Here is a 57,671-nt window from a genome sequence, read left to right on the forward strand (position 1 = left end):
CGCTGCGGGCGCGTTTCTGACGGGATCTGTATTCGCCTGTATTCAGAGCAGGATTTCCTGTCGCGCCCGGAGTTTACCGATCCGGAAATTCTGCGTACCAACCTGGCTTCGGTTATTTTGCAGATGACTTCGCTGGGGCTAGGGGATATTGCGGCTTTCCCGTTTGTCGAAGCGCCGGATAAGCGCAATATTCAGGATGGCGTGCGGCTGCTGGAGGAGTTGGGGGCGATCAAAACCGCCGTTAACGGCCATTACCAGCTTACGCCACAGGGCCGCCAACTGGCACAGTTGCCGATCGACCCGCGCCTGGCGCGCATGATATTGGAAGCCCAGAAGAGCGGCAGCGTGCGTGAGGTGATGATCATTACCTCTGCGCTGTCGATCCAGGATCCGCGCGAGCGGCCGATGGATAAACAGCAGGCGTCAGATGAAAAACACCGCCGTTTCGCCGATAAAGACTCCGATTTCATGGCGTTCGTCAATCTGTGGGATTACCTGAAGGAGCAGCAGAAAGAGCACTCCTCTAGCCAGTTCCGCCGCCTGTGCCGCAATGATTTCCTTAACTATCTGCGCGTGCGCGAATGGCAGGATATCTACACCCAACTGCGCCAGGTGGTTAAGGAACTGGGCCTGCCGGTCAACAGCGTACCTTCGGACTTCCGCAGCATACATACCGCACTGCTGACGGGCTTACTGTCGCACGTCGGGCAGAAAGATGCCGACAAGCAAGAGTTTACCGGTGCGCGCAACGCCCGTTTCGCCATTTTCCCCGGTTCGGGCTTATTCAAGAAACCGCCGAAGTGGGCAATCGTGGCCGAACTGGTGGAAACCAGTCGCCTGTGGGGGCGCATTGCCGCGCGGATTGAACCGGAATGGATCGAACCGCTGGCGCAGCACTTGGTGAAACACCATTACAGCGAACCGCACTGGTCGAAATCCCAAGGGGCGGTGATGGCCAGCGAAAAAGTTACGCTGTTCGGTTTGCCGATCGTCGCGGCGCGCGCGGTGAATTACAGCACCATTGATCCGCTGTTGTGCCGTGAGTTGTTTATCCGCCATGCGCTGGTGGAGGGGGATTGGCAGACGCGTCACGCCTTCTTTGCTGCCAACCTGAAGTTGCGTGCCGAAGTGGAAGAGTTGGAGCATAAATCACGCCGCCGCGACATTCTGGTGGATGATGAAACGCTGTTCAGTTTCTATGACCAGCGTATTCCTAGCGACGTGGTCTCCGGGCGCCATTTCGATCACTGGTGGAAAACCGCAGCCAAGCAAACACCAGATCTGCTCAACTTCGAAAAAGCGATGTTGATCAAGGATGGTGCCAATAAGGTCAGCGCGCTGGATTATCCGAACACCTGGTATCAGGGCGACCTTAAGCTGCGCCTGACTTACCAGTTTGAGCCGGGTACCGATGCGGATGGGGTGACGGTGCATATTCCGTTGCCGATCCTCAATCAGGTGGAGGCGGCCGGTTTTGAGTGGCAGATCCCCGGTATTCGCCGCGAACTGATCATTGCACTGATCAAATCGTTGCCGAAGCCGGTGCGGCGCAATTTCGTGCCGGCACCTAACTACGCCGAGGCATTCCTGGGGCGTGCTACGCCGTTGCAAATGCCGCTGCTGGATTCACTGGAACGCGAGTTACGGCGTATGACCGGCGTGACGGTGTCACGTGATGATTGGCAATGGGATCAGGTGCCCGATCATCTTAAAATGACTTTCCGCGTGGTGGGCGAGAAACACAAAGCGCTGCGTGAAGGTAAAGACCTGATGGCGCTGAAACTGCAACTGAAAGAGCAGGTGCAGGAAACGCTGTCGGCGGTGGCGGACGACGGTATTGAGCAGAGCAACCTGCATATCTGGAGCTTTGGCAAATTGCCCGAGTTTTATGAGCAGAAGCGCGGCGGTTACTCCGTCAAAGCTTATCCGGCACTGGTGGATGAGAAAGACAGCGTGGCGATCCGCCTGTTCGACAGTGAGCAGGAACAGCAGCAAGCCATGTGGCAGGGAACGCGCCGTCTGCTGCTGCTGAATATTCCGTCGCCCATCAAGTATCTGCATGAAAAACTGCCGAATAAGGCCAAGCTGGGGCTGTATTTCAACCCGTATGGCAAAGTGTTGGAGCTGATCGATGACTGTATCTCATGTGGTATCGATAAGCTGATTGCCGAACACGGTGGGCCGGTGTGGCAGGAAGAAAACTTTGCCCGGCTGCAGGAGTTGGTGCGTGCGGAGTTGAACGACACGGTGGTGGACGTGGCCAAGCAGGTAGAACAGATCCTGACCACGGTGTTTAACATCAATAAACGCCTGAAGGGCCGGGTGGATATCTCGCTGGCGTTGGCGCTTGCAGATATTAAAGCCCAGCTTGGTGGCCTGATTTACCGCGGGTTTGTCACTAATAACGGCTTTCACCGTCTCGCGGATACCCTGCGCTATCTACAGGCCATCGAACGCCGTTTGGAGAAACTGGCCGTCGATCCGCAGCGGGATCGTGCGCAAATGTGGCGGGTGGAGCAGGTACAACAGGCTTGGCAGCAGTGGCTGAACAAACTGCCGCCGAAGCGCCAGCAGGATGAAGAAGTGAAAGCCGTGCGTTGGATGATTGAAGAGTTGCGCGTTAGCCTGTTTGCGCAGCAGTTGGGCACGCCTTATCCCATTTCGGAGAAGCGTATTCTGCAAACTATCGAGCAGCTTTCGGCGTAGCGAAGAGACCGCCGCCGAGCGGTTGCGGTCTAGGCAAGCCCAGGGTGCGCGGAGTGGCTATTCCCCTGCCGCCAACGTATTCAGTGCTTCACGAATGCCGGTAACGGAAAGTGCCCGATTGTCGGCCCGGTAGCGATCTGCTGCTGCCGGTGCCGAACTCTGGATGGCAATCAATCGCCAGCCATCGTCGGTTTTCAGTAACAGTGGGGAACCGCTGTCGCCTGGTAAGGTGTCACATTGGTGTGACAACACGCCTTTTTGTGCCCAGCCGGTCACTTTGCAGCCTTGGTGACCATAGAGATTATCTAAATGGTCTTCCGGATAACCCGCCTGAGTAATCAGGCGCTTCGTCTTCTTCAAGGCCTGAGTTAATGCTTTGCTGTCGCCTTGCCACAGTGGCAGCGGTTTAATCGGTAAAGCGCTCTGATCTTTCAGCCGAATCAGCGCAAAATCGTAAGCGGCTGCCGCAGGAGGCACGATCCAGCCATCACCATCGGGTTTGAGCTTTTTACCCAGCTTCTGATCAACCAGCGTTTCAATATTATCCGTCTGGTATTGCCAACCGTTGCTGTTGGAAATAAACCGCAGGGTTACCGCTTTATCCAGATGCCCTGGTGGTGCCAGTACGCAGTGGCCTGCAGTGAGCGCCAAATGCGGCGAGATCAGCGTGGCGGTGCACAGGTTACCGCTGGCGGTTTCAACTTGACCAATCGCCTGCCATGGCCAACCGCTGGTTTCTGCTACTTTGATGCGTTCATCTTTGCCGAAGAACAGGCGGGTTTGTTCTGCCCCAGATGCCTCAGAAGGGCTGTCAGCGCGGGCGGAACAGGGTAAAGCCAGTGGAAATGAACACAGCAACAGCAAAACGGGTATGCGCATAGGTTTATTGCCTGACAAGTACAAATTTCCCATAAATATGATGAATGCTAACTATAGACTGATTTAGCTATCACGTGGATGGTCAGTCGTTGATTTCCTGACAAAAAGTGATGGGAAATTAAAGATAAAAGAAGACGGCGATGAATCCGCAAACGATCAGGGTGCCCAGGATGATCTCAAACAAGTAGCGACGCAGCATAGTGACAACCCCCCGATGGAAAAACACCCGGCGAACCGGGTGTTGAGCAAATCTTGCCAGAACAGGTGAGGGGTGCCTCACGCCACCTTGCTATCAAGCCGCTGGAGTTGCTACTTTTTTGTGGTGCTTTTTAGCCGCCTGGGCTTTCTGGACAGGTGCCTTTTTGTGGTGTTTCTTGGCTGCCTGAGCTTTTTGCTCAGTGGCTTTCTTCGCGTGGTGTTTTTTCGCGTGAGTGGCTTTAGCCGGCGCCGCCTGAGTGGTGGTTGCGCCAGCCGCTGGAGCCATAGTATCCGCGGCGAAAGCGACAGAAGACAGACCCATTGCAGCGGCAACAATCAGAGCTAATACTTTTTTCATCGTGGATCCCTCAAATTACTGTTTATGTTTCAACCCCACTGCGGGGCCGTTGAAATAATCTTATGCAATGGGCGGAATACTTTCCGTGAGTGATTGGTTTCGGCTTGTAACCTAATGTACAGGCCACTGATTTTCTATTTTAGTTACAACATACAATAAGGGATAATTACCCCAACCTTCTGCGGCTTCCACGCTATCGGGAAGAGGCTGCTCTCTGGTATTTCTGCCGGTCTAACAGTCGGAAAAGGCACGGTATTACCCGTGCCGGAAGGGGTTACAGATAGCGGCTTTCCAGGTGCTGGCGGAAATAACCTGGATTCAGCGTTTCACCGGTGGCGTTGGCAATCAGCGTATTGGTCGGGTAACGGCTGCCGTGTTGCCAGATGTTTTGCTGCAGCCAGTGGAACAGGTGGCTTAAGTCGCCCGCGGCAATCTCATCGCTCAGATTCGGCAGAGCTTTACGCGCGTGCTGGAATAGCTGTGCGGCATACATGGCACCGAGAGTGTAGGTGGGGAAGTAACCAAAAGCGCCATCGGTCCAGTGAATATCCTGCATACAACCATTGCGGTAATTGCCTACCGTATCCAACCCGAGATAGTGGTGCATTTTCTCGTTCCACAACGTGGGGATATCTTCTACCTCAATCTCACCTTCAACCAATGCCTGTTCGATTTCGTAGCGCAGGATCACATGGGCAGGATAGCTCACTTCATCGGCGTCAACGCGGATTAGGCCGGGTTTTACGCGTTGATTCAAGCGGATAAAATTGCTCTCTTCCAAGGCTGCTTGCTCACCAAACTGGGCGGTGACCAACGGGCGCAGGATCTTCAGGAAATCGCCGCCGCGTGCCAGTTGCATTTCAAACAGCAGGCTTTGTGATTCATGAATGGCGGTCGAACGGGCTAGGGCAACGGGCTGGCCGAGCCACTCGCGCGGCAGGTTTTGCTCATAACGGGCATGGCCGGTTTCGTGCACGATGCCGAGCAATGCGGTAAGAAACTCATTTTGGTTGTAACGGGTGGTGATGCGTACATCTTCCGGCACACCGCCGCAGAATGGATGCACGCTCACGTCAACGCGGCCGCCGTCGAAGTTGAAACCTAGCAGCTTCATCACGCTCAGGCCGAGTTGACGCTGTTTTTCAAGATCAAACGGCCCCTGTGGGATCAGACAAGGTTCATTTGCCTGTTTGGCGACCACTTTTTGCAGTAAATCCGGCAGCCAGGTTTTTAGATCGCCAAAAATGCGATCCAGATCGCGGCTGCTCATACCAGGTTCATACAGGTTGAGCAGAGCATCGTAACGGCTGACACCGGCGGCTTGTGCACGAATTTGCGCTTCTTCGCGGGTCAACTTGACCACTTCACGCAGGTTATCGCTAAAACCCAGCCAATCGTTGGCCGGGCGCTGTGCCCGCCAGGCATGTTCACAACGAGCACCTGCCAGCGACTTGGCCTCAACCAGCGATTCTGGCACCAGCACGGCGTTATCGTACTGCCGCCGCATTTCCTGCAGGTTGGCGCGATCAATATCGCTCAGGGACTCTTGCTGCGCCTGTTCCAGCAGGGTGCCGGTTTTCGCTGCCGTCAGGATTTGGTGTTTCAACACGCTCAATTCGGCCAGCGCAGCGGAGCGAGCTTTGCTGCCACCTGGTGGCATCATGGTTTGCATATCCCAACCGCCGATGGCAGAAAGGTGATCGAACCGCGAAAGGCGGGTGAATAACGTGCGTAGATCTTCGTAAGCCGATGAGGAAGGTGCAGATGTCATGATTTAACTCCATATGTCTGTCCCGCTTTTCGCACTGCGGCGAATGCATGGGGATCTCGAATCGGTTAACCTCAGACCGATTCTGTTTTTAAATCAAAGGGCTGTTTGACCGGCCAGCAGAAACGGAAGCTGGCACCGCCCAATGAACTGGCTTCAACAAAGACATGGCCCTGATAGGCCACCGCAATGGAATGAACAATCGCCAGCCCCAGCCCGCAGCCGCCGGTGGCGCGATCGCGGCTCGGATCGAGGCGCACAAAGGGTTCAAAAACTCGCTCTCGTTCGTCTGGCGGGATACCTGGGCCATCATCTTCCACCTGCAGACAGGCATCGTCGCCATCAAACCACAGGCCGACGCGCAGGTTCTGTTCCGAGTAGCGCAGCGCATTGTTGACCAGGTTGTCCAGCACCCGTTCCATCAGCCGCAAATCGACACCGCCAAAATCACCCACGTGCGGGATATTCAGCTCAATCTGCCGCTCAGGATGGATCAACTGCATGTCGGCCACTTTATCTTTCAGCCAGCCAGGTAAATCGATCGGTTCGATATTCAGCGCCACCTGCGGGCGATCCAGCCGCGCGTAGGTCAGCAACTCGTCAATCAGTGATTCCAACTGGCCGATATCACGATTCAGCGCCTGCTGTTCGCTTTCGGAGAGATTATCGCTCATCGCCAAGCGGTAACGCAGGCGAACCAGCGGGGTGCGCAGTTCATGAGCGATACCATCGATCAGTTGCTTCTTGCTGGCAATCAGCGTGTTGATGTTATCCGCCATCTGGTTGAATGCGACGCCGAGCCGGCTGAGGCTGGAGGTGGGTTCAAAGTAAGTGCGCTCGTCAAGATGGCCCGCCCCCAGACGCTGGGCGGCGTTTTCCAACTTCAGCAAGTCTTGCCAGTGCGGGCGCATCCACAGGAACACCGGCAAAGCCAGCGACATCCCGATAAAGATCAGCAAAGCCAAATCCAGGATCCGCATCTGGTGCAGATAGAACAGATAAGGGATCGGGCCAACCACCAACACATAGTGGCTGCGTGGAATGCGTTGCATAAAGGTATAGCGATCGTCCAGGGCGATGATTTCCCCCAGCCGCAGCCGTTTGGTGAGCTCATCACTCAGGTTCTGCTTACCCAGTGGCTCTATATGCAGCTGGAATGACAGGTTTAAATCCAGCGTGGCGATGGTTTTGTTCCAATCTTTGAGCGGGGTTTCCCGCAGTTCGCTGCGCATCAGGTACAGCGAGCTTTTCATCAGATCGTCCATCGACTGGCGGCCAGCGCGCTCGGCGGTGAATTTGTAAACCAGGCCTACCAGCATCGCCATTACTAGAAAACAGACAAACAGCAGCAAAAAGAACTGAACAAAAAGTTTTCTCATTGCTGCACCGATGCCCAGGCGTTGGGGGCGAACAGATAACCCTTGTTACGCACAGTTTTGATGCGGAATGGTTCCAGCGCATTGTCATACAGTTTGCGGCGCAGGCGTGAGATGGCTACGTCGATGCTGCGATCCATACCGTCATAGCTGACGCCACGCAGGTTTTGCAATAGGGCTTCGCGATCCATGATCTGCCCGGCATGGGTAGCCAATTCCCACAGCAGATCGAAGTCCGAAGTGGAAAGGGTGATCGTCTCTTCCCCCAGGGTCACCTGGCGGTTGACCGGGTCGATACACAACAGGTCGAAGTGCAGCGCATTGTGCTGGGTGATCGTCTGGGTGGGTTCTTCTTTCGGCTGGTTACCGTGTTGGCGCAGGTGTAAGCGTAGGCGAGCCAGCAGAACCGCAGGAGGCGTGGTCTTCAGAATATAGTCATGGGCACCCATCTCCAGTGACAGAATGTGGTTCATATCGCTGTCGAGAGAGGTGAGCAAGACAATCGGGCCGGGATAAACCGGGCGCAGATCGCGGCACAGCGTCATGCCATCTTTGCCGGGCAGCATAATATCCAGCAGCACCAGATCTGGCTGCTCCCGCTCGATGCAGGCCTGCGCCGTGTCGCCACGCGGCTCAATGATAACGTCAATATCGTGCTTGCCCAGATAGGCGGCAATCAGTTTGCCCACTTCCGGGTCGTCTTCTACAAAAACAATTTTAGTCATTTTGAGTGGTTTTATAAGAAAAACGGCATTCAGCATAGCGCGCCCTTCGGCGTTACGCTATGTCCATGATTCAACGTAGCGGTCGCCCGCCATCGACACCATGGGTGCGCCCGGTAACGTAACGGCTACTCATCAGATAGTCCACCAGATTGACCACCTCTTCCTCGCCTGGGGCGATTTTCATCAGCGATTTTTCCAGTGCCTGGCGGCGATAGGCTTCATCATCGTCGTGATTGAACATAATCAGCGCCGGAGCGATGGCGTTCACTTTCACTTCCGGTGCCAGCTTGCGCGCAAAAGAGCGGGTCATATTATCCAGTGCGGCTTTACTGGCGGCATAGGCGATGTGTTTGTCACTGCCTTTTTCCACCACGTAATCAGTAAGATGGATAATATCGGCCCCCGCTAGCCCTTGGCCTCGCAGGCAGGATTCCAGCAGTTGATTTAACAGGTACGGCGTATAAACATGGATCTGCAGCATGGTGGCCATCACCTGCTCTGGCGGCATGGCGGCGGATTCTGCCAACCAGGCGCTGGCATTGTGGATCACCGCCCGCAGTTTCGGTGCGATCTCAGTGACCTGCTCGGCAAACCGATAGATACCCGCATGTGTCGAAAAGTCACTCTGCAGGCAAATTGCCCCCAGTGCTTTTAATTCGGCCAATGCCGGATAGTCGCTGCGATAGGCGATAATCACCGGAATATTGCGCTGCAAAAATGACTTGGCCAGTGCGAGGCCAATCCGGCGCGCTCCGCCGGTAATCAGCACCGGGGCTGCATTGTGAGGTACCATCAAGTAAAGCTCCTGGGCAAGCTGGCAAACCATGAGGGAATCATGTCATTATACGGTAGAAAGCCGTTAAAGCTTCCCTTCGATTATCCATTTCAGGTGTATTACCCACTGGCTATCAGCAGAGAGGAAAGGGGGATGAGGAATAATCACGCGCACGGTGAGAGAGTCTGTCTCGATTATATGGATTTTCTGTCCGCATCCTGCAAGAAACAATGGCGCTTTATTGATGCCATTTACGGTGTGATGCCGATTTTTGGCATGGTCTTGAAGTCAGAGGCGGCAGAAGCGCAAACGCGCAAAGAACAATTAAAAGCCCTGGCCTTACAGGTGGTCTCCACCCAGCTTAGCGATGAAATCAATATTATCCGTTTGATCGATCTGGCCCGGCAGCAGCAACTGGCGGTGTTTGATATTCAATTGCCTTATGCGCTGGATGCTGAACAGTTGGCGGCGATCGAAAAAAAGTGCGCCAATCAGGTGCTAGTCACTCAGGTAGGGGAACGCATTACCATCACCGCGCAGCCTCTTGCCGGAAACTGACCGGGTGAAGCCACCCGGTTTCGCTTAATTTACTGCAACATAAACCAGCCGGCTGGCACCGTTGCCGCCAGCAACAGAAAAATACTGCCTTTTTCCAGCGTGCTCAGCAATTTTACATCTTCATGCCCGCGACGTGCATAGATAAATACCAGCAACCCAGGCGCATACAGCAGCACTGACATCAGCAGATGCATGGGGCCTGAGGCGTATAGCAGCCAGATCCCATACAGGCAGGCGCCGGTAGCGGCAAAAATTAACCGCTTGTCCTGGCGCTTGCGGGCCACTTGAAACAGGAAGGCACCCACCAGGAAGTAGGGCACCAGAATCATTTCAGAAGCTATGGTCAGCAGCGAGTTATAGTTGCTACCGGTCAGCCAGATGATAACCAAGGCAATTTGCACCGCGCCGTTGGTCAGCCACAGCGAGGCTGAAGGGGCGTGATTTTGGTTCTGCTGACGGAACAGCTTAGGGAATGCGCCGTGCTGTGCGGCCAGCAGCGGCACTTCTGCTGCCATGATGGTCCAACTCAGGTAAGCGCCACAAACCGAAACGATCAGGCCAGTCGCAATGATCACATTGCCCCACGGGCCGATCAGATCCACCATCAATACTGCCATGGACGGATTGCGCATTTCGGCCAGTTCGCTGCGCGGCACGACACCGAGTGAGAGCAGGGTAACTAACAGATAAACCGCTAGCGCAGAAAGCACCGCTAGCAGGGTGGCACGGCCAACGTCCTTCTTGTCGCGTGCGCGGGCAGAAACCACCACTGCACCTTCTACACCGATAAACACCCAGAGCGTGATCAGCATGGTGTCTTTAACCTGCTGCCAAACCGGCGTGCCGAGTGCAATACCGTGGAAGTCGAGCGTGAAGACCTCCATACGGAATGCCATAGCGGCGAGCACGGCAAATAAACCGAGTGGGATCAGCTTGGCCAGCGTAGCAGCAAGATTGATGCTGGCGGCGGTTTGCACACCGCGCAACACTAGCGCATGTACGATCCACAGCAGCACGGATTCGGCAATCAACGCCTGCCAGGTATTACCGTCGCCCAGAATCACCGTGCCGCTACGATCGGTAAAAATGCTCAGCGCGGCGAACACGATCACCAGATAAGAAACGTTGGCGATCACCGCACAGAGCCAGTAGCCCCAGGCGGAGCAAAAACCGACCAACTCGCCGAAGCCCTCTTTGGCATAGGTAAAAATTCCGCCGTCAAGGTCGGGGCGCAGGCGAGTCAGTAACAGCATGGCAAACGCCAGGAACAGTATGCCGACGCCGGTGATGGCCCAACCAAGCAGCAAAGCGGCGGGGCTGGCCACCGCGGCCATATTTTGCGGCAGACTGAAGACGCCAGCGCCCAGCATAGAACTGAGCACCAAAGCGGTTAACGCGGTAAGACCTAGTTTCTTTTCCAATGACAGATCCTGATGCGGAATAAACAACTGTATGAGCGCCGTTAGGTTGCAATAACGTAATGATAATCACTGCATAAACAGGCGATAGCCCTAAAAACTGGCGCAGATTTTACGGAGAGAAATTGGCGGATGCAATGATTGACTATGCGGGTTGGATAAAAACTTATTCACTCAATGCGGTGATTTGGCCGCAAAAAAGAGGGCAGCTTAATTGCTGCCCGCGGGTGAACCGTAAGCTGAGAATTATTTGAACAGATCGGCGCTGACGGTCAGGTTGCCGCCGCTGTTGTTCTGCCATTGACGCGTCACGTGATAGTACTTGGCGCCTTTCTCTGCGGCACGTTTCGCCACTTCGCTGGAAACTTCAGTCATGCTGCTGAAATGGCCGTTGAAGGTCACAGAGTCAAACGGCACCATTTGCGCGGCGGCGGCATTATTCAGTTCCTGAATCTTGGTACCATTCGGCAGTGTGACGGTGTAACGCTCACCGGTAGAGGATTGCGTTTCGAAGAAACGGCCAATCTCACGGCTCGGCGATCCTGAAGAAGCAACCCCAGGAATCTCCACTTTAGCGGCTTCTGCACCACCTGCGGCCAACGCCGCACGGCCAGCATCAGAATCGGCGGGGATCACATCCGGGCTCTGAACCACACGCTTAGGGGCATCGGCTTTATAAATGAAGGCGGTAATAAACTGGTTGCCGCCCTGGTTGGCGTCAACCTGGCGCACGATAAAGAATGAAGCGGCACCCTTTTTCTTCGCTTCTTTGGCGATAGCATCGTTGATGTCTGGCTGGCTGCGGAAGAAACCGCTAACGGTGACGGTGTCGTAAGGCTCAACCAGGTACGCTTCATCTTTTGGCAGTTCGTTCACACCATCAAAGACACGGTAGTTTTTCTCTTTGCTCACCTCTGGCGCATCTTTATGGTAAAGATCTGCGGTGACTCGCCAGTTGCCGCCGTTGTTGCCGCTGTTAAGGTCTTGAATATAGAAGGCATCGGCGCCCAGTTTATCTGCGCGGCGTGATACGGCATCGGCAGCTTCATAGATGGCATTAAAGCGGCCGGTAATGGTGATGCGATCAAACGGTTTGATAGCCGCTGCTCTTTCCGGTGTTAACTCTTGCGCGGCATGCACAGATAGCGCGGTGAGTGATAACAAGGCTGATGCGATGATCGTGGTCTTCAGCTTCATAAAAAATCCTTTCGCCTAGCGCATTAACGTTTATATAAGTGTCATTCAGCCGCAGATTATGACATGGCATCTCGGCAAATGTCTCCGCATTTTATGTGATGCTCTGAGACAAATCCGTGTCAGAGCCTGTTACCGGTTATATTGCCAATTCGATATAAGTTTCAATAATAAAGCACTTCATCTCATTAATGTTAATTATTCACAATTTTATAACTTTTATGCTTTAAGGCCGCCGCTGGCAGGAAATGGCTGAGAGCAAGGCTTGTACAATACTGTGATGAAAAGAGCTATTGCCGCATCTTTTTCGCGCAAAATTGCGATTCGTCATATCCTTAAGTGAATTTTTATGTAAAAACTGACCGCTAAGCGTAAGCAATTATGGATCATCGATCATATTTTCAGTAGGTTATAGATGGCGCCTTAATTTGTGTGTAAACAAGTCTAGAAAAAACCTTGTTTGACCGGTGCTATTGCTATGGGTAGAAAGAAAATAAACATCATCAAAGACAGGTGAGAAGGGAACATTATGCGTATTGGTGTACCAAGAGAACGGTTGGCCAATGAAGCCCGTGTTGCAGCAACGCCGAAAACGGTAGAGCAATTGCTGAAACTGGGCTTTACCGTCGCGATCGAAAGCGGGGCGGGCAAATTGGCAAGCTTTGATGATGTCGCTTATGAATCCGCAGGAGCGACAATTACCGATACCACGGACGTGTGGCAGTCGGATCTGATTCTGAAAGTTAACGCGCCACAAGAGGACGAAATCGCGTTAATGCGTGAAGGGAGCACGTTGGTCAGCTTTATCTGGCCTGCGCAAAATCCGGAGCTGATGGCAAAACTTGCGGCACGCAAGGTTACCGCGATGGCGATGGATTCTGTGCCGCGTATTTCTCGTGCGCAGTCTCTGGATGCATTGAGTTCGATGGCCAACATCGCTGGCTATCGCGCCATCGTTGAGGCCGCACACGAGTTTGGGCGTTTCTTCACCGGCCAGATCACCGCCGCGGGCAAGGTGCCACCGGCCAAAGTGATGATTATCGGTGCTGGCGTGGCTGGCCTGGCGGCGATTGGTGCCGCAGGCAGCATGGGGGCCATTGTGCGCGCCTTCGACACCCGCCCGGAAGTGAAAGAGCAAGTGCAGAGTATGGGTGCAGAATTCCTCGAGCTGGACTTTGAGGAAGAAGCGGGCAGCGGCGACGGCTATGCCAAAGTGATGTCAGAAGCCTTTATCAAGGCCGAGATGGCGCTGTTTGCCGCCCAGGCGGAAGAGGTGGACATCATTGTCACCACCGCGCTGATCCCGGGTAAACCGGCACCGAAGCTGATTACCAAAGAGATGGTCGCTTCCATGAAGCCGGGCAGCGTGATTGTCGATCTGGCAGCCCAAACCGGTGGTAACTGCGAGCTGACCGTGGCTGATCAGGTCACCATGACCGACAACGGCGTGAAAATCATCGGTTATACCGATCTGCCAAGCCGTTTGCCGACGCAATCTTCACAGCTTTACGGTACCAACCTGGTTAACCTGCTGAAGCTGTTGACGAAAGAGAAGAACGGCGAGATCGATATCGATTTCGAAGACACCGTGATCCGCGGTGTGACCGTGGTACGTGAAGGCGAAGTGACCTGGCCAGCACCGCCAATCCAGGTTTCCGCTCAGCCGAAGCAGGCTCAGGCGGCGGCTCCGCTAGAAAAAATAGAGAAAAAGCCAGCGTCACCTTGGGTGAAATACGGCCTGATCGCGCTGGCGATCGTGCTGTTTGGCTGGTTTGCCAACTCGGCACCGAAAGAGTTCCTGTCACACTTTACCGTGTTTGCGCTGGCCTGCGTGGTGGGTTACTACGTGGTTTGGAACGTCAGCCATGCATTACATACCCCGTTGATGTCGGTGACTAACGCGATCTCAGGGATTATTGTGGTCGGTGCGTTATTGCAGATTGGCCATGGCGGTTGGGTGAGTTTCCTCTCCTTTATCGCCGTGCTGATTGCCAGCATCAACATTTTTGGTGGATTCACCGTTACTCAGCGCATGCTGAAAATGTTCCGCAAAAACTAAGGGGTAGCAAATGTCTGGTGGATTAGTTACAGCTGCATACATTGTTGCCGCTATTCTGTTTATTTTCAGCCTGGCCGGTCTTTCGCGCCATGAAACGTCGAAGCAGGGGAACCTGTTTGGCGTCGCCGGGATGGCGATTGCGTTGATCGCCACCATCCTCGGGCCGCACTCCGGCAACGTGGGCTGGATCATTATCGCAATGATTATCGGTGGTTCGATCGGTATCTATCTGGCGAAGAAGGTCGAAATGACCGAAATGCCAGAACTGGTGGCGGTGCTGCACAGCTTTGTGGGGCTGGCGGCGGTTCTGGTGGGCTTCAATAGCTATCTGGATCACGGCGCGCCAATGGATCCGGTGATGGAAAATATCCATCTTACCGAAGTGTTCCTCGGCATCTTCATTGGTGCAGTGACCTTTACCGGTTCAATCGTGGCGTTCGGCAAGCTGCGCGGCATTATTTCTTCCAAGCCGCTGATGCTGCCACACCGTCACAAGCTGAATCTGGCGGCGATCGTGGTTTCTTTCCTGCTGATGGTGCTGTTTGTGCGTACCAGCAGCGTGGGTTGGGAAGTGTTTGCGCTGTTGATCATGACGATTATCGCCCTCGGCTTCGGTTGGCACTTGGTGGCGTCGATCGGCGGTGCCGACATGCCGGTAGTGGTGTCAATGCTCAACTCCTATTCGGGTTGGGCCGCAGCGGCGGCAGGTTTTATGCTGAGCAACGATCTGCTGATCGTGACCGGTGCGCTGGTTGGTTCTTCCGGTGCGATCCTGTCTTACATCATGTGTAAAGCAATGAACCGTTCGTTTATCAGCGTGATCGCCGGTGGTTTTGGTACCGACGGCTCTTCAACCGGTGATGCTGAAGAAATGGGCGAATACCGTGAAACCACGGCGGAAGAAGTGGCTGAGCAGTTGAAGAACTCAACGTCAGTGATCATCACCCCGGGTTACGGCATGGCGGTCGCGCAGGCGCAGTATCCGGTGGCGGAAATCACCGAGAAGCTGCGTGCTCGCGGTATTAAGGTGCGTTTCGGTATTCACCCGGTGGCGGGCCGTTTACCCGGCCACATGAACGTGCTGCTGGCGGAAGCCAAAGTGCCATACGACGTGGTGCTGGAGATGGACGAAATCAACGAAGATTTCCCTGATACCGACACCGTGCTGGTGATCGGCGCTAACGATACGGTGAACCCGGCAGCGTTGGAAGATCCACGCAGCCCAATCGCCGGTATGCCAGTGCTGGAAGTGTGGAAAGCGCAAAACGTGATTGCGTTCAAACGCTCGATGAATACCGGTTACGCCGGTGTGCAGAACCCGCTGTTCTTCAAAGAGAACACCCAGATGCTGTTTGGCGATGCCAACGCCAGCGTGGAAGCGATCCTGCGCGCGCTGTAATCGGGAACCGCAAGGTAAAAACACGAGTTCCGGCTCGTGTTTTTTTTCGCCGTAATAGTGATAAATTTTCAGCATTGGCCATGATATTTGTGCTTAATTGAATAAATCAGTTCAAGGTTTATGCAATTCAACACATCAGATCACCAAACAGGGGCGCAATGAGGTATCTTATGTGCCGATTTCATCCATTTAACGGATCCTAGACCCATTATGATTATCAAACCTAAGGTTCGCGGCTTTATCTGCACCACCACTCATCCGGTGGGTTGCGAAGCCAATGTTCGTCGTCAGATTGCCTACACCAAAAAGCAGGGCACCATTGCCAATGGCCCTAAGCGTGTATTGGTGATCGGGGCTTCCACCGGTTATGGTCTGGCCTCCCGTATTGCTACCGCGTTCGGCAGCGGTGCCGCCACCATCGGCGTGTTCTTTGAAAAAGCAGGCACGGAAAGCAAACCTGCGACGGCGGGTTGGTACAACTCAGCCGCGTTTGACAAGATCGCCAAAGAAGAAGGGCTGTATGCCAAGAGCATCAACGGTGATGCCTTCTCCAACGAATGCCGTGCCAAGGTGATTGAGCTGATCAAAGCCGATCTGGGCCAGATCGACCTGGTGGTTTACTCGCTGGCGTCGCCAGTGCGCAAAATGCCGGATACCGGTGAAGTCGTGCGCTCTGCGTTGAAGCCGATCGGCGAGGTGTATACCACCACGGCGATCGACACCAATAAAGACCAGATCATCACCGCCACCGTTGAACCGGCGACGGAAGAAGAGATCCAGAACACCATCACCGTTATGGGCGGGCAGGATTGGGAACTGTGGATGTCGGCGCTGGAAGAGGCCGGGGCACTGGCCGAAGGCGCCAAATCCGTGGCTTACTCCTATATCGGTACCGATCTGACCTGGCCAATCTACTGGCATGGCACCCTGGGCCGCGCTAAAGAAGATTTGGATCGTGCCGCCACCGCCATTCGTGGCGATCTGGCAGCCAAAGGCGGTACAGCCCATGTGGCGGTGCTGAAATCGGTAGTGACTCAGGCGTCTTCGGCAATTCCGGTGATGCCGCTGTATATCTCCATGGCTTTCAAGATCATGAAAGAGAAGGGCATTCACGAAGGCTGTATGGAACAGGTTTATCGCCTGATGCGTACCCGCCTGTACGGTGACGACCTGGCTTTGGACGATCATGCCCGTATCCGTATGGACGACTGGGAACTGCGCGACGACGTGCAGCAGGCGTGCCGCGATCTGTGGCCATCCATCACCTCTGAGAACCTGAGCGAACTGACCGATTACACCGGTTACAAGCAGGAGTTCCTGCGCCTGTTCGGTTTTGGCTTGGAAGAAGTGGATTACGATGCTGACGTCAACCCGGACGTGCGCTTCGACGTGGTTGAACTGTAAGTTTTCACGCTATAGCCAGCAAACAGGGCCTTTCGGCTAATGCTGAGCAGTGAAGGCTAACCAGTTCCCTCTCCCTTGGGGAGAGGGTTAGGGTGAGGGGACGAGCACCGCACGACTTGCCCCTCACCCCGGCCCTCTCCCACAGGGAGAGGGGGCAACACCTTCAGCAAATGATGCATGATTATGTCGCTTTACGCTTAACTGACCAGCATTGGTTTTTCGGCCCTGTTTTTCTCTCAACGCCCTGCGGTTTCAATCTTCGTCGTCATGTTCATCATCTTCATCCACCTCGATCGGGCAGTTGAAGTCATCAGGCTTCAGCACTAACAGATCGCACTTCAGTTGGTCGATCACGTGTTCTGCGGTATTGCCGATAAACGCGGCAGAAATCCCGGTTCGGCCGAGCGTACCCAAGACCACCACCCCGGCTTGCAGATGCTCGGCTAAATCCGGGATCACTTCTTCCGGCAGGCCTTTTTCGACGTGGGTAAACTCTTCATTGATATGGAATTTCTGCCTTAGTGCTTTCATGGCGATCAGATGCTGCCCGCGGATCGCATCGTTATACACGCTCGGGTCGAAATCCGGCAGTTCGATGGCGATATTGATGGGGGTAACCGGATAGGCTCCCACCAGGTGGACTTCAGTCTGGTTAACGTTTTGCGCCAGTTCGAGAGCTTGCTGCACCAAGCGGACGTTCAGCGGATCGTGATAGGGTTCTTCACTGGAGAGGTTGACGGCGACCAAGGCTTTGCCGCCTTCTGGCCAAGGCTGGTCTTTCACCATCCAGACCGGGCAAGGGCATTTTCGTAGCAGATGCCAATCGGTGGGGGTAAAAATCAGTGATTCCAGCCGATCGTGCTGGTGAGCCATTTTTAGCAGCAAATCGTGATTGCCGCTCAGCACTTCCTGAATAATGGCCTCGTAAGGGCGATTGTGCCAGACCACTTTAATTTCAATCGGGACGCCGTCTTCAAGGTAAAAACGGCATTGCTCTTTAATCCACGCTGCGCGTTGGCTGATCACCCCCTGCCGCATGGCGGTGCGTTCATCCGGTGAAAGCAGGGTGGTCATTTCGTAAGAGAAGTCATAGATAGGAAGGAAGGCTTTGATGCGCCCGCCGTTCCGTTTTACCAGGTACACCGCCCGGCGAAGCGCCGGTTGATCGTCCTGATTGGGGTCAATAGCCACCAGAAGATTCTGATACTTCGCCATAGGGCCTCCTTACAGCTGTAGAACAACAGCCTGTCCAATTACAAGAGTAACTCAACATTGAAAAACAGGACAGAGGAGAGACGCGATGGGCCAATAATTAATTGAAATTATTGGCCCGCGAGGTGATCAGGCACTGACGGAAACATTAATCTGTGACGTACCGGCCAGCTGTGACAGCGCATCGACGTTTTCGATGGTGATGTATTTGCCTTTGACGCTGAGGATGGCGCTTTTCTGGAAGCGCCCCAGCAGGCGGCTGATGGTTTCAACCGTCAGGCCAAGATAGTTACCGATATCACCCCGCGTCATGGTCAGACGGAATTCACGCGGTGAGAAACCGCGCTCGGCAAAGCGGCGTGACAGGTTGTAAACAAAGGCAGCCAGGCGCTCTTCCGCATTCTTCTTTGACAGCAGCAGGATCATGTCCTGATCGCCTTTAATTTCGCCACTCATCAAACGCATGATCTGCTGGCGCAGATTAGGCATCTTGCCTGAAAGATCGTCCAGCGTTTCAAACGGGATTTCACACACCATCGAGGTTTCCAGGGCTTGCGCAAAGCTCGGGTGTTTCATGCCACCAATGGCGTCAAACCCTACCAGATCGCCCGCCAGATGGAAGCCGGTAATCTGCTCATCACCCTGTTCGGTGATAGTGTAACTCTTGATGGTCCCGGAACGGATTGCGTACAGGGACTTCAGCTCGTCCCCGGCTTTGAACAGCGTCTGGCCTTTCTGGATCGGTTTTTTCCTTTCGATAATATTGTCGAGTTGATCTAACTCGTGCGTATTGAGGGTAAAAGGGATACACAGTTGGCTGATGCTGCAGTCTTGGCAATGGATCGCACAACCACCAGATTGGATACGACGAATCACGCGTTTTTCCGGGATCATAGATTACGCTCATGCAATAATTGATATGAGTCAATTTTAACATCTTTTGCGGCAGGTGATAAGGGCAGCAATAACAAGATTAAGGGTATTGTGTGCGAATTTTAAACGGCCGATCCGCCGATTATTCTATAGCTCACTGAAGTTTCATAGTTTATTGATAAATCCCCCGCATGCTGGCTTCCGCTGTTGGTTGATAAATAACGAACTCATCTAACTACCACGCCCGAATACGTATGATTAGTTTTTAATGATAGTGGTGAATTGTAATCATAACGTTAAGTAGCCAGTCAATATTTCAATACAAATTGAGCTGAATACAAACCAGCCTGACGCACAGGCTGGCTTTTCAGTTATTGGGCGCTATTTTTGGCCAACACTTCGTTGTTTAAGCGATAAGGTGCTACAGCGTTGTGGCCCGGCTGTTCGACTTTAACCACCAGCGTCAGCCCTGCAGCCACCAGATACAGCCCGGTATATACCCAGACCACTCCAACGATATCAAAGAAGGGCAGGATCACAGAGGCAATAGCCGGGGCCGCAAAGTTACTCAGCCCGGCGGACAGGTTATAGATAGAAATGGCCGCACCTTTGTGGTTCGGTTCCAATACCGGGAACACCGCCGTCATCGGCACAAAAGCCGCCACGGTGATCCCCAGCATCACCGCTGGGATCAGCGCCGCCCAGAAGTTGTGGCCGAAATAGACCGGCAGGTAGTAGAACGCCAGGCTGGAAATAGCGCAACCAATGCAGCCAAACCAGCGCACTTGCCGCATCCAGCCGATTTTTTCCCCCAGAATGCCCCACATGATGTTGGTAAAAATGGTGACGAAGAAGAACACCGCCCAGATCTGCAGCCATTCAGACATAGTGAAACCCAAACGGCCGACAAACAGCATCGGCATGATCACCGCAAAGCCAAACAGCGACAGCGTATTAATGATGCGGATCAGGCAGGCGAGGAAAATATTGCGGTTGGTGAATAGAATGGTCACCGCGCGGGAAAGTTCCTTCAGTTTCTCTTTTGGCGTCAAATCCGCCTTGCTGCTGGCTTGGCCAACGTTGCGCAGCAGAGCTAACGCCATCAGCCCACCGGCTGCCACCCAGACAATGGCAAACCACAGCGTGCCGGTTTCACCGATCAGCGGAATGGTGAAGCTGGGCAGATAGCTGCCTACACAACCGATACCGATGGAATACATCGCCCAGAACCAGCCCATAGCCGAAGAGAGCTGCTGTTTTGGCACATTCTGCACCACCAGCATAACAAAGGAATAGATGAATAACGGATAAGCCAGGCCACGAATGCCGTAGAACAACAGCATCAGCGGGTAATTTTTCATCCCCAGGCCGAACAGCATAAACAGCGCATGCATCACCACCCACAGGATAAAACCGATACGCATCGCTTTTTGCGGAGTGATGATTTCCGCCACCACGCCAGAACTCCAGGCAGCCAGCGCGGCGGCCAGGCCATAGACGGTGAACACCAGCGCTGACTGCGCCGGTGAGAATCCCATATCGGTAATGTGTTTTGACAGAAAGGCCATCTCAAAACCATCGCCGCTCATGAAAACGGCAATGGCGATATAGCCCCAGAACAGGTTCATCGGCAGCCCGAACCAGTGCTTGTGCGTTTGTTGCATAGCAAACTCCAACGTAGGTGTAAGGGAACAGGTTTTTTTATTATTTACTGCACCGGTTTATACCCGGCGCAGTGCCAACTGTTGTTGATACAGTTGGCGGTAAACGGCCAGTCGTTCACTCAGCATCGGCTGGCGTTCAGCGTTGGGCTGGAAGCTGCGCTCGATGGCCGGCTTGTGACAAACCTGAGCCACGCTGCCGCCCGTGGCCAGCCAGCCCAAACGTGCCGCCCCCAACGCGCCACCGGCCGTGCCGTCCTTATGGGTAACCACCGGCAGATCGAGCACATCGGCCATCAACTGCGCCCAATGTTCACTACGGGCGCCACCGCCGATCAGCGAACACTGCTCCAGTCGTGTTCCCGCCTGTAACAGCACCGCCAGCCCATCGGCCATTCCCAAGGCCACACCTTCCAAGACGGCATAGCCCATTGCTGCCCGCTGATGGGCATGGGTTAAGCCATGAAAAGCGCCCTGGGCCAAGGGATCGTTATGCGGGGTACGTTCGCCGGAAAGATACGGCAGGAAGACCGGGGCGAGCCGCTGTTCGGCCTGATTCATCTGAGCGATTTCGGCCAGCAGCGTGGTTTCATTGCTGCCCACCAGTTGGCAGAACCAGCGCAAGGCGCTGGCGGCGGTGAGCATCACGCTCATCTGATGCCAGCGATCGGGCAGGGCGTGGCAGAAGGCATGAACCGCCGATTGCGGGTTTGGGCGGAAACGATCGTTCACCGCAAACAGCACGCCGGAGGTGCCTAAAGAGATAAACGCATCACCAGGGTTGACCGCACCGATGCCCACCGCACTGGCTGCGTTATCGCCGCCACCACCGGCAATGGTGACATTGTCACTTAACCCCCAGGCGCGGGCGATATCCCCTTTCAATTGGCCGGAGGTTTCGCTGCCTTCGACCAAACGCGGCATATGATCGCGCGTCAGGCCGCAGGCGGCGAGCAGGCTATCCGACCAGTCCCGCTTAGCCACATCAAGCCACAGCGTTCCGGCCGCGTCCGACATATCAGACACCTTGTCACCGCTCATCATCCAGCGTAGGAAATCTTTCGGCAGCAGCACGGTCGCGGTCTGCGCGAAGATCTCCGGCTCATGGCGCGCCACCCAAAGTAACTTGGGGGCGGTAAAGCCAGGCATGGCGAGATTACCGGCAATCTGGTGCAGTTCCGGCGCACTTTGCGTCAGCTGTTGGCACTGCTCTGCGCTGCGGGTGTCGTTCCACAAAATGGCTGGGCGTAATACCTGATTATCACGGTTAAGCAGCACTGCGCCGTGCATCTGGCCGGAGAGGCCCAGCGAGCGGATCAGCGGCCACTGTTGCGGTATTTTGCTGCGCAGGCGGGCAACCACTGTTTGCGTAGCCCGCCACCAGTCGGCGGGATCCTGCTCTGCCCAGTGTGGATGCGGGCGCTGTACGTCCAGCGCCTCTCCGGCGCTGGCGACAAGGCTGCCGCTGTCATCGATCACCACGGCTTTGATTTCTGAAGTGCCTAAATCGAGTCCTAAATACATGATCCGCTCCCGTTAATGCGCCAGCCAATGGTTAACCTTGTCGATCGACTGGCGCAGCAACTGGGCAAACGGTGCACTGTGGGCCAGAGTGCTGAACAGTTTTTCATCGGCGGCAAACACGGCCACCGGATCGGCACTGTTGAACATCTGGCGCACGGCGGCGGCGTCCAGAATGCCGTCCTGATAGTCATAAGGCAGATTGTGTTGGTGCCAGCGCTGCATAAAGACAAAAAACAGCGCGGGCAGCATGGCGGTGGCCGCTGGCACCTGGCCGCGTTGATAGCACTCTTGCAACGTGGGGGTGATAAAACCGGGGATTTTGGAGAAACCGTCAGCGGCCACGCGCTGGTTGGTATCGCGAATGTGAGGATTACTGAAGCGCTCCAACACCACGTCACGGTACGCCGCCAAGTCAAGCGGGCTTGGTGTTAGCGACGGGATCACATTCTGCGTTACATAGTCGTAAGCCAACTGGCAGATCGCAGGTGTTCCGGTGCTTTCGTGGATAAAACGTTGGCCGATCAGCGTGCCCGCCCAGGCAATGCAACTGTGGCTGGCATTGAGAATGCGGATTTTGGCTTCTTCATACGGCAAGACCGATTCAACCAGCTCGACGCCCACCTCTTCCAGCGCCGGGCGCCCGGCAATGAAATCATCTTCGATCACCCACTGGATAAAGGCTTCGCCCATCACCGGTGCACGGTCCTGAAAGCCGGTGGCCTGCGCCACGCGTTGAGCAACGTCTGGAGAAGGGCGCGGCGTAATGCGGTCAACCATGGTATTCGGGCAACGGGTGTGGCTTTCAATCCAGCCGATCAGCGCCGTTTCCTGGCGCAATTGCAGGAACTGCATCAGACCATGGCGGAAACGTTCGCCGTTATGCCGCAGGTTATCGCAGTTCAATAACGTGACAGGGTCACCATTAAGCTGTTTTCTGTATGCCAACAGTTGGGCGATGGTGCCATAAATGGTGCGGCAACCGCCCAGCAGATCCGCCTGAATATCGGCATTGCCTTGATCTAGATTGAACTGGTTATCCAGATAGTAACCCCCTTCGGTCACGGTGAAAGAGATCACGCGGGTTTCTGGGCGTGCCCCTTCGGCCATCAACGCCGCCAGCTCGTTATCCCAAGGGATCACTTTACGAATGGAGGTGATGGTTTCGTACTGGCGTTCTCCTTGCGGAGTCACGGTTTCCAGCACGTATTGGCCGTTTTGCTCCGCCAGCGCATCAAGCAGTGGCGTGGCGTCGTCGCGGATATTGGCTAAGGCAATCGACCAGTGCGTATCCCCCTTGGCAATCAGGCGGTGCAGATACCATGCCTGATGAGCACGGTGAAAAGAGCCTGCACCGATGTGCAGCCAAACGGCGCGGGAAGCGTTCAAGGATGTGCTCATGATGTTCTCCGTTAAAGGTATTTTTGAGCATCGGCCCTTTTACTGGGCATTTGCTCTATCGTTGGCGATAGACTAATTAAACTTTTGCCCTTTAAATGGGCTTTAGCTCACAAAAGTGCAAATCGATGGCATAGGGAAGGGGGAATGCCGGTAAAATGGTGCATCAGCGTGAGAAGGCAGAATGGCGAAATGAATCGACACGATAAGAAACTAGACCAGGCCGCGCGTGCCGCCTGGATGTATTACGTGGCTGGGCAGACCCAACATGAGATTGCCGAGGCGCTCGGCGTATCGCGCCAGGTGGCGCAACGCTTGGTGGCGCTGGCGATAGACAGCGGCCTGATCAGCGTGAATATCTCGCATCCGGTAGGCCGCTGTATGGAACTCTCTGCCCGCCTGAGTGAACGCTATGGGCTGAGTCTGTGCCAGGTGGTGCCGAGCCAAGGGATGGAAAGCGCAGGGTTGAACCGGGCGGTGGCGGTAGCCGGTGCCGAAGTGATGGCGCAGTTTATCCGTGATGAACAACCGCTGATCATTGGCGTCGGTTCTGGCCGCAGCCTGAAGGCGGCAATTGATGAATTGCCCGATTTTGAACGGCCACAGCACAGTTGTGTATCACTGATCGGGGCGATTGCTGCCGATGGTTCCTGTACGCGCTACGACGTTCCGCTGTGGATGGCGGAAAAAACCCAGGGACGTTACTTTATTCTGCCTGCGCCGCTGTTTGCCGACAGCGAACAGGATCGTACCCTATGGTGTAACCACCGCATTTACCGCACGGTGAACGAGAAGGCTAGCCAGGCCGACGTCACCTTTATCGGTATCGGCACCATTGAGTATCAGTGCCCGTTGCACAAAGATGGGTTTATCTCGGCGGAGGAGGTAGAACGTTTATCCGCCGCGAACGCGGTGGCCGAAATGCTGGGGCATTTTATCGACAGCGCAGGGCGGCGCGTGGCCAGCGAGCTGGATCAGCGCTTGACCAGCGTCAACCTGCGGCAGCAGCCAGAAAAACCGGTGATCGCCCTGGCCGGTGGTGCGGAAAAACATCGCGCCATCCGCGCGGCCTTGCTGGGCCGCTGGATCAACGGCCTGGTTACCGACGAAGAATGCGCGCAGGCCCTATTAGCCGATTAGATCAGATCCTTTGGCAGATAGCCTTCATGCTTGAGCAGCCACTGTTTGCGTTGCACGCCGCCGGCGTAGCCGGTGAGCGCGCCTTGTGCGCCAATCACCCGGTGGCAGGGCACCACAATGCTGATCGGGTTAGAGCCATTGGCCATGCCCACCGCGCGTGATGCGGTCGGGCGGCCAATGCGTTTTGCCAAATCGCCATAGGTAATAATCTCGCCACAGGGGATCTGGCGCAGTTGCTGCCACACGGTGCGCTGGAACTCGGTTCCGGCGGTCATCACCGGGATACGGTCAATCACCGCCAACTCACCGGCAAAATAGCGTTGCATCAGCTCGGTCAGGCCGCCGGGGTTTGCTTGTTCCTGCAACGTGAAGCGATCGGCGCGATAGTGGGTGTTCAGCAACTTCATCAGGCGTGCTTCATGATCGGTCCAGTCCAGAGCGCGCATGCGGCCTTGCTCATCACCGATCAACACCAGTTCACCGACCGGCGTCGGCATACGATCAATAAAAAAAGTCTGCATGTAGTTCACTCCTCACGTTTGAGGTGCAGATTATTGCACGAAAAAACGCAAAGCGATGGCGGATTTCGGACACCAGGATCGATAACTCAAGTCTGAATTGCTACCGGGTATTAGGATCGCTAGGATGAGGGTTTTATTCCGTTGGAGCACATGATGTTTCACCCTTATCCCCCCAGTTTACTGGCGGCGCATGAGCCTGCGGCGGTGGCCGTTGAGCGGCCGCAGGGCATATCTCCATTTTTGTTATTGTGCGATCACGCCGGGCAGGCGATCCCACAGCGTTTGGGCGATCTCGGCTTGGCCAGCGGTGAGATCGATCGTCACATTGGTTGGGATATTGGTGCGCTTAATGTTTCACAGCACCTGGGCCAGCATCTTGATGCCACGCTGATTCATCAGCATTACTCACGGTTGGTGATCGACTGCAACCGTACCCCGGGGGGAGTGACTTCCATTCCGCTAATCTCTGAGTTGACCTCTATTCCTGGTAACCACGGCATCACGGCGGCTGAAATGGGGGCGCGCGAGCAGGAGATTTTCCAGCCTTACCATCAGGCGATCGCGCACACCTTGAACACCCGTCTGGCGCAAGATCGGCCCTGTGCGGTGATTGCCATGCACAGTTTTACCCCGGTTTTCAAAGGCGAGGTGCGCCCGTGGCAGGTGGGGTTGCTATTTAACCGCCAGCCCAAATTTGCCTTACTGCTAGCGGAGTTGCTGCGTGAGGAAGGGGATCTGCAGGTGGGCATTAACCAGCCTTATGCCATGACCGATGCTACGGATTATACGCTGCCGGTACATGCGGAACGCAGGGCATTGCCGTATGTGGGTATTGAAATCCGCCAGGATTTAATCGCCGATGCGCCAGGGCAAAAAGCCTGGGCGGCCCGTTTTGCCCGGCTGCTTCCTCAGGTGTGGCAGCGTTGGGAGATTTGACGAGACAACCAGCACGAGTGTTGAACAAAGCGCGGTGAGATTTGGGGGATTACGCAAATTCAGAGCGCAGTGTTTGCCTTCGCGCTGGACTTCAGCAAGAGCAAGAAACGGCTTTGTGCGTTACACCAGCGCCTGCAGGCTGCCAATTTCCTGCCAGCTATGTTGCGCCGTATCTGTCAAAACCGCACAGACTTCATGACCGGTGGCCACAACGGCGTCGCTGAGCGGTTTACCGTGCAGCAGATGGCTGACCAGCAGGGCGGTGAACATATCCCCAGTGCCTTTCACGGCTGAGGCGATTTTGGCATGGGTAAAACTCTGGGCATCGCTTTTGGTCACCAATAACAGACCCACCTCATTGGCATTGTTGGCCACGCCGGGAGCGCTAGTGACCAATACCCACTCGGTATTGCCCTGCAGCAAGGCCTGCGCGGCCCGCACGCTTTGTTCCCGGGTGGTTAACGGCCGATCGCCCAGTTGCTCCAGTTCGAATCCGTTCGGTGTCACGCCATGCGCCAACCGCAGAAAAGCCGAGCGATAGCTGTCGACGAGCTGTTTATCGACATAGACTCCTTCGCCGTAATCGCCCATCACCGGATCGATATAAATTCTAATCTCTGGGTTGATGGCGATAACGCGCGGCAGCCAGGTAGCCAAGATATCGCACTGCTCCGCATTCCCCAGATAACCGATAATCACCGCCCGAGCGTGGCGAACGACATCGCGGGCGATCAAATCTTCCAGAAAGCCGCTGAACCACTCGCTGGCGATCGTCCCGCCGTGAGGCGCGCCATAATAAGGCGGGCAGCCAAACAGCACGCTTGGCACCTGCAGCACTTCAAGGTTTTTCTTCAGCAATGTACGATAGGCAATGGCATTCCCTACGCTGCCGTAGATCACCTGTGACTGAATGGTGATGACATCGATCGGCGGCGAGCGCAGTGTTACAACAGATGACATAGTGGTTTTCTCTGCGGAGGGTTAACAGCCAGCATCCGCAAAATGCAGGTGCTGGCAAACGTGGCATCAGGATTTTTTACTGGCTACCGGCGCATATTCAATGGGGACCCAGACATAACCCGATTTCTCGGCACGCACATGGCCCAGCCCTGGGAATGGCAAGTGTGCACCACCGACCCACAGCTGTTTTTTGGCGGCGTCGGCAAAAACCTTCAGGCGTGTGGCAATGGCTTGTTTGCTGTCGGTATCGAACTCCAGCGAGACTTTTGGTTGAGCAAACTGCAGCGAATGGCTATGCACAATATCGCCCCATAACAACAAGTTTTGCCCTGCTGAGCTGAACAGATACGCGGTGTGCCCTGGCGTATGGCCTGGCGTTGATACCACTTCGACTCCGGGGAGCAGGGTATCGCCAGGGGCATAGCGCTTCAGCCGCCCTTGAGCTTCATAAGGGGCAACGGCCTCTTGCGACAGCTTGAACATCGGTTGGGCCGCTTGCGGTGCCTTTTGTGCGATCTCCTTGCTCAGCCAGTAGTCCGCTTCCGCTTTGGCGACATACAGGGTGGCGTTAGGGAAGGCCGCTTTGCCCTGATCGTTGATGCCGCATGCGTGATCCGGGTGCAGGTGGGTCAGCAATACGGTATCAACCTGCTCAGGCTGATAACCAGCGGCGCGCAAATTGCTCTGAATTGCCCCCAGCGTCGGGCCGAAGCACTGTGCGGTCCCGGCATCGACCAGAACCAGATTCGTCCCGGTATTCACCAAGAAAGCGTTAACCGCCGTTTGAATGCCCGAAGTGCTGTCGACAAACATGCGTGCCAGCAGCTTTTGCATATCGGGTTCGCTGATGTTGTGGAATAACTTGGTTTGCAGGTTGGTGTAGCCATCGTACAGCGCCGTGACCTCCATGTTACCCAGCATCATGCGATAGTAACCGGGAACCTGGGTTTGCTGCTGTGCTGGCGCACTGGCAGCGCTGATCTGCGGCCCGACGCTGGCACAGGCCAGGGCGATGGCTAACAACGTGCGGCGAACAGAATGCTTCATAAAGATCCCTTTTAAGTGGATGGAGAGAAGAGGTGACTGTCGGTGATAATACAGTGCGGCAAGTGTAAATTTTATATCAACAAATGCGCTCACCCACCAGTGATATCAATGGGAAAGGGGCAGCTATCGGCGACGCCTTTAATGCATTAGACATCACGGCATGGCAGCGTGCATTATGCGCATAATCAACACGGTGAGATGGAAACCTCATGACAGACTCTAGCGCCACCCACACTGAAGTCACTGCCCCTCCCGATAATACCCAACTGTTTCTCGGTTTTTTGCTGCTCGGCCTGACCGGCTTTGGCGGGGTACTGCCACTGGCACGCAGCATGTTGGTTGAGAAAAAACGTTGGCTGACCGGGGCTCAGTTCACCGAGTTATTAGGCTTGTGTCAGTTTCTGCCCGGCGGCAATGTGATCAACCTTTCCGTGGCGGTAGGCATGGAGTTTCGCGGGCTGCGTGGTGCTCTTTGTGCTTTGCTGGGCCTGATCTGCGCTCCCACCGCGATCGTCATCGGCCTGGGTGTGATGTATACCCGTTTCCAGAACGAGCCCCATGTGCAGCACGTTTTTGCCGGATTGGCCGCAGCAGCGGCGGGATTGCTGCTTTCTACCGGCATAAAAATGCTGTTACCGCTGTGGAGAAAATGGCTGGCGCTCGCGGTGGTTGCCATTTGCCTGGGAGCGATCGCCTGGCTGCATTTACCGCTTTTGCCCACCATGCTGGCGCTGGCCGCACTGAGTATCCTGTTGGCGTGGAGGAAGTCTATATAATGGCGATATTCATCTCATTAGCGATCATTTTTGGCCAGCTTTCCCTGATGGCACTGGGCGGCGGCTTTACCATTTTGCCGGAGATGCAGCGGCAGGTGGTGGATGTGCATCATTGGATGACGGCACAGGAATTCAGTGCGCTATTCGCCATGGCGCAGGCCGCTCCGGGGCCGAATATGATGATCGTACCGCTGATTGGCTGGCACGTGGCGGGTTGGGGTGGGCTGCTGGTGTCCGCCGTTGCTAATTTTGTTCCTTCTTCCCTGTTGACGGTGCTGGTGATGAAGGCCTGGAAGCGCTTCAAGGACCGGCCATGGCGGCAGAAAGTGCAGGCGGGGCTGGTGCCGGTAACGGTTGGGCTGGTTGTCGCCAGCGGTATCTTGATCACCGAAGCTTCGGTCACCAACTGGCGGCTAGCGCTGCTGACCCTGCTGGCCACGCTATTGGGGATGCAAAAGCGCCTCCACCCGCTGTGGATCCTGGCAGGTGGGGCGCTGTTGGGGTTATTGGTGGCCTGACGGTATCAAAGCATCATAATTCTTGCGGCGGTAATTCAGCGCCGACAGCGCCCAGAACAACACAAGCAGCACAACGGCGGCGTATCCGACGCTGCTCATATGCTGGCTGAGCATGGCCACGCCGCGCCAGAGGCCGCCTTGTAACCCCAGCGTGTCGGTCAGCAGCCCCAAACCTTCCAGCCCACCGATCGCTAAAGCGATCGCGGTGATGGTCAGTTTGGGAAAATGCACGGTTAATCATCTTACGTCCTGTCAAAATTTGCAGAAAAAATCGGGGAAGCCTCCGGCACCATACTATCCCCGAAGGTGTGGCGCTCCAGGCGGTTACATCACATCTTCCACCGCGCTGCGCAGCCGGGCTTTCATGTCGCTGTAGCTTTGTTGGGCGTAGTTTTCTGCCCAGTTCTGATCGGCGATCGCCTCCAGTTTCACCGCGCAGTATTTGGTTTCTGGCGTTTTAGCGATCGGATCCAGGTTCTCCTGCGTCAGTTCGTTACAGGCGCCGATCCACCATTGATAGGTCATATACACCGCCCCCAGATTGATGCGCTCGTTATGGTTGGCGCGGCTAATCACTTTGCCACGGCGTGAAGCCACCCACACCAACTGTCGATCGGCGATCCCCAGTGCGGTGGCGTCTTGCGGATTGATCTGCACCCAGCCCGGTTCATCCGCCAGCGTTTGCAGCGCGGCACAATTACCGGTCATGGAGCGGCAGGAGTAGTGGCCCACCTCACGCACGGTACAGAGCACCAGCGGGTAGCTGGCATCTGGGATCTCCGCCGGCGGGCGCCAGGCGGTAGCAAATAACTGGCCTTTGCCAGAGGGGGTAGTGAACTGGTTACCCTGGTACAAATAGGGCGTGCCGGGGCTGTCCAGCGTGGTACATGGCCATTGCACGTGGCCGAGCTCGCCCATTTTCTCGTAGGTGGCACCGTAAAACAGTGGGCACAGCTCGCGCATTTCGTCCCAGATCTGCTGGTTATCGTCGTAATGCATCGGATAGCCCAGTTCGGTGGCCAGCAGGCTGATGATCTCCCAGTCACGTTTGACGTTGTATTGCGGCTCAATGGCTTTTTCAAAGCGCTGGAAACCGCGATCGGCGCAGGAGAACACGCCGCCGTGCTCGCCCCAGGAGGTGGCGGGCAGGATCACATCGGCCTGCTCGGCGGTCTTGGTCATAAAGATGTCCTGCACCACCACAAACTCCAGCGCTGCAAACGCGCTGCGCACCAGGCTCAGATCGGCCTCGGTCTGCAGCGGATCTTCCCCCATGATGTAATAGGCTTTCACTTTGCCATCATGCACCAGGTGCGGGATTTCGGTAATGCGATAACCGATCTCCGGGTCCATCTGTGCGGCATCAATGCCCCAGGCGGCGGCGAACTTGGCGCGCACCGCGGCGTCGGTCACGGGCTGATAGCCGGGGAATTCATTAGGCAGTACGCCCATATCGCAGGCCCCTTGCACGTTATTCTGCCCACGCACCGGCCCAACGCCGACGTTGGCGCGCCCCAGATTGCCGGTCAGCAACGCCAGGCTGGCGATACCTTTCACCACATCCACCGCCTGGCCGAACTGGGTGACGCCCATGCCCCACATCACCGTGGCGGAAGGGGCGCTGGCGTAGGTGCGCATCGCCTGGCGGATCTGCTGGGCGCTGACGCCGGTCAGGCGTTCCACCGCTTCCGGCGCGTAATCGGCCACCTGCTGGCGATAAACGTCGAAACCTTCGGTGTACTTGGCCACGTAATCGCGGTCATACAGATTCTCTTCGATCAGCACGTGCGCGAAGGCATTGATCAACGCCATATTGCAGCCGTTTTTGATCTGCAGGTGCTGATCGGCAATGCGTGCGGTTTCAATGCGGCGCGGATCGCACACTATAATCTGCGCGCCTTTCTCTTTGGCTTTCAACACCCGGCGGGCAACGATCGGGTGCGAGTCGGCGCAGTTGTAGCCGATGATCAGCAGGCATTTGGAGTTTTCGATATCACCTATCGAATTGCTCATCGCACCGTTACCCAGTGTGGCTTGCAGACCCGCTACCGATGGGCCATGGCATACGCGGGCGCAGCAGTCGACGTTGTTGTTGCCGATCACCGCACGGGCAAATTTCTGCATCACATAGTTGGTTTCATTACCGGTGCCGCGTGAGGAACCGGTATGCATAATGGCGCGCGCGCCGTGCTGTTGCTTGATGGCTTTCAGCCGCTGTGCGGTGTAACTGATGGCTTCATCCCAACTGACGGCTTCAAATCTGCCGCCTTTTTCACGGCGGATCAGTGGCTGGGTCAGGCGCGGCGTCAGCAGTTTGGTATCGTTGAGAAAGTCCCAGCCGTAATAGCCTTTCAGGCACAGTTCCCCCTGATTGGTCGCGCCATCAGCGGCTTCTGCCCTGATAATTTTGCCGTTATCCACCACCAGTTTCATTTTGCAGCCTGCACCGCAGTAAGGGCAGACGGTTGTGATTTTTTTCATCGATTCTATTCCTAAAACAGGGATGACAGAGTGTCGAGCGCAGCGCGGCGGCGTTTCTCGGCGTTCATGGCCTGCAGCATGTTGCGGTCTACACAGTGCAGCGCGTTGGTTGGGCAGGTTTCCATGCAGGCCGGGCCGTTCGCGCGCCCGTTGCAGAGATCGCACTTATGCGCTTCGGCTTTCTCGCTGATGGCGCTGATTGCCGCACCGTTCTGGCGGATCACCGGGCGGGTGATCACTTCCATCGCGCCGTAGGGGCAGGCCACCACGCAGGTTTTGCAACCGATGCAGCGTTCCTGCATCACCAGCACCATGCCGTTGGTGCGGCGGATGGCCCCGTTCGGGCAGACGTTGGCGCAGGGCGCGTCTTCGCACTGGCGGCACAGCACGGCGGTGCTGACGTTGACGCCCTTAATCACATGCAGGCGTGGGGCAAAATTGGCGGCGTTGATCGCGGTAACATCCTGGTTTTCGCTGTGTGCTACCACGCAGGCAATTTCACAGGTGCGGCAGCCGATACACTTTTTCGGATCGGCGATAATGAACCGGTTCATCAAAAACTCCTGGTTAACCCATCAGGGAGAGCAAAGGGGGAATTCTGCCTCTGGCTATACATAAAACATGCCAAGTCGATAAATTTCATAAAAACAAGGCATTAGCGATCGCATGATGCTGCTGTCGACAGCGGTTCGACATAAATGACGATGTGGTGTCAGGCCGTCGTCAGTCGTGGATAACCGCCGTCAGGCAGCCAGTCATGCAGGCGTTGGTGCAGCCTTGCCACCGCCTGTTGCACCGCTGAGCTAATCGGGTAATAAAACGCCACCACCTCCGGCTGAATACCGATAAAGGTAATGTCCGGCACGCTTGGGCGCAGTTGATCGATCAGGAAACTGAGCGGCAGATTGTGGGTAGTCATGATGAACAGTTCGGCAATCTCATTTTCGTCGATCGCGCGGGTTTCCCCGGCAGCCAGCCCCATATCGGTGGCATCGACGATCACCAGCCGTTCGGGCCGCAGTTCGCGGATAAAACCGATGTCGTTTTCCGGTGCGGCACCACCGTCAACCACCGTCCAACCGGCGGGCGGTGTTTTGGTGCACAACTCCGCCAGCAGCGGCCCGGCACCGTCGTCGCCCATCATGCAGTTGCCGACGCACAGCAATACGTTAACCATCGTGCCTCCTGACCATCAGATAAATTGCGGGTTCGTTTTCAATCAATTGCAGCAGGGCGATCAGCCGCTGGCTCCAGCTTTGTTGCTCAAGGCTCATCTGCGGCATTGCCTTGCTCAGCGCCGTGGCCAGCAGATGGGTGTGGCTGCTGTCGATGCAGATCTCACCAAAGCGTTCCACGCCCTCCAGTTTGCGCCGCGCCGCGTCGCCTGCTGGCAGTTGGGCGACCCAGGTGTGAAAGGCGCTCAGCGGGCATTGCAGCTTGGCTTCCAGGCAGTCGATCACCCCCAAATGGTGGCCAATTGCCAGGCTGTAATAGATCACCTCCTGGGCTTTGGGCGGGGCTTTCTTCTCCTGCACAAACTTGCGGCTCAGCGAATAAAACACCACCTGTGCGCTTGCATGGTTCATAAGCGCAGCTCCCCGCGCTGTACGCGCTGATAGATCGCTTGCAAATTACCGATAATCTCGCTCAGCCGCAGATCGTCCTGCTGTTGCAGGTAAGCGCTGATGCGTTGTTCAACCGGGAGCGGATCGTCAGCGGTCAGCAACTGCATAAACTGGTCGGCGATCTGGCGGCCATAGCGATAACCGGCCATGCGCCGCGCTTCGCGATCCAGCAACACCCGCAGCGGCTGCGGCACTTGCGGGTGCAGCAATATGGCGGCTGCACCTTGGGTTTCGTCGTGCTGCTGGCCTTTAATCTTCTGATCCAGCAGGCCAAGCGCCATGGCAAAACCGTAGATCGTCGCCGCGGGCGTGGGCGGGCAGCCGGGGATATACACATCTACCGGCACGATGCTGTCTGTGCCGCCCCATACGCAGTACAGATCGTGGAAAATGCCGCCGCTGTTGCCGCAGGCACCGTAAGAGATACAGATTTTCGGATCGGGCGCTGCCTGCCAGGCGCGGATCGCCGGAATACGCATCGCTCGCGTCACCGCACCGGTAAACAGCAGAATGTCGGCGTGGCGCGGTGAGGGCACCACTTTAATGCCGAAGCGTTCGGCGTCGAACAAGGGTGAAATAGCGGCGAAAATCTCAATTTCACAACCGTTGCAGCCACCGCAATCCACGCGGTAAACGTAGGCAGAACGGCGGATATCCAGCAGCAGCGTGGTTTTCAGCTGCTGGATGCTGTCATCAAGCGCGATCGGTATCGGCAGGCCATGTGCATCACGTGGGCCAATCACTGTCTGGTTCATCAGATCGCCTCCCGCACAAGGTGGCGGCCAACGTCGATGCGGTGGGTCTGGGTCAGGCTTTGTTGCTGCTTGCAGGCCGGGCAGGTTTCAAACTGCACGCGGCGGGAAGCAGCTTCGGCGCTGCTCAGCCCCAAGAGCGCGATGGCGTAATCAATTTCCTTTTGTGGCGCATAAAGCTTGCCGCACTGGCGGCAGTGGCAGAGGGTAAAATCGGCTTGCTCGTATAAATCCTCTTTGCGCCACACCGCCAGCTCAAACTGCGGTGAAAGCCGGATGGCCGCGGTGGGGCAAACCTCCTCACAGCGGGCGCAAAAAATGCAGCGGCCAAGGAACAGTTGCCAACGCAGGGTGCTGCTGGCGGTCTCGGTGGCCATGGTCAACGCATTGGAGGGGCAGGCGTTGGCGCAGGCACCGCAGGCAATGCACTGCTGCGGATCATATTCGGGCTTGCCGCGAAAATTCGGGTCAACCGCCAGCGGCTGCGCCGGATAAGCGACGGTAACCTGGCCGGTTTTCAATACTTTTTTGATCAGTTTCAGCATGATGGGCTCCGGTTAAAACGGTTTGTTTTTCCGTTCGATGCCATAACGTTCGATCTCTTTGTATGGCACCACGATCGACTGGCGTTTACGCACGTCGACAATGGTCATGCGATCGGTGCACGAATAGCAGGGATCGAGGCTGCCGATGATCAACGGTGCGTCCGACACGGTGTTGCCGCGCAGCATGTAACGCAGCGTCGGCCAATTGGCGTAGGTCGCTGCCCGGCAGCGCCAGCGGAACAGCTTCTGGTTATCGCCGGTCATGCTCCAGTGAATGTCATCGCCGCGCGGCGCTTCGGCAAAGCCCAGCGCAAAGCGATGCGGAATGTAGGTGAAGCCTTCAACCGCCAGCGGCCCGCTGGGCAGGCTCTGTAAGCCACATTCAATGATGCTGAGTGAATTGAACACTTCGTGAATACGCACCTTGAGGCGGGAATAAACGTCGCAACCGTCCTCCACGCACAGTTCCACCGGCAGTTTGGCGTAACCGGCGAACGGGTGATCGATGCGGGTATCGCGGCGGTGGCCGCTGCCGCGGATCATCGGGCCGACGTTGCTGTAATCGCGCGCCACCTGCGGATCGAGGCGGCCAATCCCCAGACTGCGTTGCTCGGTGTTCGGCGTGCCGAGCAGAATCTCCACTAAATCGGTCAGTTCGCCGCGCATCTGTGCCGCCAACTGCAGGGTTTGCAACATGTCATTTTTCAGCATGTCGCGGCGGATGCCGCCGATCAGGTTCATACCATAGGTTTTACGCGCGCCGGTCAGCACCTCTGCCATCTTCATCGACTGCTCACGCACGCGGAAAAACTGCATAAAGCCAGAGTCAAAACCAACAAAGTGGCAGGCCAGCCCCAGATTCAGCAGGTGGCTGTGCAGCCGCTCCACCTCCAGCAGGATCGAGCGAATCATCTGGGCGCGTTCCGGCACCTGGATCCCCATGGCATTTTCCACCGAGCTGGTATAGGCCACGCTGTGTGTGAAGCCACAGATGCCGCACACCCGGTCGGAAAGAAAGGTCACTTCGTTGTAACCCATGCGGGTTTCGGCCAGCTTTTCCATGCCGCGATGCACGTAAAACAGGCGGTAGTCGGCATCGATGATGTCTTCACCGTCAACAAACAGGCGGAAATGCCCGGGTTCGTCCGAGGTGATATGCAGCGGGCCGATCGGCACCACGTTGGCGTTGGCCCCGGCTGTGCTGACAAACGGATAGGTTTCCACATCGGTGGTGGGGGCCGGGCGCTGGCGGTAGTCCATCGCGTCTTTGCGCAGAGGGTAGAGATCGTCCGGCCAATCGTCGGGCAGCACCAGGCGCCGCTCATCCGGCAGGCCAACCGGGCGCAGACCATACATGTCACGCACTTCGCGCTCGCCCCAGACGGCCGCCGGTACGCGCGGGGTGACAGAAGGGAATTCCAGCGTCTGGGCATCCACTTCGGCGCGCACGGTGATCCAGCATTTGCAGCCTTGCTCCATCGACAGCACGTAATACAGCGCGTAATGGCCACACAGGCTGCGCTCGTCATTGCCAAACAGCACCGACAGCCAACCCCCTTGCGAGTAATACAGCCATTCCACCACTTCCGGCAGCGCATTGAGTTTCACCGTTATGGTGAGCTGATCGGCGGTCTGCCATTCGGCGGCCAATACGGCGGTGGGGAACTGCAGTTGCAGCGCCGCCAGATAGTGCTGGCCTTGATGTTCGTTAGTCATTATTGCCTCTGTGATTATTCAGCCGACGACCAGCCAGGAAACCAGCGCCAGAAAAGCCAGCCCAAAACCGGCCCAGGTGGTGCGGGCGGTTTTCAGGAAACGCAGCCGCGCAACGCTGTTTTCGATCGCGGCGATCAGCGTCACGGCGCAAAGCAGCTTGAGCAGGGTAAAAACCAGAGCCGCCAACAGCGCCGGTGCGGTGAGTGAAACGGCTTGTCCCCAAGGCATAAACACGCCGAGGAACAGTTGCAGCACCACCAGTTGTTTTAGGCTGAGCCCCCATTTCAGAATGCCGAGTGCGGCACCGGAATATTCAGTCAGCGGGCCTTCTTGCAGCTCTTGCTCCGCTTCGGCCATGTCGAACGGCAGCTTGCCCATCTCGATAAAGGTGGCGAAAGCACAGGCCAGCCCGGCCAGCAGCAGCGGCAACCCGGCGGCATGCGGCAGATTGAGCGTGCATTGAACGATAGCGCTCAGTTGGGTAGAACCGGCAACCAGCGCCGCCACCCATAGGCCGAGCAGCAGGATCGGCTCCACCAGAATGCCGAGCACCGCTTCGCGGCTGGCACCGATGGCGGTAAAGGTGCTGCCGGTATCCAACCCGGCAAGAGCGAACAGAAAGCGCACCACGGCAAACAGGTAAAGCAGCGTGATGACATCGCCGATGGCGGGCAATGGCGAGGCTGCGGTCAGCATCGGCACGGCACAGGCGATCGTCAGCAGCGTACCGGTGAGCAGATAGGGCATAGCGCGGAATACCGGGCCAGATGCCGCCGGGGCCAGGCTCTGGCGTTTCAGCAACTTGGCGATATCGCGGTATTCCTGTAACACGCCGGGGCCACGGCGGCTGTGAATACGGGCGCGCAACATCCGGCTGACCCCGGCAAACATCGGGGCCACGGCCAGCAAGATCGCCGCCTGCAGCAGGCCAATTAATAACGTGGAATAAGTCATATACATCTCCTCAGGCAAAAACCACTACCAACAGCACCGCCAGCTCGATGGCGGCTAAAGCACGGCAGAAGGTGGTCAATCCGTGACGGTGTAACTGATTGCTTAAGCGAACGGGCAGCAGCCAGCGCCGTAGCCGGTACAGCGGGGCAAACATCACCCGCAGTGGTTGGGCAAAGCCGGTGGCGGTGATCACCATCGCGGCTTCATGCCCATAGCCACAGGCCCAGGCGCTCCCCTGCACCCGATTGGCTGGGCGGCGGGCTTGGTAACAGGCGGCGATCAGCAACGGCAGTAGCGGCATGGCCAGTAACAATATGGCGATCAGCGGCGGGGAAACCAGCGTGGTAGTAGCGAGCGGTGGTTGATGCAGCCAACTTGCCGCCAACTGGGCAAACAGCGGGATCAGCCAAGGTGCGCCGATACCACATAGCAGACACAATAAGGCAGGCAGCAGGTGGCTACAGGTCAACCAACCGTTGGCCGGGCGCGCATTGGCCGCTGCGGCACCGCGCGCTGCGCCCAGGCAGGCGACGCCAAACACTTTACTGACGCACATCACCGCCAGCGCGCCGGTCATCGCCAAAGCCACCGCCAACAGCGGGCCGAGCAACCGGCCAATAAAGGCAGGGCCAGCGCTGAACTGGAACAGGCCCTGGTAGATCAGCCATTCGCTGGCAAAGCCGTTCAGCGGCGGCAGTGCCGCCATGGAAACCAGGCCAATCAGCATGGCGATGGCGGTCCAGGGCATCAGGCGCGCCAATCCGCCCATTTTTTCCATGTCTTTCAGGCCGGTTTGCTGTTCGATGGTGCCGGCCGCCAAAAATAGCGCGCTCTTGAACAGGCTGTGATTGAGCAGGTGGAACAGACCACCGACTAAACAGAATGCCGCCAGCAGCGGCAGTTGCAGCGCCGTGCCGACCATCGCACCGCCCATCCCCAGCAGGATGATGCCGATATTCTCCAGCGTGTGATAAGCCAGCAGGCGGCGCAGATCGTGCTCCATCAGTGCGTATAGCCCACCGAAAAATGCGGTGCCTGCCGCCAGCAGCAACACCAGCAGCCCCCACCACAGCGGCGGCGTACCCAGCAGATCTAGGCCGATTTTCAGCACGCCAAGCAGGCCAACCTTCATCAGTGCTGCAGAGAACAGCAGCGCCGCCGAGGCGGGGGCGCTGCTATGGGATTGCGGCACCCAGGCGTGTAGCGGCATCACTCCGGCAAAAATGCCGAAACCGGCCAGCGCCAGCAGAAATACGCCGCTACGTAGCGTATCGGGTAACGGTGTGGCGCGGATCGCACTAAATTGCAGGCTGTGGCTGTGGGTGGCAACCAGTGCGAAAGCCACAATCAGCAGCAGCGTGCCGAGGCGTGCCAGCAGGAACTGGTTATGCCCGGCGCGCTGGCCTTTTTCATCCTGAGGTTTGCCGATCAGGAAGTAACCGCACAGCGCCGCCAGTTCCAACAGCAACACCAGCGCGATGGCATTATCGGCCATCACCCCTGCACTGAGGGCCGCCAGCAGCAGATGGGTTAATCCACCGATGCGCCCGCGCTGCCGGGTACTGAGGGTGTGTAACCAACCGCTGTGATACAGCCCGGCGCATAACGCGCTCAGGGCAATGACCAACAGCAGCAGAGCGTTCAGGCCACTGACCTCAACCGCGTAGTAAAGCCTGGGTAACACGGCGCTGTGCAGCGGGCTGAACAGCATTGGCACTGCTGCCAGCAACGCAGTGATAGCGCAGAGCATCAGGCCGCCGCCGCTGAACAGGGCACCCAGGCGCGGCCAGGGTGCCAGCAGCCAACTCAGCAGGGCGAACAGCAGATATCCCGCCAATGCTAACGCCAGCAGCAACAGCGGATCGGGCAGAATGGCATTCATAATGAGTGTGGCTCCTGGCGGGATCCCGCTGCTGTGACGAAGGGGAGATCGGCAGAAAGCGCCTGCATGGCGCTGCGCCGTTTTTGTTCGCTGGCGTGGCGCACGTCGCGATCGGTGACCAGCCGGATGGCTTGGGTTGGGCAAGTGCGGATGCAGGCCGGGCCTGCCGCGCTGAAGGCACACAGATCGCACTTCACCGCCACGGCACGCACGCCCGGCAGGCAATCGAGAAAGGCGCTGACCGGGCGTGGCTCTCGTGCGGCGGGCAGGGCCAGCGGCGTCTGGCAATCGGCCGGAATAGCCAGCGGCCTGCTGCCAGCAAAGCCAATGGCACCGAATGGGCAAGCAATGCCGCACAGTTTGCAACTGACGCACAGGCTTTCGTTCAGCACGATGGCGCTATCCTGATGGCGAATGGCATTCACCGGACACACCTGCGCGCAAGGTGCGTCTTCGCATTGGTGGCACATTACCGGTGCCGAATCATAGGCGCTGCGCTTGACCTGTAACCTTGGCAGTGCCTGCAACCCCTGCTGCCGGTGCTCTTCGGCACAACTCGCCATACAGGTGTTACAGCCAATGCAGAGTTTGGGGTCCGCAATGATAAAGCGGTTCATGCACGCTCCTTGTTTCGTCATTTTTGACGAAATCGACAGTAAAAAATGACGTTTCGACAGTTACGCTGGCTGGGTGATTTCTTTCAGCGCGCCTTGAATGGCCAAAGAGCTAAACAGGTATGAGTGATGGAAATCACTGCTGTCGAAAGCGTTGTTGGTTAGCCTGCTATGGCATAAAGCGTGCCAAAACTGCCGTTCACTCACTATTCCCTTTAGATTCAATCAGTAGCCATTCTCTTCAGGGCTAACGCTCAACATCGTTAAGGTGTCGATGACACGGCGATCGACAAATATGTCGTCAGCGTTTTGGCCCCGTATTTGCATCGTGATGCCTATGACTCGGTGTTCGGAGGTTTCATGCACGAAATAACCTTGTGCCAGCAGGCGGTGGAGATCATGCAGCAGCATGCTCGGCAACATCAGGCACGGCGCATTACGGCGGTGTGGTTTGAGGTGGGGGCGTTTTCCTGTGTGGAGGCGGAATCGCTGAGGTTCTGTTTCGACATGGTGTGCCGCGGCACGCTGGCAGCAGGGTGCGAACTGCATGTGACCGAGGAGCAGGCGCAATGCTGGTGTTACGACTGCCAAACAGAGGTTGATCTGCTTATACCGCAGGTGTTGGTTTGCCCGCTGTGTGCCGGGCGCCATCTGCGGGTGCAGGCGGACGATGGCCTGCACATCAAACGCCTGGAAATTGAATAACGTAAAGGGGAATCACTATGTGCAGTACCTGCGGTTGTGCCCAAGGTGAAGTAACGATAGAAGGCGAGGTAAAAGTGCCATTTCGCCCGCAACGGAGCGTGCAGGGCGATCTGCACTACGGTTTTGGCGCGGCAGGCACCCATGCGCCGGGCATCAGCCAGCGGCGGATGCTGGAGATTGAAACCCGCGTGTTGGATAAAAACGATCGGCTGGCGGCGCATAACCGGCAATATTTCGCCGCGCAGCATATTTTGGCGCTGAATCTGGTTTCCAGCCCTGGTTCGGGTAAAACCACCTTGCTGACCAACACCCTGTTGCAACTGCGCGGCAAGCGGGCGTGTGCGGTGGTGGAAGGCGATCAGCAGACCACCAACGATGCCGAACGCATTCGTGCCACCGGGGTGGCGGCGATCCAGGTCAATACCGGCAAAGGTTGCCATCTGGATGCTCAAATGGTGCAGGATGCCGCTCAGCGGCTGGCGCTGAAGCCGCACAGCCTGCTGTTTATCGAGAACGTGGGCAATCTGGTGTGCCCGGCCAGTTTCGATCTCGGTGAGCGGCACAAGGTGGCGGTGCTGTCGGTCACCGAAGGGGAAGACAAGCCGCTGAAGTATCCGCATATGTTCGCTGCCGCCAGCCTGCTACTGCTGAACAAGATCGATCTGCTACCGTACCTGGATTTTGATCTGGCGGCCTGCATTGCCAATGCTCGCCAGGTTAATCCAGCGATCGAGGTCATCGCCCTGTCTGCCACCCAAGGGGAAGGGATGGAGCAGTGGCTGGCCTGGCTGGAGGCGCAGCTATGTGCATAGGCATTCCCGGCCAGATCGTGGCTCTGGACAGGCTCCAGCCGCAGCACGCCTGTGCTGATGTTTGCGGAGTAAAGCGCGAGGTCAATATTGCCCTGGTGTGCCAACCTGATGAGCCACGCGAAGCGCTGATCGGCTGCTGGGTGTTGATCCATGTGGGTTTTGCCATGAGCCGCCTTGACCAGCAGGAGGCTCAGGAGATGCTGGCTGCCTTGCAGGCAATGGGGGAAGTGGAACAGGACGTGGCGCTGTTTCTGGCTGGGGAGGGTAATCATGGATTACGTTGATGAATTCCGCGATCCGCGCCTGGTGAAACTGCTGTTACAGCGCATTTCCCACCGCGTGGAACAATTAGCGGTGACCGCCGATCGGCCATTGCAGATCATGGAGGTTTGTGGCGGACATACCCATGCCATTTTCCGTTTTGGGCTAGATAAACTGTTGCCGCCGCAGATTGAATTTATCCACGGCCCCGGCTGCCCGGTGTGCGTGTTGCCGATGGGGCGCATTGATGCCTGCTGCGAGATTGCCGCGCATCCCGAGGTGATTTTCTGCACCTTTGGCGACGCACTGCGCGTACCGGGCAGGCAGGGTTCACTGTTGCAAGCCCGGGAGCGCGGGGCCGATGTGCGGGTGGTGTACTCGCCGTTGGATGCGCTGCAACTGGCGCGGCAAAACCCGCAGCGGCAGGTGGTGTTTTTCGCCCTGGGGTTTGAGACCACCACGCCGGTAACGGCGGTGACGCTACAGCAGGCGCAGCTGGAAGGCACGGCTAACTTCAGCGTGTTTTGCCAGCATATCAGCCTGATCCCCACCTTGCGCAGCCTGTTGCAGCAGCCCGATGTGCGCATCGACGGTTTTTTGGCCCCAGGCCATGTCAGCATGGTGATCGGGACTACGCCGTACCATTTTATCAGCCAGCAATATCGCAAGCCTTTGGTAGTGACCGGTTTTGAGCCGCTGGATATTTTGCAGGGGGTGATGATGCTGGTTGAACAGTTCTGCCAGCAGCAAAGCCAGACGCAAAATCAGTATCGGCGCGTGGTGCCAGAAGCAGGTAATCCGCTGGCGCAGCAGGCGATGCGCGAGGTGTTTGCCATCGGCGGCGGCAGCGAGTGGCGCGGGCTGGGCACCATTGCCAACTCGGCAATAACGCTGACTAAGGCTTACGCCGCCTTTGATGCAGAGCAGATTTTCCGCCCGCAGCGGCAGCGGGTGGCGGACGATCCCCAAGCGTGCTGTGGCGCGGTGCTGACCGGGCGCTGCAAACCGCGTGACTGCCCGCTGTTTGGCCGAGCTTGTACGCCACAAAACGCGTTTGGGGCCTTGATGGTGTCTTCAGAAGGTGCCTGCGCCGCCTGGTATCAATATCGGCGTGAAACAGAGGAAAGCGTGATATGAACAGCGTGATTACCATGGCACACGGCAGCGGTGGCGTTGCCATGCAGCAATTATTGGACGAGCTGTTCTTACCGGCGTTCGCCAACCCGCAGTTGGATCAACGGGAAGACCAGGCGCGCCTGAGCTTACAGGAACTGGCGCAGCAGGGCGATCGGCTGGCGTTCACCACCGACAGCTATGTGATTGACCCGATCTTTTTCCCCGGTGGCGATATTGGCAAATTGGCGGTGTGCGGCACCGCGAACGATCTGGCCGTGAGCGGCGCGCTGCCGCGTTATCTTTCCTGCGGGTTTATCCTCGAAGAAGGGTTACCGCTGGCAGATTTGCAACGGGTGGTCGCTTCAATGGCGGCTACGGCGCAACAGGCCGGAATCCGCATCGTCACCGGCGATACCAAAGTGGTGCAGCGCGGGGCGGCGGATAAGCTGTTTATCAATACTGCCGGGATCGGGGCGATCCCACCGCATTTAAACTGGGCCGCGCAGCATATTCGAGCCGGGGATGTGGTGATCGTCAGCGGTACGCTGGGCGATCACGGTGCCACCATCCTCAACCTGCGGGAAAATCTGGGCATGGCGCTGGCAGTGACCAGCGATTGTGCGGTGCTGACGCCGCTGATCGCTCCTTTAACCTCCATTGCAGGAGTGCGGGCGCTGCGCGATGCCACGCGCGGTGGGGTGAACGCCATACTGCATGAGTTTGCCCGCGCGGCGGGTGTGGGGATTGAGGTCGAAGAGAGTTGCTTGCCGATAAAACCGGCGGTACGTGGCATTTGTGAGCTGCTGGGGCTGGATGCCATTAATTTCGCTAATGAAGGCAAACTGGTGATCGTGGCCGCACCGCAGGCTGAAGCGGCGGTGCTGGCAGCCTTGCGGGCTCATCCGCTGGGCCGTGATGCGGCGGTGATTGGCCGCATCAACACCGGTAAGCAGGTGCGTTTGCGCGGGGCTTACGGCATCAGCCGAGTGCTGAATTTGCCCCATGCAGAACCTTTGCCACGCATTTGTTGATCCGATCGGGGGAGACTGCCGTCGCGCAGCGTTACACTTTAGCGATATTGCTCAATCAGGCACGTGATAAACCATGTCGAATCTACGCTTAGAAAAGCAGGAACTGCTCGAAATCACCCGTATGCTGCTCAGCCAGCACAGTTTTAACGGCCTGTTGCGGCAACTGCGCCAGGTGCTGCAGCGTTGGCAACTGGCGGATAACGCTGCACTGGTGCTGTTTGATCCACAGGGTGAGCGGGTGAGCTTCCACGGGCTGGACTCGCAGCAGCAGCCGGTAAACTATCAGGATGAAACGCTGTTGGCCAATGGCCCGGTTGGCGGGTTGCGGCACAGCCCGCTACCGCAGCGCTGGCAGGCCACTGAGCTGCATGAGCGTTACCCGCAAATCAGTGCGCTGGCGCTGTACCCGCCGTTTAGCCACTATTGCCTGATGCCGCTGCATGCGAGCGGCCGCCTGCTTGGCGGCTGTGAACTGTTACGCAACTGCCCACAGCCGTTCAGCGATGCCAGCCTGGTACAGTTACAACCCTTGATGGAACTGGTGGCGCTGGCCACCGAGCAGATCGCTCTGCGCGAGGAAGCCGAAAAACAGCAGCGCCGGTTGCGTCACGAGTGGGATGACTATCGCGTTCTGGTGGATGTGACCAATGCGGTGTTGTCGAAGCTCGATCTGGACGATCTGATTGGGGAAATCTCTAGCGAGATCCACCGTTTCTTCAAGATCGACGCGATCAGCATTGTGCTGTGCGGCAACCGTGAGGATCAGGTCACCATTTATTCCACCCATTATCTGCCAAACCACGTCGCTGAACGCCAGCAATACAGCGTTGCGCTGGCGGGCACCTTATCGGAAAAGGTGATGCAAAGCGGTGAAATGCTGTTATTGAACCTGAAACACTCCGATCAGTTGGCGGCTTATGAACGCCAACTGTTCGAGCTTTGGCACGATCACATCCAGACGCTGTGCGTGCTGCCGCTGATTTTTGGCAAGAAAACCCTCGGCGTGCTGAAGCTGGCGCAGTGCCAGCCGGACAACTTCAACGCGGCCAACTTACGGGTGTTGCAGCAGATCGCCGAGCGTATTGCCATTGCGGTGGATAACGCCTTGGCCTATCAGGAAATTAACCGGCTGAAAGAGAGCCTGGTGCATGAAAACCTGTATCTCACCGAGCAGATCAACGGCAATAACCCGGACTTCAGTGAGATTGTCGGGCGCAGCGTGGTGATGTCGGCGGTGTTGAAACAGGTGGAAATGGTGGCCAAAAGCGACTGTTCGGTGCTGATCCTCGGCGAAACCGGCACCGGCAAAGAGCTGATCGCCCGGGCGATCCACAACCTGAGCGAACGACGCGATCAGCGCATGGTGAAAATGAACTGTGCGGTGATGCCTGCCGGTTTGCTGGAAAGCGATCTGTTCGGCCACGAAAAAGGCTCCTTCACCGGTGCCACGGCCCAGCGGATGGGGCGCTTTGAACTGGCAGACAAAGGTTCGCTGTTCCTCGACGAAGTGGGGGAAATCCCGGTTGAGTTACAGCCGAAGTTATTGCGGGTATTGCAGGAGCGCGAGTTTGAGCGGGTGGGGGGGAACAAGCTGATTTCGGTCGATGTGCGCTTGATTGCCGCCACCAATCGGGATTTGCAGCAAATGGTGGCCGATCGCGAATTCCGCAGCGATCTGTTCTATCGGTTGAACGTGTTCCCGATCGTCATTCCGCCGCTGCGCGAACGGCCAGAAGATATTCCGCAATTGGTGAAGTTCCTCACTTACAAGATTGCCCGCCGTATGAAACGCACTATCGATAGCATTCCGGCGGAAACCTTGCGCTTGCTGAGCCAGATGCCCTGGCCGGGCAACGTGCGTGAACTGGAGAATGTGATTGAGCGTGCGGTATTGCTGACGCGCGGTACCGTACTCAACCTGCAATTACCCGAGTTGCAGTATGCGTTGCCGAGCCCACGGCCGCTGGCCGAACCCGCCAAGCCGGGCGAGGATGAATACCAGCGTATTATCCGCGTACTGAAAGAGACCAACGGGGTGGTGGCTGGCCCGCGTGGAGCGGCGCAGCGTTTGGGGCTAAAGCGCACCACGCTGCTTTCGCGCATGAAAAAGTGGGGCATTTCGGTGAGGTGACGTGCTGGGCCTTGGAGCATTGGGCCTTTGCGCCTTCATAGTGGGTGTCCTGTCGCCATAGCTTGGTGGTGACGGTGAGCGTTTTCAGTAAGGCTTTCAAGATTCTGTCCTCATGTGATTGCGGATAATCGAATCATAAAGAGATTCTCACGCATGACTATGCCGCTAAAACGCATGCGTTAAGAAGCTGAGCTAATTAATGCATGCGTTTCAGAGAGATTTTTGTTTTGGAGTAAGAAGGGTAAATAATGTTAAACGGGGGGAAGGTGTTACACGACCGGGCAGAGCCTCATGGTGAACCGGCCGCTGCACCATGAGGCTCTGTTTGCGCTATGCCGTGCGGCGGCGCCAGCGCGGGGTGAACTTGCCCGGTTTAGAGAACATTACCAGATTGCCCAGCAGGATCAGGCATAGGCCGACAACCGCGTTCAGATGCCATTGGTAACCTTCATAGATTGTTGAAATGGTCAGCGCAACCAGCGGGAACAGTAGGGTGCTGTAGGCGGCCGCGCCAGCCCCGATACGCCCAAGCAGGCTAAAATAGGCCGCAAAGGCGATCACCGAGCCAAAGATCGCCAGATAGAACAGCGAACCCAGGTAGCGGGCGGTGAACTCGATCTGAAATGAGGCTCCCTGCGCCAGCGCGATGCCCACCATCAGCAGTGCACCATAACTCATGGCGTAAGTGTTGGTTGAAAGGATGTCCAACCCGTGGCGCTGATGCCGGGCGCTGAGCATGTTGCCCAACGAAAAACCATAGGTGCCAAGCGCACACAGGCCGATGCCTTTGAGCAGCCCCGCCGCCATCTGGGTGGCCACCAGATCCTGCCAGAACAGCGCTACAATGCCGATCAACCCCAACAGCGCCGCAGGCAACAGGTTTAGGCTGGGGCGTTGGCGGAAAAAGATCATGCTGTTAACGGCGTTAAACAGCACCGCCATGGAGAAGATTACCGACTCCAACCCGCTGCTGATATAAGCCGCCGCATGGTAAAAACAGTAGAAGTTAAAACCAAATACACAACAGCCTTGCAGCAGGCAAAACAGGTGGTCGCGCGGGCTGATGGCACGCAGGCGGCGCAGCGCCAGTAACACCAGCAACATCACCGCGGCGGAAAGCAGGAAGCGGTAGGCGATCGAGACCGTAATGGCCACCGAACCTTCCTGTTGCAGCGTAATCGCAATCCAGGTGGTGCCCCAAATCAGCACCACGGCAAGATACAGCAGCGTATTCATCGTTAACTCCGGTTAATTGTCCTGAGCCGCAGTATTCAACGTTTACGGCTTTGCCGCTTTCAGCCCTTTGCGCACAGTTGCATATTCTTGCGCTTTTTTTCGCAAATGCTTGGAGCGATGGTTGGCAGGAGAAGAGGCACTCTTTAAACTGAAACCGTTTTCTTATCAGAGCGGAACGATCATGGCTTATCAGGCATTTGAAACCCTGCAGCAGCACAAGGCACAGTTGCACAATAGCGTGCAACTGGGGTCTGGCGTGCAGTTGGCGGCCTGGTCCAACCGTAACGATCGTATTACGCAGGAAAGCGCCGATCACCATACCCTTAGCCTGTATGTGGCCGATGGCTATGAATGCTATCAGAAAGTGCCCGGGGGCTGGAGAAACGGCGGCGGGCCCGATCGTTTCTGCATTATGCCGCGCCAGTATGAGTCCACCTGGGATATCCGCAGCGATCTGTCTTTTGTTCACCTGTATTGCACCGATCAGCATTTGCGCCATCTGCTGGAGCAAACCTGGGATCGCAGCCCGGCGTCTATTCAGGTGGAACCGCGGGTGTTTGGGGAAGATGCGCAGATTACGCTGCTTTATCGCCAATTCCTGCTGAATTGCGATTGGCAGGACAGCGCCAATCAACTGGCTTTGAGCAGCGTTTCCACGCTGTTGATGTCCCATCTGCTCCAGCATTACACCCAACTGCAGTGGCGTTTGCCCGCGGTGCGTGGCGGGTTGGCCCCGATGGTGCTGAAACGCGTACGGGAATATGTGGAAAGTCATCTGGAACAGCCGCTGCTGCTGGCAGACTTGGCCGCACAGGCAGGGCTGAGCGAATTCCATTTTGCCCGCATGTTCAAGCACAGCACCGGGCTGGCCCCGCATCAGTATGTGATGCACAGACGTTTGCAGCAGGCAGAGAAACTGCTGCGCCATACGCCGATGCCATTGACGCAAATCGCGCTGGAGTGCGGCTTCAGTTCATCCAGCCATTTCAGCAACCGGTTCAAAGCTGCCTATGGCTGTGCCCCAATGCAACTGCGCCAGCAGGAGCGTTGACTTTTGAGTGGAGACGGTATGAAACACGCTTATTGTGGTATTGAAGTCCTGTTCGTGGCCGGTTTTGGCCCCATCACACATAACACCGGTGAAAGCAAAGCCTTCTATCAGGAAGCGCTGGGTTTACCGTTAAAGCCGATGGAGGGCAATGAAGAGTATCTGCTGACTGAACATGATGTTTTATCTGGCGTAAAACACTTCGCTTTATGGCCGTTGGCCCAGGCGGCACAATCCTGTTTCGGCAGCGATCGGTGGCCGCAGGATCTGCCGGTGCCGCAGGCCTGGTTGGAGTTCGACGTTGCGGATATTGCCGAAGCAACGGCAACGCTGGTTGCCAAAGGCTATCGGCTATTGGTTGCCAACCGGCTGGAGCCGTGGGGCCAGAGCGTCACGCGCTTGCTCAGCCCCGAAGGGATACTGGTCGGCGTGACGGTAACCCCCTGGCTGCGTGACTAAGCAGGGCTTTCAACCCGTTTGACGCGGTGTTGCAGCATCAGACAGTTGATCAACACCAGAATGGCGGTGATGATAAATACCCAGCGAAAGCCCATCAGAGCAGAAACCCCGGAGCCGATCAGCGGGCCTATCACGTTGCCAAGATACATAAACGACTGGTTGTAACCAAAGATGCGGCCGGTGACCTGTTCGGATGAGTATTTCATCAGCAAAGTTTGTACGGCGGGCATCAGCGCGCCATCGGCAAACCCCAGCAGAAAGCGCAAAATACCGAGCTGAGTTGGCGTGTGTACCCAAGCCATGATGACAAACAGCACGGTGGTGAAGCCCAAAGAGGCCACCAGAATGCGCGCCGTACCGATGCGATCGCCCAACCGCCCGAGGCGTGGTGCAGAAATCAGCGCCGCAATGCCGGGCACGGCGGCAATCATGCCGCTGACAAAGGCAATGTTGTGGGTATCTGCCGCCAGATCGCGGATAAACAGCGTCAGAATCGGGCTGATGGAAGCGTTCGCCAGTTGGATCATCAAAGTACTGATGAACAGGGTGATAACCAGGCCAGGGTAAGGCAGCGAGCGGAACACCTCGGCACCGTTGGGTTGATCGGCTTTCTTCACCGCCACATGCTGCTCTTTAATCAGGAACAGAGTGACCAGAAAGCTGACAAACATCAGCACTGCCGTGACAAAGAACACCACCCGCAATCCGAGATGATCGGCCATCAGGCCGCCCAGCAGTGGCCCGGCGATCACGCCGGAGATCTGGCCGGTAGACAGGGTTCCCAGCGCCCAGCCGCTTTTATCGCGCGGTACTTGCGAAGCCACCAGGGCCATGGCGTTGGGAATATAACCGGAAGTCAGCCCCATTAATGCCCGTAGCGCAAACAGTTGGTAAACATTGGCCACCAGGCCTTGTAACGCAATGACAATCGCCATGCCGAGCGAAGCGCGCAGCAGCATCAGCTTGCGGCCACGGCGATCCGCCAGGCTGCCCCACCAGGGTGATACCAGCGCTGAAACCAGGAAAGTGCCGCTGAAGACCAGCCCAGACCAAATGCTCAGTGATTCGTGGCCCTGTACGCCCAGTTGTTCTACGTAGAGCGGCAGAAAAGGCAGGATCTGGCTCATGGCTAAACCGGTGAAAAAACAGCCGAACCAGACCGAGATTAAATTGAGTTTCCATGCTTCCATTGAATGCCCATACCACCTTGTATGTTGGGTTAATTATTTAGCATGGTAATAATACCACCTGAAACTGGCTGATGGTGGGTGAAATGCGTGAGCAAACGTAAATCCGTCATAGGCCGTGTTGCCCGCAAAGCGCTAGTGCAAAGGGTAGTTATAGTTGGCCGGGGTTCTGCTCATGATGTCGATAAAGGTTTCTTTGGCGGCCGAAAGAAAATGGAGAATACCGGCCAAGTTGAAAGAAATGCCCATCAGGCCCATGACAAACCAGCAGGCGGTGAACACGCCAAGGCTGCTGAACATCAGCGCCATACCGTTGCGGCTGGCTTTGCGGCAAACAACGTTTAACTGACTGGCGATAAACATCATGACTGCGCTCAGCAGTTCCCAGCGCATCATGATTAAGCCAGTGGCTATGGTACTCATCGAACGTGATCCTCTACAGGAGTTGCTGTAATTTCATCGGAGAAAGGAGGGGCATACGGTCACATAATGTGATTTATGTCACATTATAGCGCTAAAATAATCGGCTGCTCAACGCTCGAACGGTTAAACGCGTTTGTTTTTACTTTCTTACAAACTGCAATCTACTAAAAATCTTCCCAGCGTTAGACTTAATCCATAAATAATCCAAATAAAAACGCAGGGTTAACCGTGGCTCCTTCAACCAAGAAAAGCGCTAAAAATTATTCATCGGTGCGTTTTACCTGGGTTTGCGCCGGGATCCTGGTGTGCTTTTTCCTGCTGATGTTTCGGGTAGGGTACTTGCAACTGATGGAGTACCAGCAGTTGGCCGATCAGGCTGACCAGCGCTCGATCCGTACCCAGGTGGTGCCAACCAACCGGGCAATGATTACCGATCGCAATAATGCGGCGCTTGCCGTCAGCGTTTCCTCCAAGGATATTGTGCTGGATCCTAAGCATATCCTCGACACCCATACCGACATCAGCAATGAGCGCTGGCAGAGCATGGCCAACGTGCTGCAGATACCGCTCAGCGATATTCAGCATCTGATCCAGGCCAATGCCCATAAACGCTTTGTCTATCTGGCGCGCAAGGTCGAAAATGATAACGCCGATTACATCAACAAACTGCACCTTATCGGCGTCAGCGCCGAACAGGACTTCAGCCGCTTTTATCCGATGGGCCAGGATGCGGCCGGATTGATCGGCATTGTCGGGCAGGATAACCAGGGGCTGGAGGGTATCGAACTGGGCTTTAACCCGCTGCTTGAGGGTAAAAATGGTCTGCGGGTGTACCAGAAAGACGGAAATGGCGCCATTATCGGCGTGATCCGCAGTGTCGATCCGGTCCCTCCGCCAAACGTCACGCTCAGTATCGATAAATTTATCCAGTACGTGCTGTTTTCCCAACTGCGCGACGGTGTGATCGCCAACCAGGCCGACTCCGGCTGTGCGGTGCTGGTGAAAATCAATACCGGTGAAATTCTCGGCATGGCCAGTTACCCCTCTTTCAACCCGAATAACTATGCCAACACACCGGCAAAAGATATCCATAACGTGTGCAGCAGCGACAGTTTTGAGCCGGGTTCAACGGTGAAACCGGTGGTGGTGATGGTCGGGCTGGATCATAAACTGATCCGCCCAGACACCGTGCTGGATACCACGCCTTATTTTGTTAATGGGCACTTGATCAAAGATGTCGGCCACTGGTCGAAGCTGACCATTACCGGCGTATTGCAGAAATCCAGCGATATCGCCGTCTCTCATATTGCCCTGGCGTTACCGGCCACGGTGCTGCCAGCGGTGTATCGCAGTTTTGGCCTCGGGCGGCCTACCGATTTGGGCATCGGTAACGAAAGCAGTGGCTATCTCCCCGCGCACCGGGCGCGTTGGGCTGATATTGAACGTGCGACCTTTGCCTTCGGCTACGGCCTGCGGGTCACTCCGCTGCAAATGGTGCGTGAATACGCCACCATCGGTTCTTACGGCGTTTATCGGCCACTTTCCATTACCAAAGTGACGCCGCCGGTCATGGGGCAACAGATCATCTCGCCCGATGTGGTGAACACCGTGGTGCATATGATGGAAAGTGATGCACTGCCGGGGGGCAGCGGCGTCAATGCGGCCATTCCTGGCTATCGCTTGGCCATCAAGACCGGTACCGCCGAAAAAATGGGCCCCAGCGGTAAGTATGATGGCGGATATATCAACTATACCGCAGGCGTGGCACCCGCCAGCGATCCGCAGGTGGCGCTGGTGGTTATGGTCAATAACCCCAAAGCAGGTAAACACTTCGGCGGCTCCGTAGCGGCACCGGTGTTCGGCAAAATTATGGCGCAGGTACTCGAGCATATGAACATTCTGCCGGATGCGCAGCCATTGAAGGTGGTCTCGGCGGTGAAAAGTTGAAACGCACGAATTAGGCTGGACAGTGGCGGCGAGATCGAGACAATGATCACAAAACACCGTGACTAAAGATAAGGATAATGATGAATACTCTTGATGCCATTCAACAACGCCGTGCCACCAAACAGTTCGATACCCAGCATGTGATGACGCTGGAAGAGAAGAAAGCGCTGCTGAATATCGCGCTGCAAAATGCGCCTAGCGCGTTTAACCTGCAGCACTGGCGCCCGTTGTTGATTGAAGATCGCGCCCAGCGTGAGAAGATCCGTGAGTCGGCCTGGGGGCAGGCACAGGTGACGGACGCCTCAATGCTGGTGGTGCTGTGTGGCGATCTGCTGAGCTGGGAATCGCAGGTGAAACACATTTGGGGCGAAGCAGCAGAACCCGTTCAGCAGTTTATGTTCCCGGCTATCGATCAATACTACCGTGGTAAAGCGCAGGTGCAGCGCGACGAGATCATGCGCAGCAGCGGGATCTTCGCGCAGACGCTGATGCTGGCCGCCAAGGCGCAAGGGTATGACTCCTGCCCGATGGACGGCTTTGATTTTGACGCCGTTGGCAAGATCATCAACAAGCCAGAGCATTATCAGATCGCCCTGATGGTGGCGATTGGTAAAGGTATCGGCCAGCCTTATCCACGTATGGGTAAATTACCGATTGATGACGTTGTGAAAGTCGACCGTTTTTAATCGCGGCAATGCGCTCTCTTTGGGGAGCGCTTCTCTCAGCCCCTGAATAATCCCGCCCAAGCGTTCGCGCTGCGCAGCATTGAGCGCTTCAGCCACGCCGTAACCCGCATTGGCGCAAATCAGCGCATGCAACCCCACCAACCAGTCGTAGATATAAATGGCCGTTGTATTTACCGGCTCGCCGGGGAGCTGCGTCAGGCGTGAGCCTGTTGCGTAATCCGGTTGCGTAAAGATGGGTTGCCCCTGGTTGATACGGCTTGCAGGGCGAAGCGCCGGTTCAACCGCTGGGAAACCCAGCCAGGCAACAAAATCCCCGAGCACCGTCAGCACGCAGGCGATCTGCCGTTCGATCGGGTTTTCCCGCTGGTGGCCATTACGTTCGGCTTCAGCCAGTGTCGTTGCCAGCCGTGACCAGAGATCCAGGCGGAAGCTGGCGGTGATCAGTTCATCGGCCAAGGTTTCCAGCGTCGCAGGGGCTATTGCCAGCAGTTCGAGCAGCGCAGCATTGCCAGCTAAAGCGCGCAGATGGTTGATCCACAACGATTGCACATCGTGCGCCAAACCGGCGTTATCCGCACAGGGGCGCACGGCAGCGGGCTGATCATCGAACAAATCGAGTGCGGGAGCTATGGGATCGGCCAATTGTTGCACATGCTGTTGCCGATAAAGCTGGCGCAACCGTTGGCGGCTGGGTAACACGTGTTCCAGCAGTTCGCCGTGCAGGGCGAGACGCGCTTGCAGGGCCTTGACCGTGGCTTTGGCGATGGGGGCTTTATCGCCATGTTCTGTCTTGTGCCAACGGCCCAGCAGCTTTTCCAACACGTCATGCCTAAGCTGGGTGAGTTGCTGCGCCAGATGGTGCTGATGTTCAGCACAGTTCAGCTCGGTGGCCAGATAATCTGCCATACGCTGTAGCTCGTCCTCATCGCGTGCCAGCAGGCTGCCCCAGGCTTCACCGGGTTCACCGACGTAGCGTTGCACCGCTTCGTCGTAGCGCGTGGTGGTGCGCCGATCGTGCGCAGTAAAGGCCCAAATCAGCCCCGGCGTGCGTTTGGCGTTTTTGCCGCGCATCTGTTGCTGCCAAAAGTCCAGCGCTCGGCCCACCGCCGTGGCTTCTTCAGCGGATGCGGCGGCGTTACAGAGCAGCAATGTGTGTATTGCCCGTTGTTCACTATAGCGCTCCAGCAGGCAGAGGCTTTTGGCCTGCAGCAGCGGTGAATGGCCGTAACCGGGTAAATCGAGAAAATCGCAGTGTGCCAAGCCAGGATGCGTAGCTGGTGCCTGCAACGGGATCAGCACCTCGGCGGTGAGCCAGCGCAAATCAGCCAGGGGTATTGAGACGGGGTTAGCGCCGAGCGGCCTTACCAATAACGTTTCATCGCTGGGCGTCAGCGCGAAAATGCCGTTGGCCGGGCGCTGTACTTCGTCACTCAGTAGGCTGAGAGGCGCGGTGACCAGGCGGATATTCCCCAACTGTTGCAAGCGATACGCCAGGCGGCGGTAGCATTCTGTTAGCTCGCTATCACCGTGCCACAGCGGTGAAAACAGACGGGCGCGATCGTCAATCGTGAGATAGGGAGCCAAGGCCACCATGGCAGCACCGTACTCTGCGGGCAACGGGCTCGCGTCACGCTGCAGCGCATCCCATAGCGCGACGGCGTCGTCAGCGCTGATGCCGGCAACGGCCTGCGCTTGCCGCAGTTTGGTCAGCGTTTTCCACTCGTCAGCAACCCATGCCAGCGCCGGAGCGGCTGGGCAAGCCTTGGCCAGCATTCTCACCAGTTCGGCCTCGGTCATCAGCGTTAATTGCACGGGATAGTCCGTATGCTGTGGCGGCAGATGGGCGCTGAAGCGGATCGCGATCGCGGCAGACGGGCCATCTGGCTGAATATGGCTTAAAAAGTCCAGTGTCTTACCTGCAAAACAGGTCGTCAGATACCCCGGTTCTGCGCTGGCCAAGGCTGAAATCAGATGCATTTTCGCCGCCTGCGAACGGCCATAAAAACCCAGTGTGGGCTGCTTACCCGCTGCGGCAGCCAGCTGATGGAACTTGATGCGACTCCGCCGCAGGCTGAGCGTTAACGCCTGGGCTTCCAGCGCCAGGCGGGGTACTTGCTGGCGGGTATCCTCAACCCAGGCCAAGGCCTGGTCGATAACATCACTCAGGCGGCTAATGGATGATTTCATGAGCTAAAGACACTCCCGCTGTCGATCCAATAGTGGGTGATCCCCGATCCATTATCTGTCAGCGTATTCAGTTTAAGTTGCACATGTTCCGTCGGTACCGGGCTGCCATCGTCAAGCGCAGCGGCGGCCAGCCGAAAATGGGGCAGGCGATCGTCGAGCGCCAATTTAACGTGCAATCGGCGGCTACCTGCCAGTTGGCGGGCCAACTGAGGTTCGCTAATGCTCAGGGTAAGCAGTGGCGCGGCAGGCCAGCGTTCGTTATTCAACTGGCGAAAACCCAGGCGCACGGGGCCGTCAATAGCAACGCTGACTTGCGCATCCCATTCGCCGGGCCTGTCCAGATCAAGCTCGGCGTAATAAACCTGGCTGGCGGGCAGCAGGTTGCCCTCATTCAGGCGCCCCAAATAGCGCAAGGTAGAGTAAGGGCGAAAATCGGCTGCTTTGAAATAAAACCCCGGCAAGCGCAGATCCAGCGCCAGCAGGCACAGCATAGCGCCAACGGCGGCGGAGGATTTGGGGTTGGCGATTCGCCCCTGCTGGTTGAAGGGATACCAGTCGCTCGTGTGGTAACCGTCCAGGGTAACAATGCGGTTAATCGGCAGGGGTTGCAGTTGGCGCAACAACGCCTGAATTCCTGGGAAGCGCGCAGGGCGGCCGGTAAGCAGCAACACATCGCAATTATGCAGCGCAATGACTTCTGTCAACAGCCGTAAGTGGCGGGTAATCGCCATTCGCGGGGTCAGGAATTCAGCATGTAATTGGCTCAAGCGCAGAATGAGCGGCACCTGCAAGATATCAAACGGCTCGGCCCCAGCGGGTAACTGACGCTGAATCTCACGGTTGATATAGCTGAGCAGGGCATCGGTCGGCCGTTGCACCAGCAGTTCCCCTAAGGTGGCATCGATCTCGCTGCGCGCCTGCAGGGGATTAAAGGTTTCGTAACGCTCAAGAATCGCCTGGCCGAGGGGGATAAAAAGTTGCAGTGTCACTTGTTGCTGCCGGGCAGAGGGATCTGGCTGACCAAACAATTTGCTCATTACCCCCTCTGGTGCCGCCATACCCGCCCGCTTCAGCGCCGCCAGCAACGCGGGTAACACGTAAAGCCGGATAGTTTCCAGCAAAATATCGTCACCGGCAACGTTAAACCCTTCACGGAACAACAGGTGCGGCAGCACTTTAACGTGGTTGCCCGCGCTTTCCTCGAGATGATATTGAGTAATGGCCAGATCGGTCGTGCCGCCGCCAATATCCACCGAGGCAATACGCAGCGTGCCGGGCGGTTGCGCGCTGCCCGGCCGCGCCATGGCGGCAAAGAAAGCATCGGCCTGGCCAGCAAAATTCACCTGAACTTCGTTATACAGATACACCATCTGGCCGCAGGTGGCTTCGTCCCACTCCATTTGCACATTTGGCCGCGGTATGCTGGGCGGCGTGGTGAAATCCGCATCCTGCGGGTGCCAGCCCATGGCTTTCCACACCAGTGCGATCGCTTCATGCATGCGCTGGCGGAAAATTTCGCGTTCCGGCACCGGCATCGCCGAAGGCAAGGTCAGGATAATGGTGCGCAAGCGCCTTGGCGCGGTGCTGCATGGCTGGTTATAACGCTGGTCCACGCTGTTGATTTGCATCAACGCCTGCGCCAGCAGTTCGGCCAGCATCAGTGCCATCACGGCGCTGCGGCTGTACTGTGCTGAGAAAACCGGCAGGCGTTCACTCAGCGGCAGCGTGTATAGCGGTTGCCCTTCATCATTAAGCAGTTGTGCCAGCGGTGCGGCGCTGGCAGGGGGTTCCAAGGGGCTGTGTTCCGCCGTGCGGTTGAAGCGCCAACCCGGTAAATAACGCTCTTGATCCCAGAGATAGCGGCGTGGGCTGGACAGGCCGGTAGATCCATTCTCACCTTGCCGTTGCTGCGCCAGGCGGCAGGCCTCGTGGCCGACGCGGGTGAAGGTTGGCCACTGAAAGGCATCATCACGGCCGCTGGCAAAGGAGTGGTGCGGCTTGCCGAATTTGGCCTCGGCAAACTCGGTCCAGCTGGCAAATAGCCCGGGATACAGGTGGTGTGGCTGGCTCAGATCGCGTACTTGGAGCTCATAACTGTGTTTTAGGCCATCGCGCTCCGCCGGATGATCTTCCACCAGAATACCGCAGGTTTGCGAGTTGCCGACGTCCAGAATCAAATCGACTTGTACTGGTTCCTGTAACTGCGCATCACCCAATTTGAGGGTTGGCACCTGCAACTGGCTAGCCAGAAGCTCCAGCAGGTTGAGGTAGTGGGCTTGGTACTCAAATTCGCGCAGCGACGCGTTGATATTGCGTTCCGGGCGTTGTTCTTGCGCACGGGCCTGTTGGATAAAGACCTCGCGTAGCCAACCATCAACCCAGATCGCATCCAGAAAATCCCCCAGATCCTGGCTGCGATGCGCCAACGCAAAACTCAGGCCGGTGGCGATATCCTGCTGGCTTGGCACCAGCGGCGCATGGACATCGCCTGCT

General features: G+C 56.7%; 51 protein-coding genes (2 of these 51 cut by a window edge). 19 read left to right on the forward strand and 32 right to left on the reverse strand.

All coding sequences use genetic code 11. The annotated features are described in order from the left end of the window. Positions 1–2,706: the 3' portion of an ATP-dependent RNA helicase HrpA gene (hrpA, locus tag WG891_RS06330; protein ID WP_337261951.1), read on the forward strand. 1,182 nt of this gene lie to the left of the window's left edge; the window shows 2,706 of its 3,888 coding nt (coding positions 1,183–3,888); its start codon lies off the left edge, out of view; the stop codon is at positions 2,704–2,706. Between the two features lie 57 nt (positions 2,707–2,763). Here hrpA and WG891_RS06335 read toward each other — a convergent pair whose 3' ends face one another. The 6 genes from WG891_RS06335 to folM all read right to left on the reverse strand — a co-directional run bounded on the left by WG891_RS06335 (position 2,764) and on the right by folM (position 8,803). Then, positions 2,764–3,585 (reverse strand): trypsin-like serine peptidase, encoded by an 822-nt coding sequence (locus WG891_RS06335; protein WP_337261952.1) that lies wholly within the window; start codon positions 3,583–3,585, stop codon positions 2,764–2,766. A gap of 292 nt (positions 3,586–3,877) precedes the next feature. After that, positions 3,878–4,141 carry an acid resistance repetitive basic protein Asr gene (gene asr, locus WG891_RS06340; RefSeq protein ID WP_337261953.1) on the reverse strand — a complete coding sequence of 88 codons (264 nt, stop codon included), beginning with the start codon at positions 4,139–4,141 and terminating at the stop codon, positions 3,878–3,880. A gap of 274 nt (positions 4,142–4,415) precedes the next feature. Continuing rightward, complete coding sequence (locus WG891_RS06345; protein WP_337261954.1) at positions 4,416–5,912, reverse strand: carboxypeptidase M32; 1,497 nt, start codon at positions 5,910–5,912, stop codon at positions 4,416–4,418. 71 nt (positions 5,913–5,983) lie between these two features. After that, a complete protein-coding gene (rstB, locus tag WG891_RS06350) occupies positions 5,984–7,288 on the reverse strand; it encodes a two-component system sensor histidine kinase RstB (RefSeq protein ID WP_337261955.1) in 1,305 nt (434 codons plus the stop codon). After that, positions 7,285–8,010, reverse strand: a complete 726-nt coding sequence (rstA, locus tag WG891_RS06355; RefSeq protein ID WP_337261956.1) for a two-component system response regulator RstA — start codon at positions 8,008–8,010, stop codon at positions 7,285–7,287. Before rstA ends, rstB begins: the two co-directional genes overlap by 4 nt. A 70-nt stretch (positions 8,011–8,080) precedes the next feature. Then, entirely contained in the window at positions 8,081–8,803 is a 723-nt protein-coding gene (folM, locus tag WG891_RS06360; protein ID WP_337261957.1) for a dihydromonapterin reductase, read from the reverse strand. A 135-nt stretch (positions 8,804–8,938) separates the two neighbouring features. Here folM and WG891_RS06365 point away from each other — a divergent pair, with 135 nt between their 5' ends. Further along, a complete protein-coding gene (locus WG891_RS06365) occupies positions 8,939–9,343 on the forward strand; it encodes a hypothetical protein (protein WP_337261958.1) in 405 nt (134 codons plus the stop codon). Positions 9,344–9,372: 29 nt separating this feature from the next. Here WG891_RS06365 and WG891_RS06370 read toward each other — a convergent pair whose 3' ends face one another. Continuing rightward, positions 9,373–10,764 carry an amino acid permease gene (locus tag WG891_RS06370; RefSeq protein ID WP_337261959.1) on the reverse strand — a complete coding sequence of 464 codons (1,392 nt, stop codon included), beginning with the start codon at positions 10,762–10,764 and terminating at the stop codon, positions 9,373–9,375. Positions 10,765–11,007: 243 nt separating this feature from the next. Continuing rightward, positions 11,008–11,958 (reverse strand): DUF1471 family protein YdgH, encoded by a 951-nt coding sequence (gene ydgH / locus WG891_RS06375; protein ID WP_337261960.1) that lies wholly within the window; start codon positions 11,956–11,958, stop codon positions 11,008–11,010. A gap of 526 nt (positions 11,959–12,484) precedes the next feature. Between ydgH and pntA the strand changes: the two genes are divergently transcribed. The 3 genes from pntA to fabV all read left to right on the forward strand — a co-directional run bounded on the left by pntA (position 12,485) and on the right by fabV (position 16,817). Continuing rightward, positions 12,485–14,014 (forward strand): Re/Si-specific NAD(P)(+) transhydrogenase subunit alpha, encoded by a 1,530-nt coding sequence (gene pntA / locus WG891_RS06380; RefSeq protein ID WP_337261961.1) that lies wholly within the window; start codon positions 12,485–12,487, stop codon positions 14,012–14,014. A 10-nt stretch (positions 14,015–14,024) separates the two neighbouring features. Further along, positions 14,025–15,413, forward strand: a complete 1,389-nt coding sequence (gene pntB / locus WG891_RS06385; protein ID WP_337261962.1) for a Re/Si-specific NAD(P)(+) transhydrogenase subunit beta — start codon at positions 14,025–14,027, stop codon at positions 15,411–15,413. 210 nt (positions 15,414–15,623) lie between these two features. Beyond that, a complete protein-coding gene (gene fabV / locus WG891_RS06390; protein WP_337261963.1) occupies positions 15,624–16,817 on the forward strand; it encodes an enoyl-ACP reductase FabV in 1,194 nt (397 codons plus the stop codon). 252 nt (positions 16,818–17,069) lie between these two features. On the opposite strand, the gene uspE is transcribed toward fabV, so the two are convergent. The 5 genes from uspE to dalD all read right to left on the reverse strand — a co-directional run bounded on the left by uspE (position 17,070) and on the right by dalD (position 23,485). After that, positions 17,070–18,032 (reverse strand): universal stress protein UspE, encoded by a 963-nt coding sequence (uspE, locus tag WG891_RS06395; protein WP_337261964.1) that lies wholly within the window; start codon positions 18,030–18,032, stop codon positions 17,070–17,072. Positions 18,033–18,158: 126 nt separating this feature from the next. After that, positions 18,159–18,923, reverse strand: a complete 765-nt coding sequence (fnr, locus tag WG891_RS06400; RefSeq protein ID WP_156292303.1) for a fumarate/nitrate reduction transcriptional regulator Fnr — start codon at positions 18,921–18,923, stop codon at positions 18,159–18,161. Positions 18,924–19,273: 350 nt separating this feature from the next. Then, the gene (locus WG891_RS06405) at positions 19,274–20,566 is read right to left on the reverse strand and encodes an MFS transporter (protein WP_337261965.1); all 1,293 of its coding nucleotides are present in this window, start codon (positions 20,564–20,566) and stop codon (positions 19,274–19,276) included. 57 nt (positions 20,567–20,623) lie between these two features. Continuing rightward, positions 20,624–22,087 (reverse strand): xylulokinase, encoded by a 1,464-nt coding sequence (gene xylB, locus WG891_RS06410; protein ID WP_337261966.1) that lies wholly within the window; start codon positions 22,085–22,087, stop codon positions 20,624–20,626. 12 nt (positions 22,088–22,099) lie between these two features. Next, on the reverse strand, positions 22,100–23,485 hold the full coding sequence (gene dalD / locus WG891_RS06415) for a D-arabinitol 4-dehydrogenase (RefSeq protein WP_337261967.1): 1,386 nt from the start codon (positions 23,483–23,485) through the stop codon (positions 22,100–22,102). Positions 23,486–23,674: 189 nt separating this feature from the next. Here dalD and WG891_RS06420 point away from each other — a divergent pair, with 189 nt between their 5' ends. Beyond that, positions 23,675–24,622 (forward strand): sugar-binding transcriptional regulator, encoded by a 948-nt coding sequence (locus tag WG891_RS06420; RefSeq protein WP_076940376.1) that lies wholly within the window; start codon positions 23,675–23,677, stop codon positions 24,620–24,622. On the opposite strand, the gene ogt is transcribed toward WG891_RS06420, so the two are convergent. Next, complete coding sequence (gene ogt / locus WG891_RS06425) at positions 24,619–25,143, reverse strand: methylated-DNA--[protein]-cysteine S-methyltransferase (protein WP_337261968.1); 525 nt, start codon at positions 25,141–25,143, stop codon at positions 24,619–24,621. The genes WG891_RS06420 and ogt overlap by 4 nt on opposite strands. A gap of 153 nt (positions 25,144–25,296) precedes the next feature. On the opposite strand from ogt, the gene WG891_RS06430 reads away from it, so the two are divergent. After that, on the forward strand, positions 25,297–26,079 hold the full coding sequence (locus WG891_RS06430) for an N-formylglutamate amidohydrolase (RefSeq protein WP_337262000.1): 783 nt from the start codon (positions 25,297–25,299) through the stop codon (positions 26,077–26,079). A 120-nt stretch (positions 26,080–26,199) separates the two neighbouring features. Here WG891_RS06430 and WG891_RS06435 read toward each other — a convergent pair whose 3' ends face one another. Both WG891_RS06435 and WG891_RS06440 read right to left on the reverse strand, forming a co-directional pair. Then, a complete protein-coding gene (locus WG891_RS06435; RefSeq protein WP_337261969.1) occupies positions 26,200–27,039 on the reverse strand; it encodes a PfkB family carbohydrate kinase in 840 nt (279 codons plus the stop codon). A gap of 66 nt (positions 27,040–27,105) precedes the next feature. Further along, positions 27,106–28,086, reverse strand: coding sequence for an MBL fold metallo-hydrolase (locus tag WG891_RS06440; protein ID WP_337261970.1), 981 nt, complete (start codon positions 28,084–28,086; stop codon positions 27,106–27,108). 209 nt (positions 28,087–28,295) lie between these two features. Between WG891_RS06440 and WG891_RS06445 the strand changes: the two genes are divergently transcribed. After that, positions 28,296–28,862 carry a chromate transporter gene (locus WG891_RS06445; protein ID WP_337261971.1) on the forward strand — a complete coding sequence of 189 codons (567 nt, stop codon included), beginning with the start codon at positions 28,296–28,298 and terminating at the stop codon, positions 28,860–28,862. Next, positions 28,862–29,380, forward strand: a complete 519-nt coding sequence (locus WG891_RS06450; RefSeq protein WP_443006046.1) for a chromate transporter — start codon at positions 28,862–28,864, stop codon at positions 29,378–29,380. The genes WG891_RS06445 and WG891_RS06450 overlap by 1 nt, the downstream gene beginning before the upstream one ends. Here the strand turns inward: WG891_RS06450 and WG891_RS06455 are convergent. The 11 genes from WG891_RS06455 to WG891_RS06505 form a co-directional block, all read right to left on the reverse strand. Next, the gene (locus WG891_RS06455; RefSeq protein ID WP_337261972.1) at positions 29,366–29,611 is read right to left on the reverse strand and encodes a hypothetical protein; all 246 of its coding nucleotides are present in this window, start codon (positions 29,609–29,611) and stop codon (positions 29,366–29,368) included. The genes WG891_RS06450 and WG891_RS06455 overlap by 15 nt on opposite strands. Before the next feature lie 93 nt (positions 29,612–29,704). Beyond that, positions 29,705–31,861, reverse strand: a complete 2,157-nt coding sequence (gene fdhF, locus WG891_RS06460) for a formate dehydrogenase subunit alpha (protein WP_337261973.1) — start codon at positions 31,859–31,861, stop codon at positions 29,705–29,707. Positions 31,862–31,872: 11 nt separating this feature from the next. After that, positions 31,873–32,415 (reverse strand): electron transport protein HydN, encoded by a 543-nt coding sequence (gene hydN, locus WG891_RS06465; protein ID WP_337261974.1) that lies wholly within the window; start codon positions 32,413–32,415, stop codon positions 31,873–31,875. A 158-nt stretch (positions 32,416–32,573) separates the two neighbouring features. Then, on the reverse strand, positions 32,574–33,038 hold the full coding sequence (hycI, locus tag WG891_RS06470; protein WP_337261975.1) for a hydrogenase maturation peptidase HycI: 465 nt from the start codon (positions 33,036–33,038) through the stop codon (positions 32,574–32,576). Further along, positions 33,031–33,447: a formate hydrogenlyase maturation HycH family protein gene (locus WG891_RS06475; protein WP_337261976.1), complete on the reverse strand. Its 417-nt coding sequence runs from the start codon at positions 33,445–33,447 to the stop codon at positions 33,031–33,033. The genes hycI and WG891_RS06475 overlap by 8 nt, the downstream gene beginning before the upstream one ends. Next, positions 33,444–34,241: an NADH-quinone oxidoreductase subunit B family protein gene (locus WG891_RS06480; protein ID WP_337261977.1), complete on the reverse strand. Its 798-nt coding sequence runs from the start codon at positions 34,239–34,241 to the stop codon at positions 33,444–33,446. The genes WG891_RS06475 and WG891_RS06480 overlap by 4 nt, the downstream gene beginning before the upstream one ends. Beyond that, positions 34,241–34,783, reverse strand: a complete 543-nt coding sequence (locus tag WG891_RS06485; protein ID WP_337261978.1) for a formate hydrogenlyase complex iron-sulfur subunit — start codon at positions 34,781–34,783, stop codon at positions 34,241–34,243. Before WG891_RS06485 ends, WG891_RS06480 begins: the two co-directional genes overlap by 1 nt. Before the next feature lie 12 nt (positions 34,784–34,795). Next, positions 34,796–36,499 (reverse strand): hydrogenase large subunit, encoded by a 1,704-nt coding sequence (locus tag WG891_RS06490; protein WP_337261979.1) that lies wholly within the window; start codon positions 36,497–36,499, stop codon positions 34,796–34,798. An 18-nt stretch (positions 36,500–36,517) separates the two neighbouring features. Then, positions 36,518–37,453: a respiratory chain complex I subunit 1 family protein gene (locus WG891_RS06495; protein WP_337261980.1), complete on the reverse strand. Its 936-nt coding sequence runs from the start codon at positions 37,451–37,453 to the stop codon at positions 36,518–36,520. 10 nt (positions 37,454–37,463) lie between these two features. Then, positions 37,464–39,338, reverse strand: a complete 1,875-nt coding sequence (locus WG891_RS06500; protein ID WP_337262002.1) for a proton-conducting transporter transmembrane domain-containing protein — start codon at positions 39,336–39,338, stop codon at positions 37,464–37,466. Next, positions 39,332–39,952, reverse strand: coding sequence for a 4Fe-4S dicluster domain-containing protein (locus tag WG891_RS06505; protein ID WP_337261981.1), 621 nt, complete (start codon positions 39,950–39,952; stop codon positions 39,332–39,334). The genes WG891_RS06500 and WG891_RS06505 overlap by 7 nt, the downstream gene beginning before the upstream one ends. A gap of 357 nt (positions 39,953–40,309) precedes the next feature. Here WG891_RS06505 and hypA point away from each other — a divergent pair, with 357 nt between their 5' ends. The 6 genes from hypA to flhA all read left to right on the forward strand — a co-directional run bounded on the left by hypA (position 40,310) and on the right by flhA (position 46,005). Next, on the forward strand, positions 40,310–40,654 hold the full coding sequence (gene hypA / locus WG891_RS06510; RefSeq protein ID WP_337261982.1) for a hydrogenase maturation nickel metallochaperone HypA: 345 nt from the start codon (positions 40,310–40,312) through the stop codon (positions 40,652–40,654). A gap of 17 nt (positions 40,655–40,671) precedes the next feature. Beyond that, positions 40,672–41,466, forward strand: coding sequence for a hydrogenase nickel incorporation protein HypB (gene hypB / locus WG891_RS06515; protein ID WP_337261983.1), 795 nt, complete (start codon positions 40,672–40,674; stop codon positions 41,464–41,466). Next, complete coding sequence (locus WG891_RS06520) at positions 41,457–41,750, forward strand: HypC/HybG/HupF family hydrogenase formation chaperone (RefSeq protein WP_337261984.1); 294 nt, start codon at positions 41,457–41,459, stop codon at positions 41,748–41,750. Before hypB ends, WG891_RS06520 begins: the two co-directional genes overlap by 10 nt. Further along, positions 41,737–42,864, forward strand: a complete 1,128-nt coding sequence (gene hypD / locus WG891_RS06525) for a hydrogenase formation protein HypD (RefSeq protein ID WP_337261985.1) — start codon at positions 41,737–41,739, stop codon at positions 42,862–42,864. The genes WG891_RS06520 and hypD overlap by 14 nt, the downstream gene beginning before the upstream one ends. Further along, a complete protein-coding gene (hypE, locus tag WG891_RS06530) occupies positions 42,861–43,874 on the forward strand; it encodes a hydrogenase expression/formation protein HypE (RefSeq protein WP_337261986.1) in 1,014 nt (337 codons plus the stop codon). Before hypD ends, hypE begins: the two co-directional genes overlap by 4 nt. Positions 43,875–43,947: 73 nt before the next feature. Then, positions 43,948–46,005 (forward strand): formate hydrogenlyase transcriptional activator FlhA, encoded by a 2,058-nt coding sequence (gene flhA / locus WG891_RS06535; RefSeq protein WP_337261987.1) that lies wholly within the window; start codon positions 43,948–43,950, stop codon positions 46,003–46,005. A 330-nt stretch (positions 46,006–46,335) separates the two neighbouring features. Here flhA and WG891_RS06540 read toward each other — a convergent pair whose 3' ends face one another. Then, positions 46,336–47,241, reverse strand: coding sequence for a DMT family transporter (locus WG891_RS06540; protein ID WP_337261988.1), 906 nt, complete (start codon positions 47,239–47,241; stop codon positions 46,336–46,338). A gap of 181 nt (positions 47,242–47,422) precedes the next feature. On the opposite strand from WG891_RS06540, the gene WG891_RS06545 reads away from it, so the two are divergent. After that, a complete protein-coding gene (locus tag WG891_RS06545) occupies positions 47,423–48,292 on the forward strand; it encodes a helix-turn-helix transcriptional regulator (protein ID WP_443006049.1) in 870 nt (289 codons plus the stop codon). Between the two features lie 18 nt (positions 48,293–48,310). Then, positions 48,311–48,748 carry a VOC family protein gene (locus tag WG891_RS06550; protein WP_337261989.1) on the forward strand — a complete coding sequence of 146 codons (438 nt, stop codon included), beginning with the start codon at positions 48,311–48,313 and terminating at the stop codon, positions 48,746–48,748. Here WG891_RS06550 and WG891_RS06555 read toward each other — a convergent pair. Next, entirely contained in the window at positions 48,745–49,938 is a 1,194-nt protein-coding gene (locus tag WG891_RS06555; RefSeq protein WP_337261990.1) for a multidrug efflux MFS transporter, read from the reverse strand. The two genes, WG891_RS06550 and WG891_RS06555, sit on opposite strands and share 4 nt — an antisense overlap. 132 nt (positions 49,939–50,070) lie before the next feature. Further along, positions 50,071–50,358 (reverse strand): YjcB family protein, encoded by a 288-nt coding sequence (locus tag WG891_RS06560; protein WP_337261991.1) that lies wholly within the window; start codon positions 50,356–50,358, stop codon positions 50,071–50,073. A 228-nt stretch (positions 50,359–50,586) separates the two neighbouring features. Between WG891_RS06560 and WG891_RS06565 the strand changes: the two genes are divergently transcribed. After that, complete coding sequence (locus tag WG891_RS06565) at positions 50,587–52,305, forward strand: penicillin-binding transpeptidase domain-containing protein (RefSeq protein ID WP_337261992.1); 1,719 nt, start codon at positions 50,587–50,589, stop codon at positions 52,303–52,305. 80 nt (positions 52,306–52,385) lie between these two features. Then, the gene (locus WG891_RS06570) at positions 52,386–52,991 is read left to right on the forward strand and encodes a nitroreductase family protein (RefSeq protein WP_337262004.1); all 606 of its coding nucleotides are present in this window, start codon (positions 52,386–52,388) and stop codon (positions 52,989–52,991) included. Here WG891_RS06570 and WG891_RS06575 read toward each other — a convergent pair. Continuing rightward, positions 52,953–55,178, reverse strand: a complete 2,226-nt coding sequence (locus WG891_RS06575) for a virulence factor SrfC family protein (RefSeq protein WP_337261993.1) — start codon at positions 55,176–55,178, stop codon at positions 52,953–52,955. The genes WG891_RS06570 and WG891_RS06575 overlap by 39 nt on opposite strands. Next, positions 55,175–57,671, reverse strand: partial view of a virulence factor SrfB gene (locus tag WG891_RS06580; RefSeq protein ID WP_337261994.1) — the 3' portion only. It continues 428 nt past the right edge of the window; 2,497 of the gene's 2,925 nt are visible here — the last part of the coding sequence; the start codon falls outside the window, past its right edge; it ends in the stop codon at positions 55,175–55,177. The genes WG891_RS06575 and WG891_RS06580 overlap by 4 nt, the downstream gene beginning before the upstream one ends.

It is taken from the genome of Serratia sp. MMO-28, from assembly GCF_037199905.1.
Taxonomy (GTDB): Bacteria; Pseudomonadota; Gammaproteobacteria; order Enterobacterales; family Enterobacteriaceae; genus Chania; species Chania oryzae.

Bases quoted from the DNA above. Each gene is read 5' to 3' on its own strand.
- hypD (WP_337261985.1), top strand. From the start codon at position 41,737: ATGGATTACGTTGATGAATTCCGCGATCCGCGCCTGGTGAAACTGCTG.
- WG891_RS06445 (WP_337261971.1), top strand. From the start codon at position 28,296: ATGACAGACTCTAGCGCCACCCACACTGAAGTCACTGCCCCTCCCGAT.
- ydgH (WP_337261960.1), bottom strand. From the start codon at position 11,958: ATGAAGCTGAAGACCACGATCATCGCATCAGCCTTGTTATCACTCACC.
- WG891_RS06335 (WP_337261952.1), bottom strand. From the start codon at position 3,585: ATGCGCATACCCGTTTTGCTGTTGCTGTGTTCATTTCCACTGGCTTTA.
- fabV (WP_337261963.1), top strand. From the start codon at position 15,624: ATGATTATCAAACCTAAGGTTCGCGGCTTTATCTGCACCACCACTCAT.
- rstA (WP_337261956.1), bottom strand. From the start codon at position 8,010: ATGACTAAAATTGTTTTTGTAGAAGACGACCCGGAAGTGGGCAAACTG.
- WG891_RS06345 (WP_337261954.1), bottom strand. From the start codon at position 5,912: ATGACATCTGCACCTTCCTCATCGGCTTACGAAGATCTACGCACGTTA.
- WG891_RS06475 (WP_337261976.1), bottom strand. From the start codon at position 33,447: ATGAACCATGCAAGCGCACAGGTGGTGTTTTATTCGCTGAGCCGCAAG.
- hycI (WP_337261975.1), bottom strand. From the start codon at position 33,038: ATGGTTAACGTATTGCTGTGCGTCGGCAACTGCATGATGGGCGACGAC.
- WG891_RS06550 (WP_337261989.1), top strand. From the start codon at position 48,311: ATGAAACACGCTTATTGTGGTATTGAAGTCCTGTTCGTGGCCGGTTTT.
- xylB (WP_337261966.1), bottom strand. From the start codon at position 22,087: ATGTATTTAGGACTCGATTTAGGCACTTCAGAAATCAAAGCCGTGGTG.
- rstB (WP_337261955.1), bottom strand. From the start codon at position 7,288: ATGAGAAAACTTTTTGTTCAGTTCTTTTTGCTGCTGTTTGTCTGTTTT.
- pntA (WP_337261961.1), top strand. From the start codon at position 12,485: ATGCGTATTGGTGTACCAAGAGAACGGTTGGCCAATGAAGCCCGTGTT.
- WG891_RS06520 (WP_337261984.1), top strand. From the start codon at position 41,457: ATGTGCATAGGCATTCCCGGCCAGATCGTGGCTCTGGACAGGCTCCAG.
- WG891_RS06555 (WP_337261990.1), bottom strand. From the start codon at position 49,938: ATGGAAGCATGGAAACTCAATTTAATCTCGGTCTGGTTCGGCTGTTTT.
- ogt (WP_337261968.1), bottom strand. From the start codon at position 25,143: ATGCAGACTTTTTTTATTGATCGTATGCCGACGCCGGTCGGTGAACTG.
- WG891_RS06545 (WP_443006049.1), top strand. From the start codon at position 47,423: ATGGCTTATCAGGCATTTGAAACCCTGCAGCAGCACAAGGCACAGTTG.
- WG891_RS06485 (WP_337261978.1), bottom strand. From the start codon at position 34,783: ATGCTGAAACTGATCAAAAAAGTATTGAAAACCGGCCAGGTTACCGTC.
- WG891_RS06495 (WP_337261980.1), bottom strand. From the start codon at position 37,453: ATGACTTATTCCACGTTATTAATTGGCCTGCTGCAGGCGGCGATCTTG.
- asr (WP_337261953.1), bottom strand. From the start codon at position 4,141: ATGAAAAAAGTATTAGCTCTGATTGTTGCCGCTGCAATGGGTCTGTCT.
- WG891_RS06365 (WP_337261958.1), top strand. From the start codon at position 8,939: ATGAGGAATAATCACGCGCACGGTGAGAGAGTCTGTCTCGATTATATG.
- hypE (WP_337261986.1), top strand. From the start codon at position 42,861: ATGAACAGCGTGATTACCATGGCACACGGCAGCGGTGGCGTTGCCATG.
- uspE (WP_337261964.1), bottom strand. From the start codon at position 18,032: ATGGCGAAGTATCAGAATCTTCTGGTGGCTATTGACCCCAATCAGGAC.
- WG891_RS06480 (WP_337261977.1), bottom strand. From the start codon at position 34,241: ATGAACCAGACAGTGATTGGCCCACGTGATGCACATGGCCTGCCGATA.
- fnr (WP_156292303.1), bottom strand. From the start codon at position 18,923: ATGATCCCGGAAAAACGCGTGATTCGTCGTATCCAATCTGGTGGTTGT.
- pntB (WP_337261962.1), top strand. From the start codon at position 14,025: ATGTCTGGTGGATTAGTTACAGCTGCATACATTGTTGCCGCTATTCTG.
- hypB (WP_337261983.1), top strand. From the start codon at position 40,672: ATGTGCAGTACCTGCGGTTGTGCCCAAGGTGAAGTAACGATAGAAGGC.
- WG891_RS06570 (WP_337262004.1), top strand. From the start codon at position 52,386: ATGAATACTCTTGATGCCATTCAACAACGCCGTGCCACCAAACAGTTC.
- dalD (WP_337261967.1), bottom strand. From the start codon at position 23,485: ATGAGCACATCCTTGAACGCTTCCCGCGCCGTTTGGCTGCACATCGGT.
- WG891_RS06435 (WP_337261969.1), bottom strand. From the start codon at position 27,039: ATGTCATCTGTTGTAACACTGCGCTCGCCGCCGATCGATGTCATCACC.
- WG891_RS06505 (WP_337261981.1), bottom strand. From the start codon at position 39,952: ATGAACCGCTTTATCATTGCGGACCCCAAACTCTGCATTGGCTGTAAC.
- WG891_RS06430 (WP_337262000.1), top strand. From the start codon at position 25,297: ATGTTTCACCCTTATCCCCCCAGTTTACTGGCGGCGCATGAGCCTGCG.
- hydN (WP_337261974.1), bottom strand. From the start codon at position 32,415: ATGAACCGGTTCATTATCGCCGATCCGAAAAAGTGTATCGGCTGCCGC.
- WG891_RS06440 (WP_337261970.1), bottom strand. From the start codon at position 28,086: ATGAAGCATTCTGTTCGCCGCACGTTGTTAGCCATCGCCCTGGCCTGT.
- WG891_RS06490 (WP_337261979.1), bottom strand. From the start codon at position 36,499: ATGACTAACGAACATCAAGGCCAGCACTATCTGGCGGCGCTGCAACTG.
- WG891_RS06560 (WP_337261991.1), bottom strand. From the start codon at position 50,358: ATGAGTACCATAGCCACTGGCTTAATCATGATGCGCTGGGAACTGCTG.
- fdhF (WP_337261973.1), bottom strand. From the start codon at position 31,861: ATGAAAAAAATCACAACCGTCTGCCCTTACTGCGGTGCAGGCTGCAAA.
- WG891_RS06575 (WP_337261993.1), bottom strand. From the start codon at position 55,178: ATGAAATCATCCATTAGCCGCCTGAGTGATGTTATCGACCAGGCCTTG.
- WG891_RS06405 (WP_337261965.1), bottom strand. From the start codon at position 20,566: ATGCAACAAACGCACAAGCACTGGTTCGGGCTGCCGATGAACCTGTTC.
- hypA (WP_337261982.1), top strand. From the start codon at position 40,310: ATGCACGAAATAACCTTGTGCCAGCAGGCGGTGGAGATCATGCAGCAG.
- folM (WP_337261957.1), bottom strand. From the start codon at position 8,803: ATGGTACCTCACAATGCAGCCCCGGTGCTGATTACCGGCGGAGCGCGC.
- WG891_RS06420 (WP_076940376.1), top strand. From the start codon at position 23,675: ATGAATCGACACGATAAGAAACTAGACCAGGCCGCGCGTGCCGCCTGG.
- WG891_RS06540 (WP_337261988.1), bottom strand. From the start codon at position 47,241: ATGAATACGCTGCTGTATCTTGCCGTGGTGCTGATTTGGGGCACCACC.
- flhA (WP_337261987.1), top strand. From the start codon at position 43,948: ATGTCGAATCTACGCTTAGAAAAGCAGGAACTGCTCGAAATCACCCGT.
- WG891_RS06450 (WP_443006046.1), top strand. From the start codon at position 28,862: ATGGCGATATTCATCTCATTAGCGATCATTTTTGGCCAGCTTTCCCTG.